The 55,512-nt window shown below is 68.6% G+C and carries 60 protein-coding genes (2 of these 60 cut by a window edge); 38 read left to right on the top strand and 22 right to left on the bottom strand.

Annotation, left to right across the window (positions count from 1 at the left end):
* Together MAA44156_RS20580 and MAA44156_RS20575 are read left to right on the top strand one after the other, a co-directional pair.
* Window positions 1–505 carry the 3' portion of an MmpS family transport accessory protein gene (locus tag MAA44156_RS20580; protein WP_003873763.1) on the top strand. It extends 44 nt beyond the left edge of the window, so 505 of the gene's 549 nt are visible here — the last part of the coding sequence; its start codon lies beyond the left edge, outside the window; the stop codon is at window positions 503–505.
* A complete protein-coding gene (locus MAA44156_RS20575) occupies window positions 502–3,432 on the top strand; it encodes an MMPL/RND family transporter (protein WP_009979342.1) in 2,931 nt (976 codons plus the stop codon). Before MAA44156_RS20580 ends, MAA44156_RS20575 begins: the two co-directional genes overlap by 4 nt.
* A gap of 25 nt (window positions 3,433–3,457) precedes the next feature.
* Here the strand turns inward: MAA44156_RS20575 and MAA44156_RS20570 are convergent, their stop codons facing one another.
* The 4 genes from MAA44156_RS20570 to MAA44156_RS20555 form a co-directional block, all read right to left on the bottom strand.
* Window positions 3,458–3,910: a DUF5078 domain-containing protein gene (locus MAA44156_RS20570; RefSeq protein ID WP_003873761.1), complete on the bottom strand. Its 453-nt coding sequence runs from the start codon at window positions 3,908–3,910 to the stop codon at window positions 3,458–3,460.
* A 77-nt stretch (window positions 3,911–3,987) separates the two neighbouring features.
* Window positions 3,988–4,899: a crotonase/enoyl-CoA hydratase family protein gene (locus MAA44156_RS20565; RefSeq protein WP_003873760.1), complete on the bottom strand. Its 912-nt coding sequence runs from the start codon at window positions 4,897–4,899 to the stop codon at window positions 3,988–3,990.
* 9 nt (window positions 4,900–4,908) lie between these two features.
* Entirely contained in the window at window positions 4,909–5,217 is a 309-nt protein-coding gene (locus MAA44156_RS20560) for a hypothetical protein (RefSeq protein ID WP_003873759.1), read from the bottom strand.
* Window positions 5,218–5,227: 10 nt separating this feature from the next.
* The gene (locus MAA44156_RS20555) at window positions 5,228–7,267 is read right to left on the bottom strand and encodes a prolyl oligopeptidase family serine peptidase (protein WP_009979338.1); all 2,040 of its coding nucleotides are present in this window, start codon (window positions 7,265–7,267) and stop codon (window positions 5,228–5,230) included.
* 66 nt (window positions 7,268–7,333) lie between these two features.
* Here MAA44156_RS20555 and adh point away from each other — a divergent pair, with 66 nt between their 5' ends.
* The 6 genes from adh to MAA44156_RS20525 all read left to right on the top strand — a co-directional run bounded on the left by adh (window position 7,334) and on the right by MAA44156_RS20525 (window position 11,981).
* A complete protein-coding gene (adh, locus tag MAA44156_RS20550; protein WP_009979336.1) occupies window positions 7,334–8,857 on the top strand; it encodes an aldehyde dehydrogenase in 1,524 nt (507 codons plus the stop codon).
* Window positions 8,858–9,340 (top strand): DUF779 domain-containing protein, encoded by a 483-nt coding sequence (locus tag MAA44156_RS20545; protein WP_009979335.1) that lies wholly within the window; start codon window positions 8,858–8,860, stop codon window positions 9,338–9,340. It begins immediately after the preceding gene.
* Window positions 9,341–9,368: 28 nt separating this feature from the next.
* On the top strand, window positions 9,369–9,647 hold the full coding sequence (locus MAA44156_RS20540) for a putative holin (RefSeq protein WP_019731987.1): 279 nt from the start codon (window positions 9,369–9,371) through the stop codon (window positions 9,645–9,647).
* On the top strand, window positions 9,640–10,203 hold the full coding sequence (locus tag MAA44156_RS20535) for a hypothetical protein (protein WP_009979332.1): 564 nt from the start codon (window positions 9,640–9,642) through the stop codon (window positions 10,201–10,203). The genes MAA44156_RS20540 and MAA44156_RS20535 overlap by 8 nt, the downstream gene beginning before the upstream one ends.
* A gap of 88 nt (window positions 10,204–10,291) precedes the next feature.
* Entirely contained in the window at window positions 10,292–11,689 is a 1,398-nt protein-coding gene (gene lpdA, locus MAA44156_RS20530; RefSeq protein ID WP_003873752.1) for a dihydrolipoyl dehydrogenase, read from the top strand.
* A gap of 10 nt (window positions 11,690–11,699) precedes the next feature.
* A complete protein-coding gene (locus MAA44156_RS20525; RefSeq protein ID WP_003873751.1) occupies window positions 11,700–11,981 on the top strand; it encodes a hypothetical protein in 282 nt (93 codons plus the stop codon).
* Window positions 11,982–11,988: 7 nt separating this feature from the next.
* Here MAA44156_RS20525 and MAA44156_RS20520 read toward each other — a convergent pair whose 3' ends face one another.
* Both MAA44156_RS20520 and ramB read right to left on the bottom strand, forming a co-directional pair.
* Entirely contained in the window at window positions 11,989–12,546 is a 558-nt protein-coding gene (locus MAA44156_RS20520) for a carboxymuconolactone decarboxylase family protein (RefSeq protein ID WP_003879295.1), read from the bottom strand.
* Entirely contained in the window at window positions 12,543–13,967 is a 1,425-nt protein-coding gene (gene ramB, locus MAA44156_RS20515) for an acetate metabolism transcriptional regulator RamB (protein WP_009979329.1), read from the bottom strand. Before ramB ends, MAA44156_RS20520 begins: the two co-directional genes overlap by 4 nt.
* 161 nt (window positions 13,968–14,128) lie before the next feature.
* Here ramB and MAA44156_RS20510 point away from each other — a divergent pair, with 161 nt between their 5' ends.
* From MAA44156_RS20510 to MAA44156_RS20495, 4 genes are all read left to right on the top strand, one after another.
* A complete protein-coding gene (locus MAA44156_RS20510; RefSeq protein WP_009979328.1) occupies window positions 14,129–14,923 on the top strand; it encodes an acyl-[acyl-carrier-protein] thioesterase in 795 nt (264 codons plus the stop codon).
* A gap of 268 nt (window positions 14,924–15,191) precedes the next feature.
* Window positions 15,192–16,478 (top strand): isocitrate lyase, encoded by a 1,287-nt coding sequence (aceA, locus tag MAA44156_RS20505; RefSeq protein WP_009979327.1) that lies wholly within the window; start codon window positions 15,192–15,194, stop codon window positions 16,476–16,478.
* A gap of 280 nt (window positions 16,479–16,758) precedes the next feature.
* Window positions 16,759–17,622 carry a 3-hydroxybutyryl-CoA dehydrogenase gene (locus MAA44156_RS20500; RefSeq protein WP_029248622.1) on the top strand — a complete coding sequence of 288 codons (864 nt, stop codon included), beginning with the start codon at window positions 16,759–16,761 and terminating at the stop codon, window positions 17,620–17,622.
* 87 nt (window positions 17,623–17,709) lie between these two features.
* The gene (locus tag MAA44156_RS20495; protein ID WP_003873739.1) at window positions 17,710–18,570 is read left to right on the top strand and encodes a cyclopropane mycolic acid synthase family methyltransferase; all 861 of its coding nucleotides are present in this window, start codon (window positions 17,710–17,712) and stop codon (window positions 18,568–18,570) included.
* An 18-nt stretch (window positions 18,571–18,588) separates the two neighbouring features.
* Here the strand turns inward: MAA44156_RS20495 and pcaA are convergent, their stop codons facing one another.
* Window positions 18,589–19,455, bottom strand: a complete 867-nt coding sequence (pcaA, locus tag MAA44156_RS20490; protein ID WP_009979325.1) for a cyclopropane mycolic acid synthase PcaA — start codon at window positions 19,453–19,455, stop codon at window positions 18,589–18,591.
* 135 nt (window positions 19,456–19,590) lie between these two features.
* The gene (locus MAA44156_RS20485) at window positions 19,591–20,298 is read right to left on the bottom strand and encodes a TetR/AcrR family transcriptional regulator (protein ID WP_010950184.1); all 708 of its coding nucleotides are present in this window, start codon (window positions 20,296–20,298) and stop codon (window positions 19,591–19,593) included.
* A gap of 135 nt (window positions 20,299–20,433) precedes the next feature.
* On the opposite strand from MAA44156_RS20485, the gene MAA44156_RS20480 reads away from it, so the two are divergent.
* The 6 genes from MAA44156_RS20480 to deoC all read left to right on the top strand — a co-directional run bounded on the left by MAA44156_RS20480 (window position 20,434) and on the right by deoC (window position 24,540).
* Window positions 20,434–21,744: a DUF445 domain-containing protein gene (locus MAA44156_RS20480; RefSeq protein WP_009979323.1), complete on the top strand. Its 1,311-nt coding sequence runs from the start codon at window positions 20,434–20,436 to the stop codon at window positions 21,742–21,744.
* An 83-nt stretch (window positions 21,745–21,827) separates the two neighbouring features.
* Window positions 21,828–22,244: a helix-turn-helix domain-containing protein gene (locus MAA44156_RS20475; protein WP_003873735.1), complete on the top strand. Its 417-nt coding sequence runs from the start codon at window positions 21,828–21,830 to the stop codon at window positions 22,242–22,244.
* A gap of 204 nt (window positions 22,245–22,448) precedes the next feature.
* The gene (gene hbhA, locus MAA44156_RS20470; protein WP_009979320.1) at window positions 22,449–23,066 is read left to right on the top strand and encodes a heparin-binding hemagglutinin HbhA; all 618 of its coding nucleotides are present in this window, start codon (window positions 22,449–22,451) and stop codon (window positions 23,064–23,066) included.
* Window positions 23,067–23,154: 88 nt separating this feature from the next.
* On the top strand, window positions 23,155–23,442 hold the full coding sequence (locus MAA44156_RS20465; RefSeq protein WP_003879303.1) for a DUF2516 family protein: 288 nt from the start codon (window positions 23,155–23,157) through the stop codon (window positions 23,440–23,442).
* Between the two features lie 4 nt (window positions 23,443–23,446).
* A complete protein-coding gene (locus MAA44156_RS20460) occupies window positions 23,447–23,872 on the top strand; it encodes a DUF2599 domain-containing protein (protein WP_009979319.1) in 426 nt (141 codons plus the stop codon).
* A complete protein-coding gene (gene deoC, locus MAA44156_RS20455) occupies window positions 23,869–24,540 on the top strand; it encodes a deoxyribose-phosphate aldolase (protein ID WP_009979318.1) in 672 nt (223 codons plus the stop codon). Before MAA44156_RS20460 ends, deoC begins: the two co-directional genes overlap by 4 nt.
* A gap of 12 nt (window positions 24,541–24,552) precedes the next feature.
* Here deoC and MAA44156_RS20450 read toward each other — a convergent pair whose 3' ends face one another.
* The 3 genes from MAA44156_RS20450 to MAA44156_RS20440 form a co-directional block, all read right to left on the bottom strand.
* A complete protein-coding gene (locus tag MAA44156_RS20450; protein WP_029248621.1) occupies window positions 24,553–25,605 on the bottom strand; it encodes an LmeA family phospholipid-binding protein in 1,053 nt (350 codons plus the stop codon).
* On the bottom strand, window positions 25,602–26,426 hold the full coding sequence (locus tag MAA44156_RS20445) for a carbon-nitrogen hydrolase family protein (protein ID WP_003879305.1): 825 nt from the start codon (window positions 26,424–26,426) through the stop codon (window positions 25,602–25,604). Before MAA44156_RS20445 ends, MAA44156_RS20450 begins: the two co-directional genes overlap by 4 nt.
* Before the next feature lie 82 nt (window positions 26,427–26,508).
* On the bottom strand, window positions 26,509–27,033 hold the full coding sequence (locus MAA44156_RS20440; protein ID WP_009979316.1) for a DUF2505 domain-containing protein: 525 nt from the start codon (window positions 27,031–27,033) through the stop codon (window positions 26,509–26,511).
* A gap of 26 nt (window positions 27,034–27,059) precedes the next feature.
* Between MAA44156_RS20440 and MAA44156_RS20435 the strand changes: the two genes are divergently transcribed.
* Both MAA44156_RS20435 and MAA44156_RS20430 read left to right on the top strand, forming a co-directional pair.
* Entirely contained in the window at window positions 27,060–28,178 is a 1,119-nt protein-coding gene (locus MAA44156_RS20435; RefSeq protein ID WP_009979314.1) for a UDP-N-acetylmuramate dehydrogenase, read from the top strand.
* 33 nt (window positions 28,179–28,211) lie between these two features.
* Window positions 28,212–29,591, top strand: a complete 1,380-nt coding sequence (locus tag MAA44156_RS20430) for a L,D-transpeptidase (RefSeq protein ID WP_205590196.1) — start codon at window positions 28,212–28,214, stop codon at window positions 29,589–29,591.
* Here the strand turns inward: MAA44156_RS20430 and MAA44156_RS20425 are convergent.
* Entirely contained in the window at window positions 29,575–30,324 is a 750-nt protein-coding gene (locus MAA44156_RS20425) for an SDR family NAD(P)-dependent oxidoreductase (protein WP_003879306.1), read from the bottom strand. The two genes, MAA44156_RS20430 and MAA44156_RS20425, sit on opposite strands and share 17 nt — an antisense overlap.
* 226 nt (window positions 30,325–30,550) lie before the next feature.
* Between MAA44156_RS20425 and MAA44156_RS20415 the strand changes: the two genes are divergently transcribed.
* The 6 genes from MAA44156_RS20415 (at window position 30,551) to regX (ending at window position 36,716) form a co-directional block, all read left to right on the top strand.
* A complete protein-coding gene (locus MAA44156_RS20415) occupies window positions 30,551–31,837 on the top strand; it encodes an ROK family protein (protein WP_009979312.1) in 1,287 nt (428 codons plus the stop codon).
* Between the two features lie 63 nt (window positions 31,838–31,900).
* Window positions 31,901–33,175, top strand: coding sequence for a D-inositol-3-phosphate glycosyltransferase (gene mshA / locus MAA44156_RS20410; protein WP_009979311.1), 1,275 nt, complete (start codon window positions 31,901–31,903; stop codon window positions 33,173–33,175).
* Window positions 33,172–33,681, top strand: coding sequence for a type III secretion system chaperone family protein (locus MAA44156_RS20405; RefSeq protein WP_003873723.1), 510 nt, complete (start codon window positions 33,172–33,174; stop codon window positions 33,679–33,681). The genes mshA and MAA44156_RS20405 overlap by 4 nt, the downstream gene beginning before the upstream one ends.
* 52 nt (window positions 33,682–33,733) lie before the next feature.
* Entirely contained in the window at window positions 33,734–34,483 is a 750-nt protein-coding gene (locus MAA44156_RS20400) for a phosphoglyceromutase (protein ID WP_003873722.1), read from the top strand.
* A 164-nt stretch (window positions 34,484–34,647) separates the two neighbouring features.
* Window positions 34,648–35,877, top strand: a complete 1,230-nt coding sequence (locus tag MAA44156_RS20395) for a sensor histidine kinase (RefSeq protein WP_085988277.1) — start codon at window positions 34,648–34,650, stop codon at window positions 35,875–35,877.
* A 155-nt stretch (window positions 35,878–36,032) separates the two neighbouring features.
* The gene (regX, locus tag MAA44156_RS20390) at window positions 36,033–36,716 is read left to right on the top strand and encodes a two-component sensory transduction protein RegX (protein ID WP_003873718.1); all 684 of its coding nucleotides are present in this window, start codon (window positions 36,033–36,035) and stop codon (window positions 36,714–36,716) included.
* Here the strand turns inward: regX and MAA44156_RS20385 are convergent, their stop codons facing one another.
* Genes MAA44156_RS20385 through MAA44156_RS20375 form a run of 3 tightly spaced genes read right to left on the bottom strand, consistent with a single transcriptional unit; the run spans window position 36,717 to window position 38,981 of the window.
* Window positions 36,717–37,217 (bottom strand): NUDIX hydrolase, encoded by a 501-nt coding sequence (locus MAA44156_RS20385; protein WP_009979306.1) that lies wholly within the window; start codon window positions 37,215–37,217, stop codon window positions 36,717–36,719.
* The gene (locus tag MAA44156_RS20380; RefSeq protein WP_009979305.1) at window positions 37,214–38,158 is read right to left on the bottom strand and encodes a tocopherol cyclase family protein; all 945 of its coding nucleotides are present in this window, start codon (window positions 38,156–38,158) and stop codon (window positions 37,214–37,216) included. The genes MAA44156_RS20385 and MAA44156_RS20380 overlap by 4 nt, the downstream gene beginning before the upstream one ends.
* A gap of 19 nt (window positions 38,159–38,177) precedes the next feature.
* On the bottom strand, window positions 38,178–38,981 hold the full coding sequence (locus tag MAA44156_RS20375; protein ID WP_003879313.1) for a DUF3109 family protein: 804 nt from the start codon (window positions 38,979–38,981) through the stop codon (window positions 38,178–38,180).
* A gap of 118 nt (window positions 38,982–39,099) precedes the next feature.
* Here MAA44156_RS20375 and MAA44156_RS20370 point away from each other — a divergent pair, with 118 nt between their 5' ends.
* The 9 genes from MAA44156_RS20370 to MAA44156_RS20330 all read left to right on the top strand — a co-directional run bounded on the left by MAA44156_RS20370 (window position 39,100) and on the right by MAA44156_RS20330 (window position 46,590).
* Window positions 39,100–40,116 carry a Ppx/GppA family phosphatase gene (locus MAA44156_RS20370; protein WP_003873714.1) on the top strand — a complete coding sequence of 339 codons (1,017 nt, stop codon included), beginning with the start codon at window positions 39,100–39,102 and terminating at the stop codon, window positions 40,114–40,116.
* On the top strand, window positions 40,113–41,081 hold the full coding sequence (locus MAA44156_RS20365) for an Rv0497 family membrane protein (protein ID WP_009979304.1): 969 nt from the start codon (window positions 40,113–40,115) through the stop codon (window positions 41,079–41,081). Before MAA44156_RS20370 ends, MAA44156_RS20365 begins: the two co-directional genes overlap by 4 nt.
* 15 nt (window positions 41,082–41,096) lie before the next feature.
* On the top strand, window positions 41,097–41,939 hold the full coding sequence (locus tag MAA44156_RS20360) for a sugar phosphate isomerase/epimerase family protein (protein WP_009979303.1): 843 nt from the start codon (window positions 41,097–41,099) through the stop codon (window positions 41,937–41,939).
* Window positions 41,940–41,963: 24 nt separating this feature from the next.
* Entirely contained in the window at window positions 41,964–42,806 is an 843-nt protein-coding gene (locus MAA44156_RS20355; RefSeq protein ID WP_009979301.1) for a thioesterase family protein, read from the top strand.
* Between the two features lie 27 nt (window positions 42,807–42,833).
* Window positions 42,834–43,709 (top strand): pyrroline-5-carboxylate reductase, encoded by an 876-nt coding sequence (gene proC, locus MAA44156_RS20350; protein ID WP_175609960.1) that lies wholly within the window; start codon window positions 42,834–42,836, stop codon window positions 43,707–43,709.
* A 138-nt stretch (window positions 43,710–43,847) separates the two neighbouring features.
* Window positions 43,848–44,105: a cell division/environmental response transcriptional regulator gene (locus MAA44156_RS20345; protein WP_010950195.1), complete on the top strand. Its 258-nt coding sequence runs from the start codon at window positions 43,848–43,850 to the stop codon at window positions 44,103–44,105.
* A gap of 134 nt (window positions 44,106–44,239) precedes the next feature.
* Complete coding sequence (locus MAA44156_RS20340) at window positions 44,240–44,341, top strand: 30S ribosomal protein bS22 (protein ID WP_003402602.1); 102 nt, start codon at window positions 44,240–44,242, stop codon at window positions 44,339–44,341.
* A gap of 51 nt (window positions 44,342–44,392) precedes the next feature.
* Window positions 44,393–45,520 (top strand): SDR family oxidoreductase, encoded by a 1,128-nt coding sequence (locus MAA44156_RS20335; protein WP_003873708.1) that lies wholly within the window; start codon window positions 44,393–44,395, stop codon window positions 45,518–45,520.
* Complete coding sequence (locus tag MAA44156_RS20330; protein ID WP_170924259.1) at window positions 45,502–46,590, top strand: lysophospholipid acyltransferase family protein; 1,089 nt, start codon at window positions 45,502–45,504, stop codon at window positions 46,588–46,590. Before MAA44156_RS20335 ends, MAA44156_RS20330 begins: the two co-directional genes overlap by 19 nt.
* 80 nt (window positions 46,591–46,670) lie before the next feature.
* On the opposite strand, the gene MAA44156_RS20325 is transcribed toward MAA44156_RS20330, so the two are convergent.
* The 7 genes from MAA44156_RS20325 to MAA44156_RS20295 form a co-directional block, all read right to left on the bottom strand.
* Window positions 46,671–47,570 (bottom strand): cyclopropane mycolic acid synthase family methyltransferase, encoded by a 900-nt coding sequence (locus tag MAA44156_RS20325; RefSeq protein ID WP_003873706.1) that lies wholly within the window; start codon window positions 47,568–47,570, stop codon window positions 46,671–46,673.
* Window positions 47,571–48,095, bottom strand: a complete 525-nt coding sequence (locus tag MAA44156_RS20320) for an FAS1-like dehydratase domain-containing protein (protein ID WP_003873705.1) — start codon at window positions 48,093–48,095, stop codon at window positions 47,571–47,573.
* Window positions 48,096–48,139: 44 nt separating this feature from the next.
* On the bottom strand, window positions 48,140–49,051 hold the full coding sequence (locus tag MAA44156_RS20315; protein WP_011726172.1) for an HAD family hydrolase: 912 nt from the start codon (window positions 49,049–49,051) through the stop codon (window positions 48,140–48,142).
* A 264-nt stretch (window positions 49,052–49,315) separates the two neighbouring features.
* On the bottom strand, window positions 49,316–49,945 hold the full coding sequence (locus tag MAA44156_RS20310) for an Imm61 family immunity protein (protein ID WP_128971838.1): 630 nt from the start codon (window positions 49,943–49,945) through the stop codon (window positions 49,316–49,318).
* A 10-nt stretch (window positions 49,946–49,955) separates the two neighbouring features.
* Window positions 49,956–52,472, bottom strand: a complete 2,517-nt coding sequence (locus MAA44156_RS20305; protein ID WP_009979293.1) for a glycohydrolase toxin TNT-related protein — start codon at window positions 52,470–52,472, stop codon at window positions 49,956–49,958.
* Between the two features lie 4 nt (window positions 52,473–52,476).
* Window positions 52,477–52,767 carry a WXG100 family type VII secretion target gene (locus tag MAA44156_RS20300; RefSeq protein WP_003873698.1) on the bottom strand — a complete coding sequence of 97 codons (291 nt, stop codon included), beginning with the start codon at window positions 52,765–52,767 and terminating at the stop codon, window positions 52,477–52,479.
* On the bottom strand, window positions 52,760–53,068 hold the full coding sequence (locus MAA44156_RS20295) for a WXG100 family type VII secretion target (RefSeq protein WP_003873697.1): 309 nt from the start codon (window positions 53,066–53,068) through the stop codon (window positions 52,760–52,762). Before MAA44156_RS20295 ends, MAA44156_RS20300 begins: the two co-directional genes overlap by 8 nt.
* 59 nt (window positions 53,069–53,127) lie before the next feature.
* Here MAA44156_RS20295 and MAA44156_RS20290 point away from each other — a divergent pair, with 59 nt between their 5' ends.
* The 3 genes from MAA44156_RS20290 to hemC all read left to right on the top strand — a co-directional run.
* The gene (locus MAA44156_RS20290) at window positions 53,128–53,397 is read left to right on the top strand and encodes a glutaredoxin family protein (protein ID WP_009979292.1); all 270 of its coding nucleotides are present in this window, start codon (window positions 53,128–53,130) and stop codon (window positions 53,395–53,397) included.
* Between the two features lie 110 nt (window positions 53,398–53,507).
* The gene (locus MAA44156_RS20285; RefSeq protein ID WP_003879324.1) at window positions 53,508–54,887 is read left to right on the top strand and encodes a glutamyl-tRNA reductase; all 1,380 of its coding nucleotides are present in this window, start codon (window positions 53,508–53,510) and stop codon (window positions 54,885–54,887) included.
* A 13-nt stretch (window positions 54,888–54,900) separates the two neighbouring features.
* Window positions 54,901–55,512 carry the 5' portion of a hydroxymethylbilane synthase gene (hemC, locus tag MAA44156_RS20280; RefSeq protein WP_003873693.1) on the top strand. It continues 336 nt past the right edge of the window, so only the first 612 of its 948 coding nucleotides appear in the window; the start codon lies at window positions 54,901–54,903; the stop codon falls past the right edge of the window.

The following is a 55,512-nucleotide window of genomic DNA, read 5'->3' as shown; positions in this document are numbered from 1 at the left end:
CTCCGCGGGCCGCGAGGGCGGCGAGACCGCCCGGCAGCGCGCCAGGAAGAAGGGGTTTCTGGGCCGTTTCTGGCTGGTGCTGACGATCGCGGCCGTCGTCGCGCTGTCGGGGTTCGTCGTCTACCGGTTGCACGGCATCTTCGGTGTGCACCCCGGGTCGTTCGGCGGCGGCACCTCGGGGGAGGTGCTCGACGAGTTCAACGCCAAGACCATCACGCTTCAGGTCTGGGGCCCGCCGGGCAGCACGGCAACCATCAACTATCTCGACGAAAACTCCCATCCGCAGCAGGCACTCAACGTGCCCTTGCCCTGGAGCAAAGTATTGAGTTCAACGAAACCCGGCATCCCGGCAAACCTGGTGGCGCAAGGAGACGGCAGCTGGATCGCCTGCCAGTTCGTGGTGAACAAGCACGACGGCAGCGGTGACGTCATCAAGACCCCGAATCGCTCGGATCCCAACCAGACCGTGAACGCGTTCGTCTACTGCCTGGACAAGTCCGCATGAGCGAGCCGGTCGAGGCTGCGCCGCGCGTCGATCAGCCGCTGATCCCGCCGTTCCTGCCGCGGATGATCCATCGGCTGGCCCTGCCGATCGTCCTGGTGTGGTTGGGCATCGTGTTCATCACCAACACGGTGGCCCCGCAGCTGGAGGTGGTCGCCAAAACCCACTCGGTGTCGATGAGCCCGACCGACGCGGCCTCCTTCCAGTCGATGATGAAGGTCGGAGCGACGTTCAAGGAGTTCAACTCCGACAACTCGGCCATGATCCTGCTGGAGGGCGACAAGCCCCTCGGGGCCGAGGCGCACCGCTATTACGACGAGATCGTCAGGCGCGTCGAGCAGGACAAGAAACACGTGCAGCACGTCCAGGATTTCTGGAGCGATCCGCTGACGGCGGCGGGTTCCCAGAGCCACGACCAGAAGGCCGCCTACGTCCAGGTGTACCTCGCCGGCAACATGGGCGGCGGCCTGGCGAACGAGTCTGCCCTGGCGGTGCGCAAGATCGTGGACTCGGTGCCCGCGCCGCCGGGAATCAAGGCGTATGTCACCGGCGCGGGTCCGCTGTTCGCCGACCAGTCCCACGCGGGTGAGAAGGGCGTCGCGGTCGTCACCCTCATCACCTTCGTGGTGATCATCGTGATGCTGCTAGTCGTCTACCGGTCGATCATCACCGTCGCGGTCATGCTGGGCATGGTGTTCATCGAGCTGGCGGCGGCCCGCGGTGTCGTCGCGACGCTCGGCAACTACGGCGTGATGGGGCTGTCGACCTTCGCCAACAACATGCTGGTGCTGATGGCGATCGCCGCCGGGACGGACTACGCGATCTTCGTGGTCGGGCGCTATCACGAGGCGCGTGGGCTGGGCGAGACCCGCGAGCAGGCGTTCTACACCATGTTCCACAGCACCGCGCATGTGGTGCTCGGATCCGGCCTGACCATCGCCGGCGCGATGTACTGCCTGAGCTTCTGCCGACTGCCGTACTTCCAGTCGCTGGGGGTGCCGTGTGCGGTCGGCATGCTGGTCGCGGTGCTGGCGGCGTTGACGCTGGCTCCGGCGATGCTGACGGTCACCTCGTTCTTCAAGCTGATGGATCCGAAGCGCACGCTGCAGACCCGGGGCTGGCGCCGGATGGGCACCGCGGTCGTCCGCTGGCCCGCGCCGGTGCTCGCGGTGACGATCGCGGTCGCACTGGTCGGTCTGCTCGCCCTGCCCGGTTACAAGACGGACTACGACAACCGCCACTTCCTGCCGGCGGACACCCCGGCCAATGTCGGTTATGCCGCCGCGGACCGGCATTTCGACCAGGCTCGGCTCAATCCCGAGCTGTTGATGATCGAGACCGATCACGACCTGCGCAACCCGGCCGACTTCATCGTCCTGGACAAGGTCGCCAAGGCGGTCTTCCACATCCCCGGGATCGGCCGGGTGCAGACCATCACCCGGCCGTTGGGCACGCCGCTCGACCACAGCACGCTGGGTTTTCAGATGGGCGCGCAGGCCGCGGGCCGGCTGCAGACCCAGCACTACCAGGAGGAGCAGGCGAACAATCTGCTCAAGCAGGCAGACGAGCTGCGCAAGACGATGGCGACGCTGCATGAGCAGATGCAGGTCACCCAGGACCTGAGCAACACCACCCATGAAACCACCAGGCTCACCAAGGAAACCGTGCAGATCACCGAGAGGTTGCGCGACGACATCGCCAACTTCGACGACTTCCTCCGGCCGATCCGCAGCTACTTCTATTGGGAGAAGCACTGTTACGACATCCCGGTCTGCTGGGCGCTGCGGTCGGTCTTCAACGCGCTCGACGGCATCGACCAGGTGGCCGAGAACATCGTGAACCTCAGCGCGAACCTGGACAAGCTGGACAGGATTCAGCCGAAGCTGGTGGCGCTGATCCCGCCGCAGATCGAGAGTCAGCAGCGCAACCTCGACACCATCATGTCGAACTACGCGATCACCCAGGGCCTCAACGACCAGGCCAAAGCGCAGGCCGACAACGCCACCGCCCAGGGCGATGCCTTCGACAAGGCGAAGAACGACGACACGTTCTACCTTCCGCCGGAGGCGTTCAAGAGCCCGGACTTCGCGCGGGGCCTGAAGAATTTCATCTCGCCCGACGGACGCGCGGTCCGGCTGATCATCTCCCACGAAGGCGACCCGGCCAGTCCCGAGGGCATCAGGCACATCGAACCGATCAAGCAGGCCGTGCACGAGGCGATCAAGGGCACCCCCTGGGAGGGTGCCAAGGTCTACCTCGGCGGCACCGCCGCGACGTACAAGGACATGCACGACGGCTCCAACATCGACCTGTTGATCGCCGGAATCGCCGCGGCCACACTGATTTTCATCATCATGCTGGTGATCACCCGCAGCGTCGTGGCGGCTTTCGTGATCGTCGGGACGGTGTTGCTGTCGCTGGGCGCCTCGTTCGGCCTCTCGGTGCTGCTGTGGCAGTACATCCTGGGCCTGAAGTTGCACTGGATGGTGCTGGCGATGGCGGTCATCCTGCTGCTGGCGGTCGGCTCGGACTACAACCTGCTGTTGATCTCGCGGTTCAAGGAGGAGATCCACGCCGGGCTCAAGACCGGGACGATCCGTGCGATGGCCGGTTCGGGCTCGGTGGTGACCTCCGCCGGTCTGGTGTTCGCCGCCACCATGGCCACGTTCATGTTCAGCCCGCTGCTGGTGATGGCCCAGGTGGGTACGACGATCGCGCTGGGCCTGCTGTTTGACACCCTGATCGTGCGGTCGTTCATGACGCCGTCACTGGCCACCCTGCTCGGGCGCTGGTTCTGGTGGCCGCAGCACGTGCGTCCACGCCCGGCCAGCACCATGCTGCGGCCCTACGGACCGCGTCGGGCCGTGCGCGAGCTGATCCTCGCCGACGTCGACGAGCACCCGCCGGGCGGCGTGGTCCAGCCCCGCTGAGGGGCTAAGGAATCGGGCTAAGCGATTACGACCAGTTCCACACCGACATGTCGCCGGGCGGGTACTGGTTGCAGATGTCGGTGGCCTTGGCCACCACGCCCTTGTTGTTCCAGAAGATCTTCATGTGGTTGGGCCAGGCCTCCCACAGCGGATCGGCCTGGGGCGCATAGAAGTTCTCGGAGTAGTTCCGGCGGTCCTGCGGCGACAACGCGTAGAACCAGTGCGCCTTGTCGATGGTCGCCTGCTGGACGTTGGGGTGGTTGTTGAAGTCGATCATGTAGCGCTGGTAGTACACCGGGCTGGTGTCCCGCGTGGCCGCCAGGATCTGCTCGGCGTCGCACGTGGTGTTGATCATCCGGCGGGGGATCGGGAAGTCCTCCGTCGAGTCGGCCACCGCGGTCGACGGGAAGATCGCAGCGGTGACACCCAGGGCAACGAACGCGGCGCCTGCACGCAGGCCTCTACTCAGCCGAGACATAGACGTTACGGTAGCACTTTTCGGCCCGGCGCGAACAGTTCCCAGGTCACCGCCAGGGTGATCGCTAGTGCATCTCACTATCCATCGCGATCAGGGACGATGACGTGGCTCGGATCGGGCCGCAGCTCCGGCGGGGCCTGGCTGTAGTCGCCGAACGGGCCGTCGCGGCGCTCGACGGCGGCCCGCACCCCCCGCGTCTCGGCGATCTTGATGAACTCCAGCGCGTCGGGGGTGTTGCGCATCAGCCCGTCGAGGATGCCGCCCAGCGTCTGGGTGGACGCCAGCCCCATGTTCTCGTAGGCCTGGTTGACGATCAGCTTCTGCGCCTGCAGCTGCGACAGCGGGATGCGCGCCAGCTCGGCGGCGACCTCGGCGACCCGCGCCTCCAGCCGCTCGAACGGCACCGCCTCGTTGATCAGCTCGATCTCGGCGGCCTGCACGCCGGTCAGCGGCCGTCCCGTCAGCGCATGCCACTTCGCCTTGGCCAGGCTCAGCCGGTAGAGCCACATCCCGGTCAGATACGCCCCCCACATCCTGCTGTAGGGCGTGCCGATCACAGCGTCCTCGCTGGCGATGACCAGGTCCGCGCACAGCGCGTAGTCGCTGGCCCCGCCCACACACCAGCCGTGCACCTGCGCGATCACCGGTTTGGAGGCTCGCCAGATGGCCATGAATTTCTGGGTCGGGCCGGTCTCGCGGGCGCTGACCATCGCGAAATCCTTGCCCGGGTCCCAGCGGCCGTCGGTCATCATGGCCTCGCCCCAGTGCTGAAAACCGCCGCCGAAGTCGTAGCCGCCGGAGAAGGCCCGGCCCGCTCCGCGTAGCACGATGACCTTGATGGCCGGGTCGCGCTCGGCCCGCCCAACGGCGGCCTCGATCTCGTCGGGCATCGGCGGCACGATGGTGTTGAGCTGCTCCGGGCGGTTCAGCGTGATCGTGGCGACCGGACCGGCCGTGGTGTACAGCAGCGTTTCGAAGTCGGAGGGCATGGCCCCAACTTAGGGATCGGGCTCGCGGTTTTCCGGCGAAGACGCATAGATGCGGCCGTTGATCTTCAGGTACGGGGTGGTGAGGTAGGCCGAGAAGGCCACCACGGCCGCGAAGATCGCCGCCGCCAGGACGCCGTTGGGCCACAGCCGGCCGGTCCCGAACGCGAAGCAGACGATGCCGATCACCGATGTCGCCCAGTAGAAGCGCCGGCCGGCCCGCCGGTCGTTGATGAACCGGTAGCGCGCCTGCGCCGCCGAAACCAGGATGAAGATCAGTCCGGTCGCCAGCAGGGTGAGTTCGATCCGTTGCGCCGACACGTCGACGATCTTAGGGCCGGGCGAGCGTCTGCCACAGGAACGAATAGGTCAGCGCCGACTTGAACGCCACCTGCTCGTTGTCCGCCGCCCCGGCATGACCGCCCTCGATGTTCTCGTAGTAGTACACCCGGTGGCCGGCGGCCTCCAGCGCGGCCGCCATCTTGCGGGCATGCCCCGGGTGCACCCGGTCGTCGCGGGTGGAGGTGGTGATCAGCACCGGCGGGTACCGGCGCGTCGCCGAAATATTCTGGTACGGCGAGTATTCGGAGATGAACGCCCAGTCGTCCGGGTTGTCCGGGTCGCCGTGTTCGGCCACCCAGGAGGCGCCGGCCAGCAGCAGGTGGTAGCGCTTCATGTCCAGCAGCGGCACGCTGCACACCAGCGCGCCGAACTTCTCCGGATACTTGGTCAACATGATGCCCATCAGCAGTCCGCCGTTGCTGCCGCCCTGGGCCCCGAGTTGGGCGACCGTCGTGATGCCGCGGTCCACCAAATCGGTTGCCACAGCGGCGAAGTCCTCGTGCACCTTGTGCCGGCCCTCGCGGATCGCCTGGGTGTGCCAGCCGGGGCCGTACTCGCCGCCGCCGCGGATGTTGGCCAGCACGTAGGTGCCGCCGCGGGCCAGCCACAGCCGGCCCAGCACCCCGCTGTAGCCGGGGGTGTTCGAGGACTCGAAGCCGCCGTAGCCGTAGAGCAGGGTGGGCCCGGGCCGGTCGGCCGCCGGGCCGGTCGGCCGCACCACGAAGTAGGGGATCGGTGTGCCGTCGGTGGAGTCGACGAAATACTGTGCCACGCTGATGTTTTCGGCATCGAAGAAGGCCGGGGCAGTCTTGAGCTGCTCGAGTCGCCCGTCGTCGGTGCCCCGCATCAGCCGCGACGGTGAGTCGAATCCGCTGGAGTCCAGGAAGAATTCGTCGCCGGTGTCGTCCGCGGAGACGACGACGGTGTTGGTCGCGGCCGGGATCCCGGCCAGCTGCTCGCGCCGCCAGTCACCGGGCCTGACGATCTCGACGCGGCTGGCCACGTCGACCAGGGTCACCATCAGCAGCCGGTCTTCGGTCCACGCGTAGTGGTTGAGCGCGGTGTGCTCGTCGGGTTCGAAGACGACGCGGAAATCCCGTGCGCCGGAAAGGAATTCCTCGTAGTCGGCGGCCAGCAGCGAGCCCGCGGCGTAGGTGCGGGTGCCCAGCGTCCAGTCGCTGCGCAACTCGACCAGCAGCCACTGGCGGTGCAGGCTCACACTGGCGTCGGTCGGGGTGTCGATGCGGACGAGCTGGCCGCCCCGCAGCTCGTAGACCTCTTCGTTCCAGAAGTCCAGCGCCCGGCCGATCAGGGTGCGCTCGAAGCCGGGGATGCGGCTGACGCTGGCCACCACGTTCACGTCGGAGCGGGCGCCCTCGAACACCGTCTGCGCCTCGTCCAGCGGCGTGCCCCGGCGCCACCGCTTGACCACCCGCGGATAGCCGGACTTGGTGAGGGTGCCGGGGCCGAAGTCCGTGCCGACCAGCACGGTGTCGGGGTCCTCCCAGCTGAGCTGCGACTTGGCCTCGGCGAGCGCGAACCCGTCATCGACGAATTGCTTTGTCTGCATGTCGAATTCACGCACGATGCAGGCGTCCGAGCCGCCGCGGGACAAGCTGATCAGCGCGCGGGTGTATTCGGGGTGGATGACGGCGGCGCCGGCCCACACCCATTTCTCGCCGTCGGCGCGGCCCAGCTCGTCGACGTCGATCAGCACCTCCCACTCGGGCGCGTCGGTGCGGTAACTGTCCAGCGTGGTGCGCCGCCACAGCCCGCGCGGGTTGTCAGCGTCGCGCCAGAAGTTGTAGAGGTGCTCGCCGCGGCGGACCACGTACGGGATGCGGGCGTCGGTGTCGAGCACCTCGAGCGCCTCGACGCGCATCCGCTCGAACTCGGCGTCGCGGAAGCGGGCCAGCGTCGGCTCGTTGCGGGCGCGCACCCAATCCAGCGCCTGCTCGCCGGTGATGTCCTCGAGCCACAGGTAGGGGTCGTGCTCGGCGGCGGCATCGGTGCGGGCGTGCGACGTCATGCCAGCCATTGTGGTCGCGGCGGTAGTGTGAGGTGTATTACACAGGTGAACGAGGAGTGAGAGCAGATGACTGTCTTCGCACGTCCGGGTTCGGCCGGGGCGTTGATGTCGTACGAATCCCGCTACGACAACTTCATCGGGGGGCAGTGGGTTGCACCGGCGCGCGGGCGCTACTTCGAGAACCCGACACCGGTCACCGGCCAGACGTTCTGCGAGGTGGCCCGCTCGGATGAGGCCGACGTCGACAAGGCGCTCGACGCCGCCCACGCCGCGGCGCCGGCGTGGGGCAAGACCGCGCCGCCGGAGCGGGCCGCGATCCTGAACAAGATCGCCGACCGCATCGAGGAGAACCTGGAATCCCTCGCGGTGGCCGAGGTGTGGGACAACGGCAAGCCGATCCGCGAGGCGCTGGCCGCCGACATCCCGTTGGCGGCCGACCATTTCCGGTACTTCGCCGGGGCGCTGCGCGCGCAGGAGGGCTCGCTGAGCCAGATCGACGACGACACCGTGGCCTACCACTTCCACGAGCCGCTCGGCGTGGTCGGGCAGATCATCCCGTGGAACTTCCCGATCCTGATGGGTGCCTGGAAATTGGCGCCCGCGCTGGCGGCCGGCAACGCCGTCGTGCTCAAACCCGCGGAGCAGACCCCGGTTTCGGTGCTCTACCTGATGTCGCTGATCGGCGACCTGCTGCCGCCCGGAGTCGTCAACGTGGTCAACGGATTCGGCGCCGAGGCCGGCAAGCCGCTGGCGTCGAGCAACCGAATCGCCAAGATCGCCTTCACCGGCGAGACCACCACCGGGCGGCTGATCATGCAGTACGCCAGCCAGAACCTGATCCCGGTCACCCTGGAGCTCGGCGGCAAGAGCCCCAACATCTTCTTCTCCGACGTGATGGCCAAGGCCGACGACTACCAGGACAAGGCGCTCGAGGGCTTCACCATGTTCGCCCTCAACCAGGGCGAGGTGTGCACCTGCCCGTCGCGCAGCCTGATCCAGGCCGACATCTACGACGAGTTCCTGGAGCTGGCCGCGATCCGCACCAAGGCGGTCCGCCAGGGCGACCCGCTGGATTCCGAGACCATGCTGGGCTCGCAGGCGTCCAACGATCAGCTGGAAAAGGTGTTGTCCTACATCGCAATCGGCAAGGACGAAGGCGCCACGATCATCACCGGCGGGGAACGCGCCGAACTGGGCGGCGACCTGTCCGGCGGCTTCTACATGCAGCCCACCATCTTCGCCGGCAACAACAAGATGCGCATCTTCCAGGAGGAGATCTTCGGGCCGGTGGTGGCGGTGACGTCGTTCACCGATTACGACGACGCCATCTCCATCGCCAACGACACCCTGTACGGGCTGGGCGCGGGCGTGTGGTCCCGAGACGGCAACACCGCCTATCGCGCCGGCCGCGACATCCAGGCCGGCCGGGTGTGGGTGAACTGCTATCACGCCTATCCGGCGCACGCGGCGTTCGGCGGCTACAAGCAGTCCGGCATCGGCCGGGAGAACCACAAGATGATGCTCGACCACTACCAGCAGACCAAGAACATGCTGGTGTCCTACAGCAACAAGGCGCAGGGCTTCTTTTAGATGGAGCCGCGGCCCCCGTCCGGAGTCGTCATCACCGCCGCGGCCGCCGAGGTGCTGGCCCGGCTGCAGCGGCAGCACGGCCCGGTGATGTTCCACCAGTCCGGCGGCTGCTGCGACGGGTCGTCGCCGATGTGCTATCCGGTGGGCGACTTCCTGGTCGGCGATCGCGACGTGCTGCTCGGTGTGCTCGACGTCGGCGCTGATGGGGTGCCGGTATGGATCTCGGGCCCGCAGTACGCGGCGCACTACCGCGACAAGCACACCCAGCTGGTCATCGACGTGGTGCCGGGCCGCGGCGGCGGGTTCAGCCTGGAGGCCCCCGACGGCGTCCGGTTCCTGTCCCGCGGCAGGGTTTTCAGCGCGGCCGAACAGGCGGCCGTGGCCGCCGCGCCGATCATCACCGGCGCGGACTACCAGCACGGTGAACGGCCCGCGGCGCGCGGCGCGGTGGTGGCCGACGCGGCCTGCAGGACCTGCCCTTGACGCCGGTCACCGCAGTACAGTCGAGACGGTGATTCCTCTTCCGCGTCCCTGGGTGCTGGCCGGCGCCATGCTGATCGGAAGCGCGGTCGGGCTGTTGGCCGGCGTGGCGTTCACCGTCGCCGTGCACGCCCGCGTTCGCCCGGACCTGGCGGTCGCGGCGGTGGTCGGCATCCCCAGCGTGATCGGCCTGGCCCTGATCCTGTTCTCCGGGCGGCGCTGGGTCACCACCCTGGGTGCGTTCGTGCTGGCGGTGGCGCCCGGCTGGTTCGGGGTGCTCGTCGCATTGCGGGTGACCGCCGGTGGCTGACGACAAGGACGCCTCGAGCCCGGGCACGGAGGCGTTCGTGCCCGACTTCTCCGATGACGACGACGCCGCCGACACCGGCACCCAGTCGTGGGCGCCGGACTTCGACGATGACGCCGAGGACGACGACACCGAGGCGGCCGAGCCCGCGGCCGAGCGGGGGCCGGAGCCGGAGCCCGAACCGGAGCCGGCCGGGTTCGCCGGCCCGGTGCCGCCGGTCGCCGTGCCCGGCCGCTACTTCTACGTCAAGTGGTGGAAGTTGGTCCTGGTGCTGCTCGCGGTGTGGGCCGCGTCGGCGGTGGTCGGGCTGGGCCTGTTCTCCTGGTGGTACCACTCGATCGACAAAACCCCGGCGCTGTTCGCGGTGCTGGTGTTCGTGGTGGTGTGCGTCGTCGGCGGCGTCATGCTGGCGATGGTCGAGGCCAGGCCGCTGATTTCGGCGCTTGCGGTGGCAGTGCTGTCCGGGCCGTTCGCCGCGCTGGCGGCCGCGGCGCCGCTGTACGGCTATTACTACTGCGCGCGGGTGGGGCACTGTCTGGTGGGCGTCGTTCCGTACTGACGTGATTCGAGGCCACCGCTCGGCGCGTTGGGAGCGGCGCGACTCACGGCGTTGTCCGCTGCCAGCCGGCGCCCACTAGGGTGGGCACGTGACTTCTCACTATGACGTCGTCGTCCTCGGGGCCGGTCCCGGCGGATATGTGGCAGCCATCCGCGCCGCGCAGCTGGGGCTGAGCACCGCCATCGTCGAACCGAAATACTGGGGCGGCGTCTGCCTCAACGTCGGCTGCATTCCGTCCAAGGCGCTGCTGCGCAACGCCGAACTCGCCCACATCTTCACCAAAGAGGCCAAGACGTTCGGCATCAACGGCGAGGCGACCTTCGACTACGGCGCCGCCTTCGACCGCAGCCGCAAGGTGGCCGAGGGCCGCGTCGCCGGCGTGCACTTCCTGATGAAGAAGAACAAGATCACCGAGATCCACGGCTACGGCCGGTTCACCGACCCGCACACGCTGGCGGTCGAGCTCAACGACGGCGGGACCGAGACGGTCACGTTCGACAACGCGATCATCGCCACCGGCAGCAGCACCCGGCTGGTTCCGGGCACGTCGCTGTCGGCCAACGTGGTCACCTACGAGGAACAGATTCTGTCCCGGGAGTTGCCCGAGTCGATCATCATCGCCGGCGCCGGCGCCATCGGCATGGAGTTCGGCTACGTGCTGCACAACTACGGCGTCGAGGTGACCATCGTCGAGTTCCTGCCGCGCGCGCTGCCCAACGAGGACGCCGACGTGTCCAAGGAGATCGAGAAGCAGTTCAAGAAGCTGGGCGTCAAGATCCTCACCGGCACCAAGGTCGAATCCATCTCCGATGACGGCTCGCAAGTGACGGTGGTGGTCAGCAAGGACGGCAACAGCCAGGAACTCAAGGCCGCAAAGGTGTTGCAGGCCATCGGTTTTGCGCCCAACGTCGAGGGCTACGGCCTGGAGGCGGCCGGGGTCGCGCTGACCGACCGCAAGGCCATCGGCATCACCGACTACATGCGCACCAACATCGAGCACATCTACGCCATCGGCGACGTCACCGGCAAGCTGCAGCTGGCCCACGTCGCAGAGGCCCAAGGCGTGGTGGCCGCCGAAACCATCGCCGGCGCAGAGACTTTGGCGCTCGGCGACTACCGGATGATGCCGCGCGCCACCTTCTGCCAGCCCAACGTCGCCAGCTTCGGGCTCACCGAACAGCAGGCCCGCGACGAGGGGCACGACGTGGTGGTGGCCAAGTTCCCGTTCACCGCGAACGGCAAGGCGCACGGCGTGGGCGACCCCAGCGGGTTCGTCAAGCTGATCGCCGACGCGAAATACGGTGAGCTGCTGGGCGGGCACCTGGTCGGCCACGACGTCTCCGAGCTGCTGCCGGAGCTCACCCTGGCGCAGAAGTGGGACCTGACGGCCACCGAGCTGGCCCGCAACGTGCACACCCACCCGACCATGTCCGAGGCGCTGCAGGAATGCTTCCACGGCCTGACCGGGCACATGATCAACTTCTGAGCCCTCGACGATGCTGCGCACCCTGACGCCCCAGACCATCGCGGCCGCCCTCGGTGGCCTGGCGACCGGTTATGTCCTTTGGCTGCTTGCCATTTCGAACGGGGACAACGCCACGGTGGGCCAGTGGGGGCCGCTCGTGTTGGTGGCGTCGGTGGTGCTGGGCGGCGCCGCGGCGGTGTGGGGCGCCTGGCAGCGCCGGCGCGGCAGCCGGCCGCGGGCCGCCTTCGCCTTCGCGCTGCCGGTGCTTCCCGTGCTGCTGACGCTGGCCATCCTGGCCGACGTCTACCTATGACACCTGCTCATGACCCCTCGGGGTGGTCCAGCGGAATCGCCAGTGCCGACATGGTGGCCGCCAGCCCGTCGTATTGGCTTGCCAGCAGGCAGAATTCGATCAGCTGCCGGCGGTCCAGGTGCTCCGCCAGCTGCCGCCAGGTGGCCTCGCTGACGGTCCGGTCGTTGACGAACTCGTCGGTCGCCGCCAGCAGCGCCTGCTGACGCACGGTCAGGCGGGCCTGCACCGGTTCGAGTCGCTGCGGCCAGGCGAAGATCGCGGCCTGCAGATCCGGGTCCAGCCCGGCCGTCCGCGCCATCCGGCGATGGTGCTGCAGCTCGTATTCGCAGCCGCGCAGGTGCGCGACCCGCAGGATCACCAGCTCGGTGTCGGCGGTGGGCAGTTTGCCGCGCAGCAGCCGGCCCCCGTAGGCCAGCCAGGTCCAAAACAGCAGCCGGCGTTGACCCAGCGTGGTGAACAGGTGCATCTCCGGCGCGCCGACGGTGCGCGCGCCCAACTTCGCGATCACCCAATTGATCGGTCCCAGTTGGCGAAACCGCCCGGCCGGGATGCGGGGCGCGGTCACGGCTGCTTCACCAGGTAGGGAGACACCGTGCTGCGGTGCTCGTCGAGGTCGAGGGCGCGGCCGAGCGCGGGGAAGGCGCGCTGCGGGCAGTTGTCGCGTTCGCAGACCCGGCAGCCCGCGCCGATCGGTGTCGCCACTGTTCCTGGGCCCCCCGAGACGTCGAGTCCCTCCGAATAGACCAGCCGGTGCGCATGGCGCAGCTCGCAGCCCAGGCCGATCGCGAAGGTCTTACCGGGCTGACCATACCGGGCCGCGCGCCGCTCCACGGTGCGGGCCACCCACATGTAGTTGCGGCCGTCGGGCATCTGGGCGATCTGCACCAGGATCTTGCCCGGGTTGGCGAACGTCTCGTAGACGTTCCACAGCGGGCAGGTACCGCCGCTGGAGGAGAAGTGAAAACCCGTGGCGGACTGGCGTTTTGACATGTTGCCGGCCCGGTCCACCCGGATGAAGGAGAACGGCACCCCGCGCATCGACGGCCGCTGCAGCGTCGACAGGCGGTGCGCGATGGTCTCGTAGCTGACCGAGTAGAACGACGACAGCCGCTCGACGTCGTAGCGGAAATTCTCGGCGACGTCGTGGAATTGGCGATACGGCAGCACCGCCGCGGCGGCGAAGTAGTTGGCCAGCCCGAGCCGGGCCAGTTTGTGCGACTCCTCGCTGGTGAACTTGCCCTGCGCCACCAGGCTGTCGATCAGGTCGCCGAACTCCAGGTAGGCCAGTTCGGCGGCCATCTTGAACACCTGCTGCCCCCACGACAGGTGATTGCTGATCTCCAGCGTCTTGGTCTCGGGGTCGTAGCGGTGCAGCACGGTGTCGCCCAGATCGATGCGGCGGTTGATGTGCACGCCGTGCACCTCGGTGAGCCGGCGGGTCAGCTCCCGGGCCAGATCCCCGTGGTGCAGCCGCATCTTGATGGTGAGGTCCTCGGCGGCGGTGTCCAGCTCGTGTAGATAGTTCTGCCGCTGGTAGAAGTAGTCGCGGACCTCCTCGTGCGGCATGGTGATCGACCCGGTGCCGCTGCCGTCGAAGAACCGCTCCTCGGTGGCGGCCGCCAGCTGCGCGGTGGTGATCCGGTACCGCCGGTGCAGGTTGACCACCGCGCGGGCCAGACCGGGATGGGCGCTGACCATCTCGGCGACCTCGGTGGGGTCGACGTCGATGTCCAGGTCCCGGTCCATGGTGACCTCGCGCAGCTCGGCCACCAGCCGGGTGTCGTCCTGCGAGGAGAAGAAGGTGGCGTCCACCCCGAACACCTCGGTGATGCGCAGCAGCACCGCCACCGTCAGCGGGCGGACGTCATGCTCGATCTGGTTGAGGTAGCTCGGCGAGATCTCCAGCATCTGGGCCAGCGCGGCCTGAGAAAACCCGCGTTCGTGACGCAGCTGGCGAACGCGTGAGCCGACGAACGTCTTGGACACTCCACCCAGGTTACCGGGCCTGTGAAGCCCTGGTTCGCAGAGTTGGCAGCCGCGATGGCCGCGTCGCGATTGGTGTTCGGCGCACGTCGTTGGCATGATTCGAGCGGGGCCGCAGGCCTTAGCCTGGGGGCACCGACGAGGAGGAAACGGGGAGCGACACCGTGAGCCTGGACAAACAAATGATGCCGGTGCCCGACGGTCACCCCGACGTTTTCGATCGCGAATGGCCGCTGCGGGTCGGCGACATCGACCGCACCGGGCGGCTGCGGCTGGACGCCGCGGCCCGCCACATTCAGGACATCGGCCAGGACCAGCTGCGGGAGATGGGTTTCGAGGAGACCCACCCGCTGTGGATCGTCCGGCGCACCATGCTCGACCTGATCCGGCCGATCGAGTTCAACGACATGCTGCGGCTGCGCCGGTGGTGCTCGGGGACCTCGAACCGGTGGTGCGAGATGCGGGTCCGCATCGACGGCCGCAAGGGCGGCCTCATCGAGTCCGAGGCGTTCTGGATCAACATCAACCGGGAAACCCAGATGCCGTCGCGGATCGCCGACGACTTCCTGGCCGGCCTGCACAAGACGACCTCGGTGGACCGGCTGCGCTGGAAGCCCTACCTCAAACCGGCCAGCCGCGACGACGCGGTCGAGATCCACGAGTTCCCGGTCCGGGTCACCGACATCGACCTGTTCGACCACATGAACAACTCCGTGTACTGGAGCGTCATCGAGGACTACCTGGCGTCGCACACCGAGCTGATGCGGACGCCGTTGCGCGTCACCATCGAACACGAGGCGCCGGTGGCCCTGGGCGACAAACTGGAGATCATCTCCCATGTCCACTCCGCCGGATCCACCGATCAATTCGGTCCCGAGCTGGCCGATCGCACTGTTACAACGCTCACATACGCCGTCGGCGACGAGGCCAAAGCCGTCGCCGCGATCTTTGCTCGCTAACAGTACAAGCGTCCGGGTTAATTTGCGGCGTGACCTGCGACTTTGGGGTTACTGACGGGTAGCTTCTGAAACGGTTAAGTTCGTTACCGGCTTAGCAAACTTCGCAAAATCACCCGGTCCCGTTGCTGAAATTGGCAACTGAAACGGCTGGACCGGGCGTTATCGGCTGTGCCATCTTCGAGTTAGCACACCAGTGAAGTTGAGCCGCTAGCTACCGCCGGTGAGGCATCCAGCAATTCCGTAGTGAAGATCGTGAAGGAGCATGCCCATGTCTGTCGTTGGCACCCCCAAGAGCGCCGAGGAGATCCAGAAGGACTGGGACACCAACCCGCGCTGGAAGGATGTCACCCGCACCTACACCGCCGAGGACGTCGTCGCCCTGCAGGGCACCGTCGTCGAGGAGAACACCCTGGCCCGCCGCGGCGCCGAGGTGCTGTGGGAGCAGCTGCACGACCTGGAGTACATCAACGCGCTGGGCGCCCTGACCGGCAACATGGCCGTGCAGCAGGTGCGCGCCGGCCTGAAGGCCATCTACCTGTCGGGCTGGCAGGTCGCCGGTGACGCCAACCTGTCCGGTCACACCTACCCCGACCAGAGCCTGTACCCCGCCAACTCGGTGCCGACCGTGGTGCGCCGGATCAACAACGCGCTGCTGCGCGCCGACCAGATCGCCAAGGTCGAGGGCGACACCTCGGTGAAGAACTGGCTGGCGCCGATCGTCGCCGACGGCGAGGCCGGCTTCGGTGGTGCGCTCAACGTCTTCGAGCTGCAGAAGGCGATGACCGCCGCCGGTGTGGCGGGCTCGCACTGGGAGGACCAGCTGGCCTCGGAGAAGAAGTGCGGCCACCTGGGCGGCAAGGTGCTGATCCCGACCCAGCAGCACATCCGCACGCTGACCTCGGCCCGGCTGGCCGCCGACGTGTGCGACGTGCCGACCGTCGTCATCGCCCGCACCGACGCCGAGGCGGCCACGCTGATCACCTCCGACGTCGACGAGCGCGACCAGCCGTTCATCACCGGCGAGCGCACCAAGGAGGGCTTCTACCGGGTCCGTAACGGCCTCGAGCCCTGCATCGCCCGGGCCAAGGCCTACGCGCCGTACTCCGACCTGATCTGGATGGAGACCGGCACGCCCGACCTGGAGCTGGCCGCCAAGTTCGCCGAGGGCGTCAAGGCCGAGTTCCCCGACCAGATGCTGGCCTACAACTGCTCGCCGTCGTTCAACTGGAAGAAGCATCTCGACGACGCCACCATCGCGAAGTTCCAAAAGGAGCTCGCCGCAATGGGATTCAAGTTCCAGTTCATCACGCTGGCCGGCTTCCACGCGCTGAACTACTCGATGTTCGATCTGGCCTACGGTTACGCCCGCAACCAGATGACCGCCTACGTCGAGCTACAGGAGCGCGAGTTCGCCGCCGAGGAGCGCGGTTACACCGCCACCAAGCACCAGCGCGAGGTGGGCGCCGGTTACTTCGACCGGATCGCCACCACGGTCGACCCCACGTCGTCGACCACCGCGCTGACCGGCTCCACCGAAGAGGGCCAGTTCCACTGAGGCTGAGCGGGCTTGCCCGCGAAGACGAGGTGGAACCGAGGGCTTGAGCCACTGAGGCTGAGCGGGCTTGCCCGCGAAGACGAGGTGGAACCGACGGCTTGAGCCACTGACGACGAGCGGCGTCAGCCGCGAGGAGGAAGTGGAACCGACGGCTTGAGCCACTGAGTTAGTGCTGCCGAGCAGACGCAAAGGCACCCTTTTGCACAGCAAAAGCGGTGCCTTTGCGTCTGCTCGCGGCGTGTAAGGTGCGGTGCACGACAAGACGATTGGCGGAGAAACAGTGAGTGACGCAGCGATTCAGCGAGTAGGAGTGGTCGGGGCCGGCCAGATGGGATCCGGCATCGCCGAGGTCTCGGTCCGCGCCGACGTCGACGTGACGGTGTTCGAGACCACCGAGGCCCTCATCACGGCGGGACGCAACCGCATCGTGAAGTCGCTGGAGCGGGGCGTGAGCGCCGGCAAGGTCACCGAGCGGGAGCGTGACCGCGCGCTGAGCAAGCTCACCTTCACCACCGACCTGAAAGACCTCGCCGACCGCCAACTGGTCATCGAGGCCATCATCGAGGACGATGCCGTCAAGGCCCAGGTCTTCGCCGAACTCGACCGGGTGGTCACCGACCCCGATGCGGTGCTGGCCTCCAACACCTCCAGCATCCCGATCATGAAGCTCGCCGCGGCGACCAAGAACCCGCAACGGGTGCTGGGGCTGCACTTCTTCAATCCCGTGCCGGTGCTGCCGCTGGTCGAGCTGGTCAGCACGCTGGTCACCGACGAGGCCGCCGCCGCGCGCACCGAGGAGTTCGCCAGCGCGGTGCTGGGCAAGCAGGTGGTGCGCTGCAGCGACCGGTCCGGCTTCGTGGTCAACGCGCTGCTGGTGCCCTACCTGCTGTCGGCGATCCGGATGGTGGAGGCCGGCTTCGCCACCGTCGAGGACGTGGACAAAGCCGTGGTGGCCGGGCTGTCGCATCCGATGGGCCCGCTGCGGCTTTCCGACCTGGTGGGCCTGGACACCCTGAAGCTGATCGCGGACAAGATGTTCGAGGAGTTCAAGGAGCCGCAGTACGGCGCCCCGCCGCTGTTGCTGCGCATGGTGGAGGCCGGCCGGATCGGCAAGAAGACGGGCCAGGGTTTCTACACGTATTGACATGTATTGACCGGCGCCCGCGCGGCCGCGCGTGATCAGGTCGGTTACTATGCTCGCGTTCAATAAGACGAAAGGTTTGTGCCGCGCATGACGGGCTTGGAACCGTATTACGAGGAATCGCAGTCCATCTACGACGTCTCCGACGAATTCTTTGCGTTATTTCTCGATCCGACCATGGCCTACACGTGCGCCTTCTTCGAACGCGACGACATGACGCTCGAAGAAGCGCAAACCGCGAAGTTCGACCTGGCGCTGGGCAAGCTGAACCTCGAGCCCGGGATGACGCTGCTGGACATCGGGTGTGGCTGGGGCGGCGCACTGAAGCGGGCCCTGGAGAAGTATGACGTCAACGTCATCGGAATCACGTTGAGCCGCAACCAATTCGAATACAGCAAGAAGCTGCTGGCCGGATTTCCGACGGACCGCAACATCGAGGTGCGGCTGCAGGGCTGGGAAGAGTTCGACGACAAGGTCGACCGGATCGTCACCATCGGCGCCTTCGAGGCGTTCAAAATGGAGCGCTATTCCGCATTTTTCGACCGCGCCTACGACATCCTGCCCGACGACGGCCGGATGCTTTTGCACACCATCTTGACCTACACCCAGAAACAGCAGCACGAGCGCGGCGTTTCGATCACGATGAGCGATTTACGGTTCATGCGGTTCATCGGCCAGGAAATTTTCCCGGGCGGCCAGTTGCCGGCGCAGGAGGACATTTTCAAATTCGGTGAGGCGGCGGGCTTTTCGGTGGAGCGGGTGCAGCTGCTGCGCGAGCACTACGCGCGGACCCTCAACATCTGGGCGGCGAACCTGGAGGCCAACAAGGACAAGGCCATCGCCATCCAGTCGCAAGCGGTCTACGACCGCTACATGCACTACCTGACCGGGTGCGAGAACTTCTTCCGCAAGGGCATCAGCAACGTGGGGCAATTCACGCTGGTCAAGTAGGCGGGTCGGGCAGGACGGCTACTTCTTCTCCATGGTGAACTGGTTGACGTCGGTGTAGCCCTCCCGGAACAGCTTGGCGCAGCCGGTCAAATACTTCATGTACCGGTCGTAGACCTCTTGGGACTGGATGGCGATGGCCTGCTCGCGATTGGCCTCGAGCGCCTGCGCCCACAGGTCCAGCGTCCGGGCGTAGTGCAGCTGCAGCGACTGCACCCGGGTCAGGTCGAAGCCCGCCGTCACGCCGTATTCGCCGACGGTCTGCGGTGTGGGCAGCCAGCCGCCGGGGAAGATCTCGGCCAGGATGAACCGGGAGAACTCGACGATCTCGTGGGTCAGCTTCATGCCCTTGGCCCGGGCGTCTTTGAAGGAGGGCCGAACGATGGTGTGCAGCAACATGATTCCGCCGGGCGGCAGCACGTCGTAGGCCATCCTGAAGAAGCGGCCGTAGCGTTGCCGGCCGAAGTGCTCGAACGCGCCGATCGAGACGATGCGGTCCACGGGCTCGTGGAACTTCTCCCAGCCCTCCAGCAGCACCCGCCGGGTGCGCGGGGTGTCCATCGCGTCGAAGGTCTTCTGCACGTGCTCGGCCTGGTTCTCCGACAGTGTCAGGCCCACCACGTTGACGTCATACTTCTCGATGGCCCGCCGCATGGTGGCGCCCCAGCCACACCCGATGTCCAGCAACGTCATTCCCGGCTCGAGCTTCAACTTGCCCAGCGCCAGGTCGATCTTGGCGATCTGGGCCTCTTCCAGGGTCATGTCGTCGCGCTCGAAGTACGCGCAGCTGTAGGTCTGAGTGGGGTCCAGGAACAGGCGGAAGAAGTCGTCGGACAAGTCGTAGTGGGCCTGCACGTTTCCAAAATGCGGCGTGAGCTGCACGGACATGTCGACACGAGCCTTTCTATATGAGATGGCGGGGGTGGGCAGCCACGCAACCACCCCGCTTCGTCCCCCAACGCTGTCCTGCATGGTAGTCGCTGGGGCGGGTGAAGTCGCCCTGCCCGGGCCGGTGCCGGGGCGTCAGAGCGCCGCTTCCCGCGGCGGCACGATGGGCGACGGGTGCGGCTCTTCGCGGAACTTCTCCAGCGACCCGCCGACTTCCACGATCCCCTTGAGCGCGTTCCAGCTCAGCATCGTCAGGTAGTCGATCAGCTCGTCGCGGCTCATCCGCGGGTACGACATCCAGGAGTGGGTGGCCAGTTGCACACCGCCGACGATCAGGTACGCCCACGGTTCCACGCCGCCGGTGTCCATTCCGGCGTGCTGCATGCGCCGGCGCATCAGCACCGCGAGCATGCGCGCGATGATGCGCTCGGAGTCGGCGATGACCTTGCTCTTGCTGGCCGAGCTGTTGGACATCACGAACCGGTACGGCTCGGGTTCGTTGGCCACGGTCTCTACGTAGACCCGGATGACCTCGCGGGTCAGGTCGAAGCCGTCCAGGCCGGAGGTGAGCGCGGCGGCCATGTTGGGAATCAGCGTGGTCTGGGTGAACCGCATCATCACGGCGGTCGTGAGGTCGTTCTTGTCCACGAAGTAGCGGTAGAGCACCGTCTTGGAGACCCCGATCTCGGCGGCGATCTCGTCCATGCTCAGCGCGCCGCCGAGCCGGCGAATCGCGTCGATCGTGCCGTCGACCAGTTCGTTGCGACGGTCCACTTTGTGCTGATGCCAGCGCCGCTTGCGCCCGTCCATTTTGACGCTCGCAGCCGTGATTTGCTCTGCCACTATCGCCGAAATCCCATTCCCTAGACGCCCTCGATACTACGGCGTGGACCGGCTGGTTCGCGGTCTTGGCCCGGGCGTGGACGACCGTCGCGCGCGGTGTCGTCACACCAATCGGCGGGAAAGATAGATGATGGAGTGGTGGCACACAGAGCCTCGGGCCGCACCTCGTTCGCCGAATCCTTCGCCGGCGCCGATCCGCAGGCCGACGCGCAGCGGCGGGTGGCGCTGCGCCGGATGAAGGCGGTGGCGCTGAGTTTCCTGATCGGTGCCACCGGCCTGTTTTTGGCCTGCCGATGGGCGCAGGCGCAGCCCGGCGTGGGCGCCTGGGTCGGTTATGTCGGCGCGGCCGCGGAGGCCGGGATGGTGGGCGCGCTGGCGGACTGGTTCGCGGTGACGGCGCTGTTCCGCCATCCGCTGGGCATCCCGATCCCGCACACCGCCATCATCAAGCGCAAGAAGGACCAGCTGGGGGAGGGCCTGGGCACCTTCGTGCGGGAGAACTTCCTATCGCCGGAGGTGGTGGAGACCAAGCTGCGCGACGCGCAGGTGTCCGGCCGGCTGGGTAAGTGGCTGTCGGAAGCCGCGCACGCCGAACGGGTGGCCGGCGAGACGGCCACGGTGCTGCGGGTGCTGGTGGAGCTGCTCCGCGACGAAGACGTCCAGCAGGTGATCGACCGGATGATCGTGCGCCGCATCGCCGAACCGCAGTGGGGTCCGCCGGTGGGCCGGGTGCTGGCGACGCTGCTGGCCGAGAATCGGCAGGAGGCGCTGATCCAGCTGCTGGCCGACCGCGCCTTCCAGTGGTCGCTGAACGCCGGCGAGGTCATCCAGCGGGTGGTCGAGCGCGACTCGCCGACCTGGTCGCCGCGCTTCATCGACCACCTGGTGGGCGATCGCATCCACCGCGAGCTGATGGACTTCACCGACAAGGTGCGCCGCAACCCCGACCACGAACTGCGCCGGTCGGCGACCCGGTTCCTGTTCGAATTCGCCGACGACCTGCAGCACGACCCGGACACCATCGCCCGCGCCGACGCCATCAAGGAGCAGCTGATGGCGCGCGACGAGATCGCCAATGCCGCCGCGACGGCCTGGAAGACGCTGAAACGGCTGGTGCTCGAGGGCGTGGACGACCCGTCCAGCGCGCTGCGCAGCCGCATCGCCGACACCGTGGTGCGCATCGGGGAGTCGTTGCGCGACGACGCCGACCTGCGCGACAAGGTCGACAACTGGCTGGTTCGGGCCGCCCAGCACCTGGTCTCGCAGTATGGGGTGGAAATCACAGCGATCATCACCGACACCATCGAGCGCTGGGACGCCGAAGAGGCCAGCCGGCGCATCGAGCTGCACGTCGGCCGTGACCTGCAGTTCATCCGGATCAACGGAACGGTGGTCGGCTCGCTGGCCGGTCTGGTCATCTACGCCGTCGCGCAGCTGCTTTTCTAGCAGTGCTAACAAATGCTTGCAATAGCAAGCACTTGTAGTAGTCTGAGGGCCGTCCAGACCGACCGTCCGACCAGGAGCACGCCGTGGCACCCGAGGAGAAGCTCTCCGCCAAGGTGTCCAACGCTGCCTCCGACATGGCCTCCGACATCGGCAGCTTCATCCGCAGCCAGCGTGAACTCGCGCAGGTGTCGGTGCGGCAACTCGCCGAGAAGTCCGGGGTCAGCAATCCCTATCTCAGCCAGGTGGAGCGTGGACTGCGCAAGCCATCGGCCGACGTCCTGAACCAGATCGCGAAGGCCCTCCGGGTTTCCGCCGAGGTTCTCTATGTGCGCGCCGGGATCCTCGAGCCCAGCGACAAAAGTCAGGTGCGGGACGCGATCGTCACCGACACCGCGATCACCGAGCGCCAAAAGCAGATCCTGCTCGACATCTACGCATCGTTCACCCAGCAAAACGAAGCCACCCATGAGGAGTGTCCGACCCAGCCCGACAGCGAGTGATCAGTCCGTCGCCGGCGGGTCAGTGATGTATAGACGACCGGCCGCGGGGGTTACCCCACAGTAGGGATCTGGCGGTTCCAGCCCAACTGCATGACGAACGACCGACGCTCCGCGCGGCCCCAGTTGCGAAGGAGACGTTTGCACCTAATTTCCCGACCAGACACCTGACAAACACACAGAGCAGAAACCATGAAAGGAACAACCATGGCGGAAAACCCGAACATCGACGACTTGCGAGCCCCGCTGCTCGCGGCCCTGGGCGCGGCCGACCTGGCCCTGGCCACGGTCAACGACCTGATCGCCAACCTGCGCGAGCGGGCCGAGGAGACCCGCGCCGAGACCCGCACCCGGGTCGAGGAGCGCCGCGCCCGGCTGACCAAGTTCCAGGAGGACCTGCCCGAGCAGTTCACCGAGCTGCGCGACAAGTTCACCACCGAGGAGCTGCGCAAGGCGGCCGAGGGCTACCTGGAGGCGGCGACCAACCGGTACAACGAGCTGGTCGAGCGCGGCGAGGCGGCCCTGCAGCGGCTGCGCAGCCAGACCGCCTTCGAGGACGCCTCCGCGCGCGCCGAGGGCTACGTGGACCAGGCCGTCGAGCTGACCCAGGAGGCGCTGGGCACCGTCGCGTCGCAGACCCGCGCGGTCGGTGAGCGCGCCGCCAAGCTGGTGGGCATCGAGCTGCCGGGCAAGGCCGAGGCCGCCGGCAAGAAGACCCAGAAGGCCATCGCCAAGGCCCCCGCCAAGAAGGCGCCGGCCAAGAAGGCCCCCGCCAAGAAGGCGCCGGCCAAGAAGGCCGCGGCCAAGAAGGTCACCCAGAAGTAGCACCGCAGTTCCCACGACGCTCGACTCCGAGTTGCCTTCGGGTGACTCGGAGTCGACGTTTTGGACGCCGCCCGCCTACGCTTGAGGCGTGAACCACCTCGTGGGTACCGTCATGCTGGTCTTGCAGATCGCCGTCCTGGTCACGGCGATCTACGCCTTCGTGCATGCCGCGCTGCAGCGCCCCGACGCCTATACCGCCGCCGACAAGCTGACCAAGCCGGTGTGGTTGCTGATCCTGGGCGGGGCGGTGGCTTTGACGTCGGTGCTGGGCTACGTGTTCGGCGTGCTGGGCATGGCGATCGCCGCCTGTGCGGCCGGGGTGTATCTGGTCGATGTGCGGCCCAAACTCCTGGAAATACAGGGCAAGTCGCGCTAGCGGCATGCGGGTCCCGCTGGCCGCGCCGGCCGCGCTGCTGCTGGCGCTGTGCTGGCCGATAGCGCCCGCCGCCGCGCCGGACCCCGCCGCCGGGACGGCCGACCCGCCGTTCATCGACCACACCGACTGGGCGCAATGGCAGGGCCGAAGCAGCCTGCGGGTCTTCCCGACGCCCGCCGGGCGCACCGCCGCCAAGACGCCCGGGTCGATGGCGATGGCCGACGAGGCCTGGGCCGAGGTGCTCGCCCTGGCCCCGGACGCCGACACCGCCGGGATGCGCGCGCAGTTCCTGTGCCACTGGCAGTTCGCCGAGCTGGGCCGGCCCGGCAAGGTCAGCTGGAACCTGGAGCCGTGGCGCCCCGTCGTCGACGACGCGGAGATGGTCGCCTCCGGCTGCAATCCCGGCGGTCCGGAAGAATCCTTCGGATGACCCCCACCCGCGCCCAGCTGGCGGCATTCGTCGACCACACCCTGCTCAAGCCCGAAGCCACCGCCGCCGACGTCGCCGCCCTGGTCACCGAGGCGGCCGAGCTGGGCGTCTACGCGGTGTGCGTCTCGCCGCCGATGGTTCCCGTCGCCGTGCAGGCCGGTGCCGGCGTGCGGGTGGCCAGCGTGGCGGGATTCCCGTCGGGCAAGCATGTGCCGGCCGTCAAGGCCCACGAGGCCGCGCTGGCGGTGGCCTCCGGTGCCGCCGAGATCGACATGGTCATCGACGTCGGCGCGGCGCTGGCCGGTGACCTCGACGGGGTGCGCGCCGACATCGCGGCGGTGCGCGGCGCCGTCGGCGGCGCCGTGCTCAAGGTGATCGTGGAGTCGTCAGCGCTGCTGGCGCTGGCCGACGAGCACACCCTGGTCCGGGTGTGCCGCGCCGCCGAGGACGCCGGCGCCGACTTCGTCAAGACGTCGACCGGATTCCACCCGACCGGCGGCGCATCCGTGCGGGCGGTCGCCCTGATGGCCGAGGCCGTCGGGGGCCGGCTGGGGGTGAAGGCCAGCGGCGGCATCCGCACCGCCGCCGACGCGCTGGCGATGCTGGATGCCGGCGCCACCCGGCTGGGATTGTCGGGCACCCGGGCCGTGCTCGACGGGCTGGGCTGAGGACCGACGGCGTCAGAGGTTGGCGAAGCAGGGGTCGTTGTTGTTGCCGGTCGGGATGGCGGCGTTGCGGGTGGAGAAGTGGCTGGTCACACCCTTGTCGGTGACCTGCACGCTGTCCGCGTGAATGCCCAGCGGGTAGTTCTTCGTCAGGTTCGAGGTGAAGTCGTCCAGCGTCGACTGCACCGACTCCTTGGGCATGGTGAAGCCCAGCGCGTTGAAGCTGACGATCTGCAGTTGCAACCCGGTGCCCGAGATCACCGGCTTGGCGGTGATGTTGTCCAACATGCCCTTCAGCTCGATGGTGCCGTCGGCGGGATGGGTGGTCACCGTGTTGGTGACGAACGGGCCCAGCACCGGGATGGCGTTCTGCACCGACTGCTTGATGCCGTCGGTGGTCCAGTCGATAGTGGCGTCCAATGCGCCGATGGTGCCCTTCGAGTTGCCGTTGTCCTTGAGCCGGACGTCATTGATATTGATCGAGAGCTTCATGCCCTTGGCGTCGCGGATGTTGTTGCCGGCGGTCTGCACCGAGATGTTGGTGTAGTGCTTGGTCGCCTGCTGCCACAGCATCAGCGGTGTCACGCCGAAGGACGCGGTGGCCTGGTCCTTGACCTCGCAGGCCACCGCCTGGGCGACCTTGGTGTCGGCGACGTGCCGCACGTACAGCTCCGCCCCGATGAACCCGGCGATGATCAGGGCGAACACGATGATGAAGATCAACAGCACCGAGACCGGGTCACGCAGGAACCGGCGCTTCTTTTTCGCCGGCCCGTTGTCGGGGTTCGGCGCGGTGGCCAGCCGCTCGGTGGGCCCGGCGGGCGGGGTGGGCGGCGGCGGGTAGCCGGGCTGCTGCATCTGGGGCCGCGGCGTGCCGAATCGCTCGGTCTGGCCGGGGGGCGGGGGCGCCGGCGGCGGTGGCGGCACCTGACCGGGCGCCTGACCTGGGCCGCCGGTGTTGATCCGCTCGGTCGGCCGTTCCGTCGGAGGCTGGCCGTAGGGTCCCTGGTTGGCGGGACGGCCCCACGTCGACGGGTCCTGGTTCGGGGGTCCTTGTGGGTTCGTCACCCGACCGATTCTGCCCTACCAACCTGAGCAAAGTCCGAGCGGTTGCTGAGCGCCGCGATAGTCTTGCGGGCCTGCGCGACCCGGTCGACGTCGATGTCGGCCAGCACCAGCTGCGGCTGCGCGCCGGCCGACGCGACCACCTCACCCAGCGGTGAGGCGACCAGACTGCCGCCCACCCCGGTCGGCGCCCCCGACGCGGACAGGATCTCGCCGGGGTCGGCCTGACCGGCCGCGGCGATGTAGCTCATCGAGTCCAGCGCGCGGGCGCGGGCCAGCAGGGTCCACTGGTCGAGTTTGCCGGGCCCCGCGCCCCAGGACGCGCAGACCGCGATCAGCTGGGCGCCGCGGCGGGCCAGCTCGGTGTAGAGCTCGGGGAACCGGATGTCGTAGCAGACGCTCAACCCGACCCGCACCCCGTCGACGCCGACCACTACCGGCTCGCGGCCCGGCGCGACGGTGCGCGATTCGGTGAAGCCGAATGCGTCGTAGAGGTGGATCTTGTCGTAATGGGTGACCGCCTGGTCGTCCGAATTGGCCACGAGCAGTGTGTTTTTCACCCGGCCGTCGCCGGACGGGGTGAACATGCCGGCGATGACGGTGACGTTCGCCTCGGTCGCGATGCGGCGCACCCCGTCGGCCCAGGGGCCGTCGACCGGCTCGGCGATCGGCGCCAGCGGCACACCGAACCGGCACATGGTGGCCTCGGGGAACACCACCAGCCGCGCGCCCGCCCCGGCGGCCCGGCGGGTGTATTCGCCGACCAGCGCCAGGTTCGCCGCGGGGTCGGTGCCGCTGAGGATCTGCGCCAGCGCGATTCGCATGAGCGCCAGCTTAGGCCCGGCGACGATGCGCGCCGCCGCGGCGGCGCGAGGAGGAGTCGGGCGATCCCGCTTAGGCGCGAGCTCAGGCGGTTTGGGCGATCCACTCGGTGGTGAAGCGCTGCTCGGCGGCGATCAGCTCGGCCAGGCGCGCGCCGATGAAGTTCTCCAGCTTGCCGCCGATGATCGGCACCCGCACCTGGACCGTGGCCCGGAAGGTCAACCGGGCGCCGCCGGTGTCCTCGGCGGGCTCCAGCACGGCGTCGCCGGCCAGATTCACCGGGGCGTCCACGATCGAGCCGACGACCGAGCCGGTGGCGGTGCCGCCCGTCACCGGCCCCCACGTCTCCTCGCGGCGGATACACAGATCGCCGCTGTGCAACTGCGTGACCATGCCCGGCAACTTGTCGCTGCGGATCACCTGCAGCGTGACGACCTCCACGACGTCCTCGTCACCGGACGCCCCGCCGACGCGCATCGACTCCAGCGTCGCCACGTCGACGCCGGAGCTGGCCAGCCTGGCCCGCCAGTAATCGGCATCGGTGAAGGCCCGGTGCACCTCGTCAACGCTGCCGTCGTAGTGGGCCGACAAGTCGAATGAGCGCGGCATAGCAGGTCAGGCTACCGTTACGGGCCATGAAATCCAGCGGTGCCGGTGCGGCGTTCGCCGGCGCGTCAGTGGCCGACGCGGTGCCGCTGGCGCCGCTGACCACGCTGCGGGTCGGACCCACCGCGCGCCGGCTGATCACCTGTGCCAGCAGCGAACAGGTGATCGCCACGCTGCGCCGGCTGGACACCGAAAGGCTTGCCGGACAACGTGATCCGGTGCTGGTGTTCGCCGGCGGCTCGAACCTGGTGATCTCCGACGCGCTGAGTGACCTGACCGCGGTGCGGCTGGCCAACGACGGAATCACCGTCGAGGGCAACCTGGTGCGCGCCCAGGCGGGGGCGGTGTGGGACGACGTCGTGCTCACCGCCATCGAGCACGGCCTGGGCGGCCTGGAATGCCTTTCCGGCATCCCGGGCTCGGCCGGGGCCACCCCGATCCAAAACGTCGGGGCCTACGGCGCCGAGGTCTCCGACACCCTCACCCGGGTCAGGGTGCTGGACCGCGGCAGCGGGCAGGTGCGCTGGGTGCCCGGCACCGAGCTGGAATTCGGTTACCGCACCAGCGTGTTCAAACGCCGCGCCGACGACGGGCTCGAAATCCCTTCCGTTGTACTGGAAGTCGAGTTCGCGCTCGATGCGTCGGGGCGCAGCGCGCCGGTGCGCTACGGCGAGCTGGCCGCCGAGTTGGAGGTGCCCGTCGGCGAGCGCGCCGACCCGCGCGCGGTCCGCGAGGCGGTGCTGGCGCTGCGGGCGCGCAAGGGCATGGTGCTCGACGCCGCCGACCACGACACCTGGAGCGTGGGGTCGTTCTTCACCAACCCGGTGGTGGCCCCCGACGTCTACGAGCGGCTGGCCGGGTCCGTCGACGGGCCGGTGCCGCACTATCCGGCCCCGGGCGGGGTCAAGCTGGCCGCCGGCTGGCTGGTGGAGCGGGCGGGTTTCGGCAAGGGCTATCCGGTCCCGGACCCGGGCGGCCCGGAAGCGCCCTGCCGGCTGTCCACCAAGCACGCGTTGGCGCTGACCAACCGCGGAACGGCCCGCAGCGACGACGTGATCGCCCTGGCCCGCACCATCCGGGACGGGGTGCGGTCTGTGTTTGGCATCACACTGGTGCCCGAGCCCGTCCTGCTCGGTTGCAGGCTGTAGCGGCAAAATTTGCCGACGCGCGCCCGGCGCCCGATTTGTCGCGGCAGGGTTGCCCGATTTTCCCCGGTATCTTTGATTTTCGTGACCCCGTCCAGCGCCCCGCGGCCGTTCAACCGGCGCGTGGCTTTGGCGACCTTCGGGATCGGTGCGCTGGCCCCCGGCGTGCTGGCCGCCTGCGGTGGTGGCACCGCCAAGGAGGCCGAGAAGAAGGAGCAGCCGGCGCTGCGGCTGAAGTACCAGCCCGCCGACGCGGCCCAGAACGTGGTGCCCACCGCGCCGGTCAGCGTCGAGGTGAGCGACGGGTGGTTCCAGCACGTCACGCTGTCGAACTCGTCCGGCAAGGCCGTCGCGGGCACCTTCAACTCCGACCGCACCGTCTACACCACCACGGAGCCGCTCGGCTACGACCAGACCTACACGTGGAGCGGCTCGGCCGTCGGGCACGACGGCAAGACCGTCGCCGTGGCGGGCAAGTTCAGCACCGTGTCGCCCAGCAAGAAGATCAGCGGGGCGTTCCAGCTGGCCGACGGCCAGACCGTCGGGATCGCGGCGCCGATCATCCTGCAGTTCGACGCGCCGATCAGCGACAAGGCCGCGGTCGAGAAGGCGCTCACCGTCACCACCAACCCGCCCGTGGAGGGCAGCTGGGCCTGGCTGCCGGACGAGGCGCAGGGCGCCCGGGCGCACTGGCGCACCCGCGAGTACTACCCCGCTGGCACCACCGTCAACGTGCAGGCCAAGCTGTACGGCCTGCCGTTCGGCGACGGCGCCTACGGCGCCGAGGACATCTCGCTGAACATCAACATCGGCCGGCGCCAGATCGTCAAGGCCGAGGTGTCCTCGCACCGCATCCAGGTGATCCGCGACGAGGGCGTCATCATGGACTTCCCGTGCAGCTACGGCGAGGCCGACAAGGCCCGCAACGTCACCCGCAACGGCATCCACGTGGTCAGCGAGAAGTACGCCGACTTCTACATGTCCAACCCGGCGGCTGGCTACAGCCACGTGCACGAACGCTGGGCGGTGCGGATCTCCAACAACGGCGAGTTCATCCACGCCAACCCGGCCAGCGCCGGCGCGCAGGGCAACACCAACGTCACCAACGGCTGCATCAACCTGTCCACCAGCGACGCCGAGCAGTACTACCAGTCGGCGATCTACGGCGACCCGGTGGAGGTGACCGGCAGCTCCATCCAGCTGTCCTACGCCGACGGCGACATCTGGGACTGGGCGGTGGACTGGGACACCTGGGTGGCCATGTCGGCGTTGCCGCCGCCCACCGCGCACCCGCCGTCGACCCAGATCCCGGTGACCGCGCCGGTCACGCCGTCCAACGCGCCCACCCTGTCGGGCACGCCGACCACGTCGACGACCACGCCGGCCAGCACCGGCCCGGCTACCCCCGGCGGTTGAACCGGCTGGCCGACGCCTGATCGCGCGGCTTCATCACGATCAGATCCAGGTTGACGTGCGCCGGTCGTGACGCGACGAACCCGATCACCTCGGCCACGTCGGCCGCCACCAGCGGGGTGATGCCGGTGTAGACGGCGTCGGCGCGTTGTTGGTCGCCGTCGAAGCGCACCAGCGAGAACTCGGTTTCCACTGCGCCCGGGGCGATCTCGGTCAGCCGCACCGGCTTGCCCAGCAGCTCGCCGCGCAGCGTGCGGTGCAACGCCCCCTGCCCGTGCTTGGCAGCCGTGTAGCCGGCGCCGCCGTCGTAAACCTCAAGTGCCGCAACGGAAGTCACGGTGACGATCAGTCCGTCGCCGGAATCGACCAGCTTGGGCAGCAGCGCGCGGGTGACCCGCAGCGTGCCGATCACGTTGGTCTCCCACATCCACCGCCAGTGCTCGAGGTCGGCTTCGGCGACCGGTTCCAGGCCGCGGGCCCCGCCGGCGTTGTTGACCAGCACGTCGACCCGGCTCAATTTGCTCGCCAGCGCCGCCACCGCGGCGTCGTCTGTGACATCGGCCACAATGGCGGTACCGCCGATCTCGTTGGCCAGGGCGTGGATCCGCTCGGCCCGCCGCGCCACCGCGACGACGTGAAAGCCCTGTGCAGCCAGGGTTCGGGCGGTTGCCTCGCCGATTCCCGAGCTGGCCCCGGTGACCACCGCGACGCGTTCATTCCTGCCAGTTCCAACCATCGAAACAACCTTAGTGAACGTGCTAAATTTTGCGTGTGCACCTCAGCGCTCTGTCCAACATCACCACCGCCGCGTGTCTGTGCGCGGCGGGTGCGTGTTGTTGCTGCGCACTTTGCCGCTCCTGACCCCATGCCAGGTGTGGCCAAGACGGCCAGCAAAATTCGGACAAAGGACGCTCGTGCGCACGAATACCCTCACCCATCCCCATCATTCGCCCGGTCGCGCCGTGGGCCACGCGCCCGGCCCCAAGCCCCACCGCGCGGTGCGCCGGCAGATCGTGCCGCCGGCACTGCACATCCCCGAATCCGCGGCGGCCTCCGTCTTCCGGGCCGTCCGGCTGCGCGGGCCGGTCGGCCGTGACGTCATCGCCAACGTCACCTCGCTGAGCATCGCCACGGTCAACCGTCAGGTCATCGCGCTGCTGGAGGCCGGCCTGCTGCGCGAGCGCGCCGACCTGGCGGTCTCCGGCGCCATCGGGCGCCCGCGGGTGCCGGTGGAGGTCAACCACGAGCCGTTCGTGACGCTGGGCATCCACATCGGCGCGCGGACCACCAGCATCGTGGCCACCGACCTGTTCGGCCGCACCCTGGACACGGTCGAGACGCCCACGCCGCGCAACCCGGCCGGGCCCGCGCTGGCGTCCCTGGCCGACAGCGCCCGCTGCTACCTGCGACGCTGGCACCGCCGGCGGCCGCTGTGGATCGGCGTCGCGATCGGCGGCACCGTCGACAGCGCCACCGGCCAGGTGGACCACCCGCGGCTGGGCTGGCGGCAGGCGCCGGTCGGCCAGGTGCTGGCCGACGCGCTGGGCCTGCCCGTGTCGGTGGCCTCCCACGTGGACGCCATGGCCGGGGCCGAGCTGCTGCTGGGCATGCGCCGGTTCCTGCCCAGCTCGCCGACCAGCCTGTACGTGTACGCCCGCGAGACCGTCGGCTATGCGCTGGTGATCGGCGGGCGGGTGCACGTGCCGACCAGCGGCCCGGGCACCATCGCGACCCTGCCGGCGCACTCCGAGCTGCTCGGCGGCACCGGGCAGCTGGAATCGACCGTCAGCGACGAGGCGGTGGTGGCCGTCGCCCGCCAGCTGCGCATCCTGCCGTTCGCCCCGGCGAACCGGGCTAGCGGATCCGCCGCCGGGATCGCCGACCTGCTGCGGGTGGCCCGCGCCGGCAACGAGCAGGCCAGGGAGCTGCTCGCGGAGCGGGGCCGCGTGCTGGGCGAGGCGGTGGCGCTGCTGCGCGACATGCTCAACCCCGACGAGCTGGTGGTCGGCGGGCAGGCCTTCACCGAGTACCCCGAGGCGATGGAGCAGGTGGAGGCGGCGTTCGCGGCGCGCTCGGTGCTGGGGCCGCGTGACATCCGGCTCACCGCCTTCGGCAACCGGGTGCAGGAGGCCGGCGCCGGAACGGTGTCGCTGAGCGGGCTGTACGCCGACCCGCTGAGCGCGATGCGGCGGGCCGGGGCGCTGGACGCCCGGCTGCGCGAGGTCGCGCGGGACGAGTCGTCGGCCTGACCCGACGCCGCCGTGTGCTGCGCACTTGGGCCCGGCGGCGAACCATCCTGTAAAGATGACAGAGTGCGGCACGATGACGTCTTCCGGCTGAATGAGCCGCGCCGGGTGGCCGTGCTGGCGGTCCACACCTCGCCACTGGCCCAGCCCGGCACCGGCGACGCGGGCGGCATGAATGTCTACGTGCTGCAGACCGCCCTGCACCTGGCACGCCGCGGCATCGAGGTGGAGATCTTCACCCGGGCGACCGCCTCGGCCGACCCGCCGGTGCAGCGGGTGGCGCCCGGCGTGCTGGTGCGCAACGTGGTGGCCGGGCCGTTCGAGGGCCTGGACAAATACGATCTGCCCACCCAGCTGTGCGCGTTCGCGGCCGGAGTGCTGCGCGCCGAAGCGTCGCACGAGCCGGGTTACTACGACATCGTGCACTCGCACTACTGGCTGTCCGGGCAGGTCGGCTGGCTGGCGCGCGACCGCTGGGCGGTGCCGCTGGTGCACACCGCGCACACCCTGGCCGCGGTGAAGAATGCCGCGCTGGCGCAAGGGGATTCGCCAGAGCCGCCGCTGCGCACGGTGGGCGAGCAGCAGGTGGTCGACGAGGCCGACCGGCTGATCGTCAACACCGACGACGAAGCGCGGCAACTGATTTCGATCCACCACGCCGACCCGGCCAGGATTGACGTCGTGCATCCCGGGGTGGACCTCGACGTGTTCCGGCCCGGCGACCGCCGCGCCGCCCGGGCCGCGCTGGGGCTGCCGCTCGACGAGGACATCGTGGCGTTCGTCGGCCGCATCCAGCCGCTGAAGGCCCCCGACATCGTGTTGCGTGCCGCCGCGAAACTGCCCGGGGTGCGCATCGTGGTGGCCGGCGGGCCGTCGGGCACCGGCCTGGCCTCGCCGGACGGATTGGCCCGGCTGGCCGACGAACTCGGCATCTCCGCGCGGGTCACGTTCCTGCCCCCGCAGTCCCGCCCGAACCTGGCCACTCTGTTCCAGGCGGCCAATCTTGTTGCGGTGCCGAGCTATTCGGAGTCCTTCGGTCTGGTGGCGCTGGAGGCGCAGGCGTGCGGCACCCCGGTGGCCGCGGCCGCGGTCGGCGGGCTGCCGGTGGCCGTGCGCGACGGCGTCACCGGCACCCTGGTGGCCGGGCACGACGTCGACCACTGGGCCGACGCGCTGGCCGGGCTGCTGCGCGCGCCCGCCCCGGCGGCCGCGGCGATGAGCCGCGCGGCGGCCGCGCACGCCGCCACCTTCTCCTGGGACCACACCACGGACGCGCTGCTGGCCAGCTACCGGCGCGCGATCCGCGAGTACACGACCGAGCGCCGGGGGGTGGGCGCATGAGCGCCACCGTCGAGCGGGTGATCGAGGACACGCTGCAGGCCAGCGGCCTGACCTACTCGAAACACGCTGGGGCGCATGGCGGTCCGTCGGGCCTGGTGGTGGAACTGCCCGGCGAGCGCAAGCTCAAGACCAACACCATCCTGAGCGTCGGCGAGCACTCGGTGCGGGTCGAGGCGTTCGTGTGCCGCAAACCGGACGAGAACCACGAGGGCGTGTACCGGTTCCTGCTCAAACGCAACCGCCGCCTCTACGGCGTGGCCTACACGCTGGACAACGTCGGCGACATCTACCTGGTGGGCCGCATGTCGCTGGCGTCGGTCAGCGGCGACGAGATCGACCGGGTGCTCGGGCAGGTGCTCGAAGCGGTGGACTCGGACTTCAACACGTTGCTGGAGTTGGGTTTTCGCTCGTCGATCCAGAAAGAGTGGGAGTGGCGGGTGTCGCGCGGCGAGTCGCTGAAGAACCTGCAGGCCTTTGCTCATCTGATCGACGACGACGAGGGTTAGCCCGGGGGCCACGCCCGGCAGCGCTTTTCGGGTGCGTGAGAGACTAACCGGCATGGGTGAGACTGCCACGCTGGTACTGCTGCGCCACGGCGAAAGCGAATGGAACTCGCTGAACCTGTTCACCGGTTGGGTGGATGTCGGGCTGACCGACAAGGGCCGCGCCGAAGCGGTGCGCAGCGGCGAGCTGCTGGCCGAGCAGGGCCTGCTGCCCGACGTGCTCTACACGTCGCTGCTGCGCCGCGCGATCACCACCGCGCATCTGGCCCTGGACGCCGCGGACCGGCTGTGGATCCCGGTGCGGCGCAGCTGGCGGCTCAACGAACGCCACTACGGGGCGCTGCAGGGCCTGGACAAGGCCGAGACGAAGGCGCGCTACGGCGAGGAGCAGTTCATGGCCTGGCGACGCAGCTATGACACGCCGCCGCCGCCGATCGAGCGGGGCAGCACCTACAGCCAGGACGCCGATCCGCGCTACGCCGACATCGGCGGCGGGCCGCTGACCGAGTGCCTGGCCGACGTGGTCGTCCGGTTCCTGCCGTACTTCACCGATGTCATCGTCCCGGACCTGCGCAGCGGCAAGACGGTGCTGATCGTCGCGCACGGCAACTCGCTGCGCGCCCTGGTCAAGCACCTCGATCAGATGTCCGACGACGACGTCGTGGGGCTGAACATCCCGACCGGCATCCCGCTGCGCTACGACTTGGACGCCCGGCTGCGGCCGCTGGTTCCCGGCGGCACCTACCTCGACCCCGAGGCGGCCGCCGCCGGCGCCGCCGCGGTTGCCAGCCAGGGGCGCGGCTGAGGCGTCGAACCCCGCCGGGAGGCTGCCCAGGGGTGCGCCGAAAGCCCCATTTGCCAAACAGCACGTGAACGGAAGCAGAACACCTGTTACGCAAGGTGTGACTTGTCCGATTTTGGCCTCGTTCCGCTAGGGCAGCGTTCAGGAAGATTTGTAGGATTTGCTATGTGACTGTGTTCTCGGCACTGTTGCTGGCCGGGGTCTTGTCCGTGCTGGCACTGGCCGCAGGTGTGGCGGTCGGGACCCGGTTGTCCCCGCGGGCGGCGCAGCGCCGCCAGCGGATCAGCACCGAATGGACCGGGATCACCGTCGCGCAAATGCTGGAACGCATCGTGGCGCTGATGCCGCTGGGCGCGGCGGTGGTGGACGCCCACCGCGGCGTCGTCTACCTCAACGACCGGGCCAAGGAGCTGGGCCTGGTGCGCGACCGCCAGCTCGATGACCAGGCCTGGGAGGCCGCGCAGCAGGCGCTGACCGGTGTCGACGTGGAATTCGACCTGCGGCCGGCGAAACGGTCCGGGGGCCGGTCCGGCCTGTCGGTGCACGGGCAGGCGCGGTTGCTCAGCGAGGAAGACCGCCGGTTCGCCGTGGTGTTCGCCCACGACCAGTCCGACTATGCCCGGATGGAGGCGACCCGGCGCGACTTCGTGGCCAACGTCAGCCACGAGCTCAAGACTCCGGTGGGGGCCATGGCGCTGCTCGCCGAGGCGCTGCTGGCGTCGGCCGACGACTCCGAGACCGTGCGCCGGTTCGCCGAGAAGGTGCTGGTCGAGGCCAACCGGCTGGGCGACATGGTTGCCGAGCTGATCGAGCTGTCCCGGCTGCAGGGCGCCGAGCGGTTGACCAACGTCACTGAGGTCGACGTGGATAGTGTTGTGAACGAAGCGATTTCGCGCCACAAGGTGGCGGCCGACAACGCCAACATCGAGGTTCGGACCGACGCCCCCAGCGGTTTGCGGGTGCTGGGCGACGAGACGCTGTTGGTCACCGCGTTGGCGAACCTGGTGTCCAATGCCATCGCCTATTCGCCGCCGGGCTCGCCGGTGTCGATCAGCCGTCGCCGCCGCGGCGACAACATCGAGATCGCCGTCACCGACCGCGGCATCGGCATCGCGCTGGAGGATCAGGAGCGGGTTTTCGAGCGGTTCTTCCGGGGGGACAAGGCGCGCTCACGCGCCACCGGCGGCAGCGGCCTGGGCCTGGCCATCGTCAAGCACGTCGCGGCCAATCACAACGGCACCATCGGGGTGTGGAGCAAGCCGGGCACCGGATCGACATTCACCCTGTCCATTCCGGCGGCCGTGGCGCCGGATCGGGGCGACGGCGAATCCGAGCAGCCGCAGGGTCGTGAGGTGCGGCCCAACCGTTCCCAACGAGAGGAAGAACTAAGCCGATGACTCGCGCGTATGACGATGCAGAGCGTAGCGATGAGGAGGAATCGCGCCGATGACTCGCGCGTATGACGATGCAGAGCGTAGCGATGAGGAGGAATCGCGCCGATGACTCGCGCGTATGACGATGCAGAGCGTAGCGATGAGGAGGAATCGCGCCGATGACCAGTGTGCTGATTGTCGAGGACGAGGAGTCGCTGGCCGACCCGCTGGCCTTCCTGCTCCGCAAGGAGGGCTTCGAGGCCACCGTGGTGACCGACGGGTCCGCCGCGCTCGCCGAGTTCGATCGGGCCGGCGCCGACATCGTGCTGCTCGACCTGATGCTCCCCGGGATGTCGGGCACCGACGTCTGCAAGCAGCTGCGCGCGCGTTCCAGCGTGCCGGTGATCATGGTGACCGCCCGGGACAGCGAGATCGACAAGGTCGTCGGCCTCGAGCTCGGCGCCGATGACTATGTGACCAAGCCGTATTCGGCGCGGGAGCTGATCGCGCGGATCCGGGCGGTGCTGCGCCGCGGCGGTGACGACGACTCCGAGATCAGCGACGGCGTGCTCGAATCCGGCCCGGTGCGGATGGACGTCGAACGCCACGTCGTCTCGGTCAACGGTGACACGATCACGTTGCCGCTCAAGGAATTCGACCTGCTCGAGTACCTGATGCGCAACAGCGGCCGGGTGCTGACCCGCGGCCAGCTGATCGACCGGGTGTGGGGCGCCGACTACGTCGGCGACACCAAGACGCTCGACGTGCACGTCAAGCGGCTGCGCTCCAAGATCGAAGCCGACCCGGCCAACCCGGTGCACCTGGTGACGGTGCGCGGGCTGGGCTACAAGCTGGAAGGCTAACTAGCCCGACGGGCGTGCCGGGGGCGGACCGTCGGTGTCGAAGACGGTCCGCTCATCGTCGTTGGCGCTCAACGTGATACGCCGACGCATGTCCGCCGTCATCGGCGGAAGCTCGTCGAGGTCGAACCACGCGGCGGCGGTGCTCTCGTCGTCGGCGGGGAAGGGCTCCCCGGACAGCCACTCCATCCGGAACACGTGATCCAGGTACTGGGCGTGGTCGCCGTTGGCGTGGATGGCCGGCCGGGTCACGTGCACCCACGCCAGCCGGGTGGCCCGCGCGCTGACCCCCGCTTCCTCGCGCACTTCGCGGGCGGCGCAGTCGGCCGGATTCTCGCCCGGCTCCACGATGCCCGTCACGGCCGTCCAGGCGCCATTGTCGGATCGCTTGACCAGCAACACCTTTCGGCCGCGGATGGTGACGGCCGTGATGCCGGGCAACCACAGCGGCGCATGACCGATCCGCCGGCGAAGCTCGACGATGAAATCCGGGACCGGCGTCACGCCGGGATCCGCTCGTTGACGGCGGGTGCCTCGGCGCCGCGCAGCCCCACTTCGGCGTGCCCGAGCACCGACCACCGCCGGTCGTCGATCTCGACGCGGATGTCGGCCCGTTCGGTGTTGGTGCACACCGCGGTGCCGCCGTCGGGATCGGTGTAGCCCAGGCTCACGCAGCGCTCCGGCGGCAGGTCGGCCCGGATGCACACCCGGCGCCCGCCGATCCGGCCCGCCAGCTGCCAGTGCGGCAGCTGCAATCGCGTCCGCATCCGCAGCGACGGCAAAACGCTTGCGGGCCAATCATGTCCGTCGAGCCGGAAGCGCACGAAAGCCAACGGCGCGAGGCGGCGCAGCCCGGGCCTGTGCGACACCGCGGAAACCACCTCGAGAACGTCGCCGCCGCCGAGGTCGGCATGCATCCACCCCCAGCGACGGGCGTTGCCGTGCCCGTAGATGTGGGCGACACCGCCACGCCACCCCTCGACGCGCGCGGGGGCACCGTCGAGGTGCAACCGGCCGGTGAACTCGGCGGTGGGGGCGAGCACCACCTGCGCGCCGGGCAGCAGCTCACGCTCCCACGCGAGTCGCGGGAACGTCCACAGCGGGCGCGTGGGGTCCGTCCAGGACAGCTCCCAGGCCAGCGCTCCGGCCCGCCCGCGCAGCTGCTCGTCGGCCACCCGAACGCCCGCGCAGGCGAACCAGTCCGGGCCGGTGGCGGGGTGCGCGGGCACCGGCCCGAACCGGCCGGTGCGCGGCGGCCCGTCGGGCGGAAACCAGGTGGCCCAGCCGTGCCCGTAGGCGGCGCCGCGCAGCGGGGCCACGGTCTCGCAATGGACCCACAATCCCGCGCCGGTGCGCGGATCGGACAGGGTGGCGTACCAGACCTCGAGGCGCCCCGGCCGGCCGCGCCAGCGCGGGGCGGCGGCCGATCGCTTCTCGTCGTCCACCACAGGCCCGACGTCGTGGCTACTCGGCGATCCGGGTCGCCGGATGCACCGCGATGAGCCCTAACTTGCTGCGGCGCTTGCACATTGCGGCCAGCTCCGCGTACGCCTTGGCGCCCAGCAGCTCGGTGAGCTCGTCGGCCAGGCTTTCCCACACCTGGGTGGCGCCGACGTGAGCGGCCGGGTCGCCGGTGCAGTACCAATGCAGGTCCGCGCCGCCGGAACCCCAACCGCGGCGGTCGTATTCGGTGACCCAGGTCTTGAGGATCTCGGTGCCGTCGGGCCGGGTCACCCACTCCTGGCTGCGCCGGATCGGCAACTGCCAGCAGACGTCGGGCTTCATGGTCAGCGGCGGCACGCCGAGCTTGAGCGCCTTGCTGTGCAGCGCGCACCCGACACCTCCGGCGAAACCCGGCCGGTTCAGGAAGATGCAGGCGTCCTTGTGCTTGCGGGTGCGGTACTGCGGCTGGCCGTCGTGCTCGTCGAGCTCCAGATAACCCTTGCGGCCCAAGCCTTTTTCCCGGAATTGCCAGTCGTCATCGGTCAGCTGTTTGACCGCGTCGTCCAGTCGGGCGCGGTCGTCGTCGTCGGACAGGAACGCCCCGTGCGAGCAGCACCCGTCGTCGGGGCGGCCCGCCACGGTGCCCTGGCAGGCCGGCGTGCCGAACACGCACGTCCACCGCGACAGCAACCAGGTCAGGTCGGCGGCGATCAGGTGCTCGGGGTTGTCGGGGTCGTAGAACTCCACCCATTCGCGGGCGAAATCCAGCTCGACCTCTTGTCCGGGTTGTCCCGGTTGCGGGTGCGAATTCGCCACGTCGTCCACGTTAGACGAAGATGCGGTCTCGCCGAGCCGCTGACACTCGGGCCCGGTATGGCTCTGATCACGGCGATTGACCGGGTCGCGCGACGCGGGGCGATCGGGGCACCGTTAGGTTGTTGGCGTGCGATTGGGCGTGCTCGACGTGGGTAGCAACACGGTGCATCTGCTGGTGGTCGATGCCCACCGGGGTGGCCATCCGACCCCGATGAGTTCGACGAAAGCCACCCTGCGGCTGGCCGAGGCCACCGACAGCGCCGGCAAGATCACCAAGCGCGGCGCCGAGAAGCTGATCTCCACCATCGACGAATTCGCCAAGATCGCCGACAGTTCGGGCTGCGAGGAGCTGATGGCGTTCGCCACCTCGGCGGTGCGGGAGGCGGGCAACTCCGAGGAAGTGTTGAATCGGGTCCGCAAGGAGACCGGCGTCGAGCTGCGGGTGCTGACCGGGGTCGACGAGTCCCGGCTGACGTTCCTGGCGGTGCGCCGCTGGTACGGGTGGAGCGCGGGCCGGATCATCAACCTCGACATCGGCGGCGGCTCGCTGGAGATGTCCAGCGGCCTGGACGAGGAGCCCGAGGTGGCGTTGTCGCTGCCGCTGGGCGCGGGCCGGCTGACCCGCGAATGGCTGCCCGACGATCCGCCCGGCCGGCGCCGGGTGGCGATGCTGCGGGACTGGCTGGACGCCGAGCTCGCCGAGGCCAGCGAAAACATCCTGGAGGCCGGAACCCCGGACCTCACGGTGGCGACGTCGAAGACGTTTCGCTCGCTGGCGCGGCTCACCGGGGCGGCGCCCTCGGGCGCCGGACCGCGGGTCAAAAGGACGCTGACAGCAAACGGCCTCAGGCAACTCATATCTTTCATCTCTAGGATGACGACCGCTGACCGGGCCGAACTGGAAGGAGTGAGCGCCGAGCGGGCGCCGCAGATCGTGGCGGGCGCTTTGGTGGCGGAGGCGAGCATGCGAGCGCTGTCGATCGAATCGGTGGATATCTGCCCGTGGGCGTTACGGGAAGGTCTCATCTTGCGCAAACTCGACAGCGAAGCCGACGGAACGGCCCTCATGGAGCCGTCCGTGCGTAATGCTGGAGGTCAGGTAGTTGATCGGAATCAGAACCGATCGAGAGGCGACAAACCATGACCGGACCGCATTCCGAGACCGAGAGCCCGGGCACTCGGCCGATCTCGGTTGCCGAATTGCTGGCCAGAAACGGAACCATCGGCGCCCCGGCGGTCACCCGGCGGCGTCGCCGGCGGCGCGGCGACAGCGACGCGGTGACCGTGGCCGAGCTCACCGGCGAGATCCCGGTCATCCGTGACGACGAGCCCGACGACCAACCCGGCGCCACCGACACCGTCGACACGGCCGCACCCGCCCAACCCGTGGCCGAACCCGCCGAACCGGTAGCCGAAGACGAGCCCAAGACCCCCTACTGGTCCGAGCCCGAGCCGCGCTGGCCCAAGTCGCCGCCGCAGCCCAAGCGCGCCCCCGGGCCCGAGCGCAGCGCCTACCCGCGGCCGCTGCCCGAGCCGGGCCCGTCCGCCAACGGCACCGGCCGGCGATCCTCGGGCGCCGAGGACATGAGCCCCGACCCGATGGACCACTACGCCGACATTCCGGTGGACGTGATGGACTCCGAGGTGCGCGAGGCCGAACCGGCGTTGGAGGACTCCGCGTACGTGCGCTCGTATCTGCAATCGGATTCGGCGCTCGACGACGACCTCGGCGAGGATCTCGACGACGACCACGCGGATGCCGCGACGCTGACCGACGAGGACCTCGACGCGGCGCACCTCGAGGACGAGGACGCCGAGGCGGCACACCCGGCGCCCGGCAGGCTCGAGGCGATCTGGCGCGGCAGTGTGGTTGTGCTGCAATCGATTCTGGCCGTCGCGTTCGGCGCCGGGCTGTTCGTGGCCTTCGACCAGCTGTGGCGCTGGAACAGCATCGTGGCCCTGGTGCTCTCGGTGCTGGTCATCCTCGGCCTGGTGGTCGGGGTGCGGGTGGTGCGCAAGACCGAGGACATCGCCAGCACGTTGATCGCGGTCGCGGTGGGTGCGTTGATCACCCTGGGGCCCTTGGCGCTGTCGTTGCAGTCGGGCTAGCGGCACCGACAGACAGTGCGCCCTGCCATCAAAGTCGGCCTGTCCACGGCTTCGGTGTATCCGTTGCGGGCCGAGGCCGCGTTCGAATACGCGGCCCGGCTCGGCTACGACGGGGTGGAGCTGATGGTGTGGGCCGAGTCGGCCAGCCAGGACATCGCCGCCGTCAAGAAGCTGTCCCGGCGCTATCGGGTGCCGGTGCTGTCCGTGCACGCGCCGTGCCTGCTGATCTCGCAGCGGGTGTGGGGCGCCAACCCGATCCCCAAGCTGGACCGCAGCGTGCGCGCCGCCGAGCAACTGGGCGCGCAGACCGTCGTCGTGCATCCGCCGTTCCGCTGGCAGCGGCGGTACGCCGAGGGGTTCACCGAGCAGGTCGCGACGCTGGAGGCGGCCAGCGACGTGATGATCGCGGTGGAGAACATGTTCCCGTTCCGGGCGGACCGGTTTTTCGGGGCCGGCCAGTCGCTGGAACGCATGCGCCGCCGCGGCGGCGGCCCCGGCCCGGCGATCTCGGCGTTCGCGCCGTCCTACGACCCGCTGGACGGCCACCACGCCCACTACACGCTGGACCTGTCCCACACCGCGACGGCCGGCACCGATTCGCTGGACATGGCGCGGCGGATGGGCAACGGGCTGGTGCACCTGCACCTGTGCGACGGCAACGGGCTGCCCGCCGACGAACATCTGGTGCCCGGCCGCGGCACCCAGCCCACCGCCGAGGTGTGCCAGATGCTGGCCGCCGGCCATTTCGCCGGCCACGTCATCCTCGAGGTGTCGACGTCCAGCGCGCGCAGCGCCACCGAGCGGGAGGCCATGCTCGCCGAATCGCTACAGTTCGCCCGCACCCATCTGCTGCGCTGACCACCCAGGAGACCCCCCGAGTTCATGAACGCGTTATTCACCACCGCAATGACGTTGCGGGAGGCCGGATCCGGCGTCTACGACGGCGAGCTCGACAAGCGCTGGACCATCGGTCCCAAGGTGCACGGCGGCGCGATGCTGGCGCTGTGCGCCAACGCCGCCCGCACCGCCTGCGCCGGCGGGCCGGAATCGGCGCAGCAGCCCGTGGCGGTGTCGGCCAGCTTCCTGTGGGCGCCCGATCCGGGGCCGATGCGATTGGTGACGTCGATCCGCAAGCGCGGCCGGCGGATCAGCGTGGTCGACGTCGAGCTCACCCAGGGTGAGCGGACCGCCGTGCACGCCGTCGTCAATCTCGGTGAGCCGGAGCACTTTCCGGCCGACGGGTCGGCGGCAAGCGCCAAGCCGCTGCTGTCGGCCAACCCGGTGCCGGCTCTGATGCCGCCCGAACCGCCCGACGACATCGAACCGATCGGGCCCGGGCATCCGCTGGCCGGCCTGGTGCACCTGGGCGAGGGGTGCGACGTGCGGCCGGTGTTGTCGACGATGCAGCCCTCCGCCGACGGGCGACCGCCGGTGATCCAGATGTGGGCACGCCCCCGCGGGGTGGCGCCGGATGCGCTGTTCGCGCTGATGTGCGGCGACCTGTCGGCGCCGGTCACCTTCGCCGTGGACCGCACTGGCTGGGCGCCGACGATCCAGCTCACCGCGTTTCTGCGGGGCCTGCCGGCCGACGGCTGGCTGCGCATCATCGCGACCTGCACCGAGATCGGGCACGACTGGTTCGACGAGGACCACACCGTCGTCGACAGCTTGGGCCGCCTGGTGGTGCAGGCCCGCCAGCTGGCCCTGGTCCCTGCCGCTCCTTAGCCGGCGGTGTCTGCGATGCTGTCCGGCATGGCAAGAATCGCGATCATCGGTGGCGGCAGCATCGGGGAGGCCCTGCTGTCGGGTCTGCTGCGGGCGGGCCGGCAGGTCAAGGACCTGGTGGTGGTCGAGCGGGTTCCCGAGCGCGCCAAATATCTGGCCGACACCTACTCGGTGCTGATGACCTCGGTGGCCGATGCGGTGGAAAACGCGTCGTTCGTCGTGGTCGCGGTGAAACCGGCCGACGTCGAGTCGGTGATGTCCGAGATCGCCCGCGCCGCCGGCCAGGCCGAGAGCGACACCGCCGAGCAGGTGTTCGTCACGGTCGCCGCCGGGGTCACCATCGGCTACTTCGAATCCCGGCTGCCGGCCGGGACACCGGTGGTGCGGGCCATGCCGAACGCGGCCGCGCTGGTCGGCGCCGGGGTCACCGCACTGGCCAAGGGCCGCTTCGTCACCGCCCCGCAGCTCGAGGGCGTCTCGGCGCTGTTCGACTCGGTCGGGGGCGTGCTGAGCGTGCCGGAGAGCCAGATGGACGCCGTCACCGCCCTGTCCGGCTCCGGGCCGGCGTATTTCTTCCTGCTGGTGGAGGCCCTGGTGGACGCCGGGGTGGCCGCGGGCCTGAGCCGCGAGGTGGCGGCCGACCTGACCGCCCAGACCATGGCCGGCTCGGCGGCGATGCTGCTGGAGCGGATGGACGCCGATCGGCGACTGGGCGAGGCGGAGACGCCCGGGATGCGGGTGGACGCCACCGCCACCCAGCTGCGGGCCACGGTGACCTCCCCGGGCGGCACCACCGCGGCCGGCCTGCGCGAGCTGGAGCGGGGGGGCCTGCGGGCGGCCGTCGACGCCGCCGTCCAGGCCGCCAAAATACGCTCTGAGCAGCTAAGAATTACATCGGAGTAATCCAAGAATTTTGAACTGATTGTCCCCCACCAGTACCAGTAACCCCATTAGTCCCGCTATTCTCCTTGTGTAAGCGCGTGTCGGTGCCAGCGGAGGGGAAGCCGCTGGCATGCGCGTGCCTGACACGATTGGGTTGCGATGACGTCTACGAACGGGCCATCAGCGCGAGATTCTGCAGGTAAGGCACGGGACGCCGGTTCCGGCGACGGCCAGCAGGGCAGGACGCAATTTCTCACCGTCGCCGAGGTGGCCGCGTTGATGCGGGTCTCCAAGATGACGGTCTACCGGTTGGTGCACAACGGCGAACTGCCCGCGGTGCGGGTGGGGCGGTCGTTCCGGGTGCACGCCAAGGCCGTCCACGACATGCTGGAGACGTCCTACTTCGACGCCGGCTGAGCCCGACGACGGCGCGGCGGCACCGGTCCTGCGCGGGCGCGGTCACCCGACTCCGGTTTGGTGTTCGATGCATCCGGCCGGGTAAAGTGTCCGGGTCCAATCTTTGAAGCAGGCCACGGTCAGATAGCGGAGTTATGGGTTCAGTAATCAAGAAGCGGCGCAAGCGTATGTCGAAGAAGAAGCACCGCAAGCTGCTGCGTCGCACCCGGGTGCAGCGCAGAAAACTCGGCAAGTAACTCCGTCGGCGGCCCGGTGCCGCCGCCCCGCCCGGCCGTTAGGCTGTTCGGGTGGATCCGTCGAATGGGCACAATTCCGGACCGGACGACACCGCCGGCAACACGGTGCATTACCCCAAGATCGTGTTGGTCACCGGCGCCTGCCGGTTTCTCGGCGGCTACCTGACCGCTCGCCTGGCGCAGAACCCGATGATCAAAGGGGTCATCGCGGTGGACGCGATCGCCCCGAGCAAGGACATGCTGCGCCGGATGGGTCGCGCCGAATTCGTCCGCGCCGACATCCGTAATCCCTTCATAGCCAAGGTGATTCGCAACGGCGACGTCGACACCGTGGTGCACGCGGCGGCCGCGTCGTACGCGCCCCGGTCCGGCGGCACCGCGGCGCTCAAAGAGATCAACGTGATGGGCGCGATGCAGCTGTTCGCCGCCTGCCAGAAGGCGCCGTCGGTGCGCCGGGTGGTGCTCAAGTCGACGTCGGAGGTGTACGGCTCCAGTGCGCACGACCCGGTGATGTTCACCGAGGACAGCACCAGCCGCCGGCCGTTCCGGGCCGGCTTCGCCAAGGACAGCCTCGACATCGAAGCCTATGCGCGCGGTCTGGGGCGGCGCCGGCCCGACATCGCGGTCACGATCCTGCGGCTGGCCAACATGATCGGCCCGGCGATGGACACCACCCTGTCGCGCTATCTGGCCGGCCCGTTGGTGCCGACCATTCTCGGCCGGGACGCGCGGTTGCAGCTGCTGCATGAGCAGGACGCGCTGGGCGCGCTGGAGCGCGCGGCGATGGCCGGCAAGGCCGGCACCTTCAACATCGGCGCCGACGGCATCATCATGCTCTCGCAGGCGATCCGGCGGGCCGGCCGGATTCCTTTGCCGGTACCGGGTTTCGGCGTCTGGGCGCTGGACTCGTTGCGGCGCGCCAACCGCTACAACGAGATCAGTCGCGATCAGTTCGATTATTTGAGCTACGGCCGCGTGATGGACACCAGCCGGATGCGTTCAGAGCTTGGCTACCAGCCGAAATGGACGACCGCGGAGGCCTTCGACGACTACGTTCGCGGCCGCGGCCTGACTCCCATAATCGATCCAGATCGGGTACGCTCCCTGGAGAGTCGCGCCATAGCCCTGGCCCAGCGCTGGGGTAGCCGAAATCCAATTCCGTGGGGTGGGGTCAGGTAGGTATCGTGGCGGGTGAAACCAGAGCGAATGTCATTCCACTGCACACGAATCGGGGTCGGGTAGCGGCGCGTCGGAGAGCCGATCAACGGGCCGAGTCAGCTCGCCAGCATCCTTCGCTGCTGTCCGATCCCAGCGGCCGCGCATCCGCCGAGCAGATCGCCGCGGTGGTCCGCGAGATCGATGATCACCGCCGCGCGGCCGGCGCGTCGTCGCCGGAGGCGCCGCTCAACGAGCTGGCGCAGCGGGTCGCCGCGGTCGCCGGGTTCCTGCGTCAGCGCCTCACCGGTGACTACAGCGTCGACGAGTTCGGCTTTGACCCGCATTTCAACAGCGCGATCGTGCGGCCCCTGCTGCGGGTCTTCTTCCGGTCCTGGTTCCGGGTCGAGGTGAGCGGCATCGAGAACCTGCCCGCCGAGGGCGCCGCGCTGGTGGTGGCCAATCACGCCGGGGTGTTGCCGTTCGACGGGCTGATGCTGTCGGTGGCCGTGCACGACGAGCACCCCGCGCACCGGGACCTGCGGCTGCTGGCCGCCGACATGGTGTTCGACCTGCCGGTGGTGGGCGAGGCGGCCCGTAAGGCCGGGCACACCATGGCCTGCACCACCGACGCGCACCGGCTGCTGGCCGCCGGCGAGCTGACCGCCGTGTTCCCGGAGGGCTACAAGGGGCTGGGCAAGCGGTTCGAGGACCGCTACCGGCTGCAGCGGTTCGGCCGCGGCGGGTTCGTCACCGCCGCGTTGCGGACCAAGGCGCCGATCATCCCGTGCTCGATCATCGGGTCCGAGGAGATCTACCCGATGCTGACCGACGTCAAGCTGCTGGCCCGGCTGTTCGGGCTGCCCTACTTCCCGGTCACGCCGCTCTTCCCGTTGGCCGGGCCGATGGGGTTGGTGCCGCTGCCGTCGAAGTGGCACATCGCGTTCGGTGAGCCGATCTACACCGGCGACTACGCGGCCTCCGACGCCGACGACCCGATGGTCACCTTCGAGCTGACCGACCAGGTGCGCGAGACCATCCAGCAGACGCTGTACCGGCTGCTGGCCGGCCGCCGCAACATCTTCTTCGGCTGAGTTCTTCGGCTTGCCCGCCGAACGTCGAGTTGTTGGGCGATTAAGCCGTTTTTCGGCCCAACAACTCGACGCTGGCCGGCCTACTTGACCATGGTGAACTGGCAGACGTTGGTGTAGCCGTCGCGGAACAGCTCGGCGCAGCCCCGCAAGTACTTGAGGTAGATGTCGTAGGTCTCCTGACCCTTGAGGGCGATCGCCTCTTCCTTGTGCGCCTCGAGCGCGTCGCCCCAGGCGGTCAGCGTCGGGACATAGTTCTTTCCGATGAAGTGGTGCCGCTCGATCTTGAAACCCGCGTCGGTCGCGTACTTGTCCACCAGGTTGACCTGCGGCAGCTTCCCGCCCGGGTAGATCTCCTTGAGGATGAAGCTGATGAACCGCAGCAGGGTCATGTTCACCTTCAAGCCCATCGCGTTGCCCTCTTCGCGGGTCGGCACCACGATCGAGTGCAGCAGCATGCGGCCGTCGTCGGGCAGCAGGTCGTAGTACTTCTTGAAGAAGGTGGCGTAGCGCTCGTACCCGGCGTCACCGGCGCCGTCGGCGAAGTGCTCGAACGCGCCCAGCGACACGATGCGGTCGATCGGCTCGTCGGGGAATTCCTCCCACCCCTGGATCCGCACCTCTTTGCGGCGGGGGCTGTCCATCTTGTCGAATTCGGCCACGCAATGGGCGTACTGGTTCTCGCTGAGCGTCAGGCCGATGACGTCGACGTCGTACTCTTCCACGGCGTGGCGCATGGTGGAACCCCAGCCGCAGCCGATGTCGAGCAGCGTCATTCCCGGCTCGAGGTTCAGCTTGTCCAGCGCGAGCTTGCGCTTGGCGTACTGGGCCTCTTCCAGCGTCTTGGCGCCCTCTTCCCAGTAGCCGCAGCTGTAGGTCATCGACGGGTCAAGCCAGAGCTTGAAGAACTCGTTCGACTTGTCGTAGTGGGATCGGACCGCCTCGACGGGCGGTTTGAGCTGTGTTTCCCCCTGTGACGTCATCTATATCGCCCCTAACTTTCCTGCTGATATGGATGCAACTGCCGCGGCGGTCGCTGCCGCGTCGGCCTCTTGGTGTGCGGCCTCCCCCAGCATCGTGACGACGCTGGTGACAATCGGCTTTCCATCGGCATCGGTCACTTCGCTGCGGATCTCCGCGAGCACGGTGCCGTGGGACTCGATCACCGAGTCTAGATAGGTGTCGAAATACAGCCTGTCGTGGGCCAGGATCGGGCGATGGAACTTGAACTTCTGGTCGCGGTGGATGACCCTGGCGATGTTGATGGGGATGCTGAACTTGGTGAAGATCTCCAGCTGCACGCGGCGACCTGCGATCGCGAGGAACGTGAGGGGCGCCACCATGTCGGGGTACCCAGCTGCGGCGGATTCACTCTCGTCGAAGTGCGCGGGGTGGTCGTCTTTGACCGCGAGCGCGAACTCGCGGATCTTCTCGCGACCGACCTCGAAGTAGTCGGGTGCCCGGTAATGGCTGCCGATAAGTCCTTCGGCTTCTTTGGGGACTGTCATGCCGCTGTGCTCTCCGCTCAAAAATGTCTGCGCGGCGCAGCTTATCAGCGCGATTGCCGTCTGGAGGCCAGAGCGGCCAGCGCACCACCGGCGGCGCCCAGCGCCAGCGCCGACGGCACCCCGATCCGGGCCGCCTTGCGAGCGGTGCGGAAATCGCGAATCTCCCATCCGCGTTCGCGGGCCAGGGCGCGCAGCCGGGCGTCGGGGTTGATGGCCACCGCGGTGCCCACCAGCGACAGCATCGGCACATCGTTGTAGCTGTCGGAGTAGGCGGTGCAGCGTTTCAGGTTGAGCCCCTCGCGAATCGCCAGCGAGCGCACCGCGTGTGCCTTGCCGGTGCCGTGCAGGATGTCGCCGACCAGCCGCCCCGTGAACACGCCGTCGACCGATTCGGCCACCGTGCCCAGCGCGCCGGTCAGGCCGAGCCGTCGCGCGATGGTGGCCGCGAGTTCGTAGGGCGTGGCGGTGATCAGCCACACCTGCTGTCCGGCGTCGAGGTGCATCTGGGTGAGCTCGCGGGTGCCCGGCCAGATCTTGTCGGCGATGATCTCGTCGTAGATCTCCTCGCCGAGGGCCACCAGCTGCTCGACCGACCGGCCCTCGATGAAGGCGAGCGCCTTGCGCCGGCCGGCGGCGACGTCGTTGCTGTTCTCCTTGCCGAGCACCTGGAATTTGGCTTGCGCGTAGATGAATCCGAGGACGTCGCGATAGGTGAAGTAGTTGCGGGTGGCCAGCCCGCGGCCGAAGTGCACCGCCGAGGAGCCCTGCACCAGCGTGTTGTCGACGTCGAAGAAGGCGGCGGCGGTCAGGTCGATCGGGGGTTGCGGGCGGTCCTCCTGGGTGGCAGCGGCTTCCTGCATGCCCTCGATCGCGCGGGCGGCGCTGGCGTCAGCGGCCAGCGACTCCAAGTCAACGTGACCGGTGGGGTCTGCGTTGACCGGGTCAGAGGAAGTCATCGCCGAACCTCCTAGATCGCTGTGCTGCCTGGCGACCCAGCGGGTGCCCGATATCCAACCCTATCGGGCAGACGGCGTGGGGGCGTTGACGGTTCGGCGGCCGGCCGGGCTCCCCGTTCTCCCCGTCGCCCGTCGCCTGTCGCCCGTCGCCCCCGCGAGCGTGAAGTTAGTTTCACGCTCGGCGCCGAGCGTGAAACTAACTTCACGCTCGGCGCTTGGCTCACACCGCGATAGGCCCTCGGCTTCTGAGGAGGGTCGGCGCCTTCAGGTAGCGGTGATGATGTTGAAGCTAAACCAATCGGGCGGAATTCCCTGGCGCAGCGCACCGTCGAGCTCTTCGAAACTGAGCCGCATCAGATGTGATGCTGCGACGGCGTCGTGCTCGGGCATCCAACCTCTGTCAATTGGTTCACCGTCGACGGTAATGCTGACCCGCCCGGGATAATTCACCGGATCAGGCTTCGTAAGAGTTATTCCCGGATGTAGGCCCTCTTGATACCAGCGATAGCTTGGCGAATCGCTATATCTCCCCGGCCGCGCTTCTTGGCTGATTAGAAATAGCATGTACTTCTCGGCATCGTCGAATCGCCTGAACATCCATAAGTTCTTTCGCGAACTGCGAGATTTCTTGTCGATGTAGTATCCGTCCTTGCCAAGAACCAGAAAGTAGGCAAGTTCGTAATCGTCAAGGAAGCGAAGGGTTTCATTGTCGGTCATCGTCGGTGGCCGCGACGCCCAGTCTGGAGTCTGACTCGAGTTGTCTACCTTGGCCCCGCTTTGCGGCAAAGGCTTGCGCATTTTGCGCAGGGAAAGTGCTTGCCAAGAGTACCACGACTTCACGATCCGATGTAATTCTGGAGGAAACTCGCTCAGGTTTATATACAGATCGATCATGCTGTACTCCCTAATGATAGTATTCATTCAAGAATCTCCTGTCGACAAGTTCTTGGACGCTAGCCTCCTCGCCTTCCGGTGCCAAGAGCAGGAGTTGGGGCTCACCGCCTGGGTGGCCGAACCATGGCGCAGCGATGGAGAATTCGATGTTCCAGCCTGGCGGGAGGCCAACCGATGCGTCCACTTTGTAAGAGTGCAACGGCTTATCGAGGCTGGTGTGGGGCAGCGAACGCCCCTCATATGGGGTGCCTTCGAAGGCTAGCCAGTCCCCCGATGGATGTCCGATACGGTCCAGCCACTTACCATCTAAGGCTGCGATCTCGGAAGGCGTAAGGTTTCGAGCCGTGCCTGGAATAGCATAGGGCTTCGCAGGATCATTAACATCCGGATATATCAGTTCGCCGTTTTCGTCTTCAAATAGTTCGCGGTATTCGGTTTCGGAAAGTTCACCAAATTCCTTCGCGTCAGGGAAAACATCCCTCGCTCTAGGCGGGCCATTGTCGCTGCCGTCCACAGGATGATGATCGCCAGGCATATCGCTGTCATCGCCGGGATGGGAGTCATGCGGCCCGTTGCCGTCTCCTGGGGAATGTGGACCGCCATCGCCCGGATGGGAGTCGTGCGGCCCATTGCCGTCTCCCGGCGGATGTGGACCACCGTCGCCGGGCGAGTGGGGCGGCCCGGTGCCGTCTCCCGGCGGGTGTGCGCCACCGCCGTGGGGCTCGGTTGGAGGAGCACTCGGTTCCCCGGCGTGGGGTACCTCTCCCAGGCCGGAGGGTGCTTCGGGTGGCGCACCGCCACCCATCGGGAGCGACGGCGGAGTGGGAAGGTGAGTCGCAGCGGCGGCTGTCGATTCAACGGGCAGGCCAGCAGCGGCGGCAGGGACTGCCGGAGGTTCGCCGTCTCCGGCCGGCGGGGGCGTCACTGGCTTGCCGACCGATTCCGGTGGCGTCGCAATGGGTTTCGGTTCGCCGCTGTGCGGTGCGGCGGTCGGCTTGGGCGGCTCAGCGGCCGGAGGTGTCCCGCCAGCCGGCGGCTTGGACTCGGTCGGGCTGTGCGGCAGCGGACCGTCGGCCGGCCCGGGCGCCGGCTTCCCCGAGGGCGCGACCGGCCCCGGCTTCCCCGAAGGCGCCGGCTGGCCCGAGTCCGGCGCTTTGGGCGCGGCCGGGGGCTTGACCTCCGGAGGCTTGGGAACCCCGGGCGGTTTCTTCAGCCCTTTCAGCGCATCGGCGGCGCTGTGCCCGAATTTGCCCAGCTTGGACAGCGGCCCGCCGGGCAAGGCCAACGTCGCCACGTCGAAAGTGGACTTCCCGAGGGCCTCGGCCGGATTCGAGCCCCACTCGTCCCAGTGCGTGACGTCCTTGCCCAGCGCCTTCCACGCGTCGAACGCTCCCGGCACGCCGTCGGGCCCCAGGCCGACGAGCGTCCCGGCCCCTTCAACCATGCCGGCCATGGTTTTGCCGTAACCCACGGGATCCAGCAGCATCCGGTTGGGACTGACCTCGTACAGCCCTTTGAGAAATCCCCAGCCTTCCTCACCGACGCCTTTGAAGGCCTGGCCCACCTGGTTGAGCGCCCTGCCGACCGGCGTCCCGTGCAAGAAGTGGTCCCACTCCTTACCGGCCCAATGGCTCATGTTCTCTGTGGCCGCGGCAACCGCGGACACCGTGGCCTCGATCTGGCCGCCCAGCGTGTCGGCCTCCCGGCCGAAGTTGTCGACCACCGTGCGAATGTCGTCGGCGATCTTCTTGATCTCGTCTTCGTCTTCGTCGGTCAGCAGATCCCAGACCTCTTTGATCCCGGTCAGCGGATCGCAGATGCGCGACAACAGATCCAGGATCGCCGCGTGCACCTGGTCGACCTTGGCCGCATAGCTGTTGAGCTGCGCGGCGATCGTCTGGCATTGCCGCGCCACGTCGGCCGTGGCGCTGGAGGCGTCGGCCAGCGCCTTGTTGATCGCGGCGCCCTCCGGAATCTGTTGTGCGCCAATGGCTGCCATCGTTCCGCCGCCGGCCGCGGTCTCGGCGGCCATGAAGTTGGCACCGGCGGTGGCCCAGGCCGCCGCGGCGGCCCGCAATTTCGCCGAATCGCCGGTGGGCCAGATCATCCCGATAGACGGGGCCACCCAGCCCCAGCCGGCCGGGGCGCCGCTGCCGTGACCCACCGCCGACGGCGGCGCCCCGACCGTCAACGGCCCGGTCACCTGGGGTGCCGGCAGGGCGGAGGCCCGGCCCGCCAGGTCCGACATCGCCTCGGCCACCGCGTAGTTGTGCGCCGACATCCGCACCCCATCGCCGATGCTGCACAACCCATTCCGCGTGTCGGCCATCGCCTGGATCAACTTGGCCGCCGCGCCGTCGTAGCGGCGGCCCAGCGCGGCGCCCACCGGATCGTCACCGGCCATCCCGGAGGTGCCGGCCAGCGCCGCCGTCAAGGTCGAGATCACCGAACCCAACGACTCACCGGCGGCCACCACGGTGGCGCCGGCGTGGTCTAGGGCGGTGGGATCACACGCCAGCGGCGCCATCGGGTCACGACCACATGCCGAGATTCTTCGACATCGCCCCGGTGTAGTTGCCGTGCGCGGTCGAGGCCGCCTTGCCGAGCTGCGCCAGCGCCTCGCGCATCATCGCCTCGCCGCGCACCCAATGCTGATGCGCCTCGGCATGCGCCGCGGCGCCCTCACCGGTCCACGTCTGGTGCAAACGCGTTACGCGAGAATCGATTTCGGCGATCATGTCCTCGGCGTAGCGCTGGAATTCGGCCATCCGTTGCACCGCGTCGGCCAGCGCCGCCGGGTCCACCCGGAACGCCTCAGCCACCGCGCACCGCCCGTTCGGCCTGGGCGGCGCCGGCCTCGTTGCTCGCATAGGCCTCGCCGGCCTGGCCGACCAGGCGGGCCAGCATCGCCAACCCGAGCTGCACTTCGCGAGCGCCGCGATGCCACAGCTCCCACGCCGCGGCGTACGCGCTGCCCGACGCGCCCTGCCACCCGCCCAGCATCTGACCGACCTGGTCGTCGAGCTGGCCCAGCTGTGCCGAAAGATGCTCGGCCGCACCGCTGAGCGACGCGGCGGCGCCCTGCATCACCACAGGGTCGACCCGCACCGTGTTGTCGCTCATAGCCGGAACATAATCCCTGGTAACCCGCCCCACAAGTCACCGATGCGACACTGGTCGCCATGACGTCAGCCACCCCGCGGCCGCAGGTGGAGCTGCTCACCCGGGACGGGTGCACCATCTGCGAGCGCATCCACGCCCGGCTGGTCGAACTCGCCGCGGAATTGGGCTTCGAGCTGTCGACGACCGACGTCGACGCCGCCGCGGCGGCGGGCAATCCGGGGCTGCGCGCCGAATTCGGCGACCGGTTGCCGGTGATCCTGCTCGACGGTCGCGAACACAGCTACTGGGACATCGACGAGCCGCGGCTGCGCGCCGATCTCGCCCGCTGAGCTCGGGCCGGCTGCCAAACGATTATTTGGTAGCCCAGCTGATAAACGTTTACCGTGGACAGCAGTTCAGTTACTGGAGGAAGCAAGGGAGCTGGCCAGGTGATGCTGCCGTGAGCGTCTTGCTCTTCGGGGTTTCGCACCGTAGTGCGCCGGTCTCCGTCCTGGAACAACTCAGTATCGACGAATCCGATCACGGCAAGATCGTCGACCGGGTGTTGCAGTCCCCGCTGGTGACCGAGGCGATGGTGCTGTCGACATGCAACCGGGTCGAGGTCTACGCGGTGGTGGACGCGTTCCACGGCGGGTTGGCCGTGATCGGGCAGGTGCTGTCGGACCACTCCGGGATGTCGATGTCCGACCTCACCAAATACGCCTACGTCCGGTACAGCGAGGCCGCCGTCGAGCACCTGTTCGCGGTGGCCAGCGGCCTGGACTCGGCGGTGATCGGCGAGCAGCAGGTGCTCGGCCAGGTCCGCCGCGCGTACGCCACCGCCGAAACCAACCGCACCGTGGGCCGGGTGCTGCACGAACTGGCCCAGCGCGCGCTGTCGGTGGGCAAGCGGGTGCACTCCGAGACCGCCATCGACGCCGCCGGCGCCTCGGTGGTGTCGGTCGCCCTGGACATGGCCGACCGCCGGCTGGGCGGGCTGGCCGGCAAGACCGCCGTCCTGGTAGGCGCCGGAGCGATGGGCGCCCTGGCCGCCGCGCACCTGTCCCGGGCCGGCATCGGGCAGGTCCACGTGCTCAACCGGTCGCTGTCGCGGGCCCAACGGCTGGTCCGCAAGATCCGCGAAACCGGGGTGCGGGCCGACGCGCTGCCGCTGGAGCACCTGGCCGACGCGCTGGCCGGGGCCGACGTCGTGGTCAGCTGCACCGGCGCGGTCAGTCCGGTGGTCTCGCTGGCCGACGTGCACCACGCGCTGGCCGCCGCCGGCCGCTCGGCCGCCGACGAGACCGCCCACCCCCTGGTGATCTGCGATCTGGGCATGCCGCGCGACGTCGACCCGGCGGTGGCCGGGCTGCCCGGCGTCTGGGTGGTCGACGTGGACCGCGTGCAGCACGAGCCCTCGGCGCACGCCGCGGCCGCCGACGTCGACGCCGCCCGCACTATCGTGGCCACCGAAGTCGCCGCCTACTTGGCCGGGCAGCGGATGGCCGAGGTCACGCCGACGGTGACGGCGCTGCGCCAGCGCGCGGCCGACGTCGTCGAGGCCGAGCTGCTGCGGCTGGACAACCGGCTGCCCGGCCTCGACAGCGCCCACCGTGAAGAGGTGGCCCGCACCGTGCGTCGGGTGGTGGACAAGCTGCTGCACGCCCCGACGGTGCGGATCAAACAGCTCGCCAGCGCCCCCGGCGGTGACAGCTACGCCGAGGCGTTGCGTGAGCTCTTCGAACTCGACCAGACCGCCGTCGACGCCGTCGCCGCGGGCGAATTGCCGGTCATAGCAACCGGATTCGACGCGGGCGCGCCGCAACAACCCACCGAGTAGCCGATTGGCGAATGTGATCCGGATAGGAACCCGGGGCAGCCTGCTGGCCACCACCCAGGCCGGGGGCGTCAGGGACGCCCTGATCGCCCGCGGGCACCCGGCGGAATTGGTCACCATCACCACCGCGGGGGACCGGTCGTCGGGGCCCATCGAGTCGCTCGGGGTGGGAGTGTTCACCACCGCCCTGCGCGAGGCCATCGAGGAGGGCCGGGTGGACGCCGCCGTGCACTCCCACAAGGACCTGCCGACCGCCGACGATCCACGGTTTGCTGTGGCCGCCATCCCCGCCCGCAACGACCCGCGGGACGCGGTGGTGGCCCGCGACGGCCTGGTGCTCGCGGAGTTGCCACCCGGTTCGCTGGTGGGCACCTCCTCGCCGCGGCGGGCCGCGCAGCTTAGAGCATTGGGTCTCGGTTTGGAAATCCGCCCCCTACGAGGCAACCTAGATACCAGGTTGAACAGGGTTAGCAGTGGTGATCTGGACGCGATCGTGGTAGCCCGGGCGGGTTTGGCCCGGCTGGGTCGCCTCGGGGATGTCACCGAGACGCTCGAGCCGGTGCAGATGTTGCCGGCACCGGCTCAGGGCGCGCTCGCCGTCGAATGCCGAGCCGGGGACAGCCGGTTG

Origin of the sequence: Mycobacterium avium subsp. avium, from assembly GCF_009741445.1 — a bacterium.
In the GTDB taxonomy this organism is placed as follows: Bacteria; Actinomycetota; Actinomycetes; order Mycobacteriales; family Mycobacteriaceae; genus Mycobacterium; species Mycobacterium avium.
Note: the sequence above shows the minus strand (reverse complement) of the source record. Positions and strands in the feature narration are given on the sequence as shown.

Excerpts from the sequence above, each read along its gene's own strand:
- MAA44156_RS20575 (WP_009979342.1), top strand. The coding sequence starts at position 502 with ATGAGCGAGCCGGTCGAGGCTGCGCCGCGCGTCGATCAGCCGCTGATC.
- MAA44156_RS20570 (WP_003873761.1), bottom strand. The coding sequence starts at position 3,910 with ATGTCTCGGCTGAGTAGAGGCCTGCGTGCAGGCGCCGCGTTCGTTGCC.
- MAA44156_RS20565 (WP_003873760.1), bottom strand. The coding sequence starts at position 4,899 with ATGCCCTCCGACTTCGAAACGCTGCTGTACACCACGGCCGGTCCGGTC.
- MAA44156_RS20555 (WP_009979338.1), bottom strand. The coding sequence starts at position 7,267 with ATGACGTCGCACGCCCGCACCGATGCCGCCGCCGAGCACGACCCCTAC.
- adh (WP_009979336.1), top strand. The coding sequence starts at position 7,334 with ATGACTGTCTTCGCACGTCCGGGTTCGGCCGGGGCGTTGATGTCGTAC.
- MAA44156_RS20545 (WP_009979335.1), top strand. The coding sequence starts at position 8,858 with ATGGAGCCGCGGCCCCCGTCCGGAGTCGTCATCACCGCCGCGGCCGCC.
- MAA44156_RS20525 (WP_003873751.1), top strand. The coding sequence starts at position 11,700 with ATGCTGCGCACCCTGACGCCCCAGACCATCGCGGCCGCCCTCGGTGGC.
- aceA (WP_009979327.1), top strand. The coding sequence starts at position 15,192 with ATGTCTGTCGTTGGCACCCCCAAGAGCGCCGAGGAGATCCAGAAGGAC.
- MAA44156_RS20495 (WP_003873739.1), top strand. The coding sequence starts at position 17,710 with ATGACGGGCTTGGAACCGTATTACGAGGAATCGCAGTCCATCTACGAC.
- pcaA (WP_009979325.1), bottom strand. The coding sequence starts at position 19,455 with ATGTCCGTGCAGCTCACGCCGCATTTTGGAAACGTGCAGGCCCACTAC.
- hbhA (WP_009979320.1), top strand. The coding sequence starts at position 22,449 with ATGGCGGAAAACCCGAACATCGACGACTTGCGAGCCCCGCTGCTCGCG.
- MAA44156_RS20460 (WP_009979319.1), top strand. The coding sequence starts at position 23,447 with ATGCGGGTCCCGCTGGCCGCGCCGGCCGCGCTGCTGCTGGCGCTGTGC.
- deoC (WP_009979318.1), top strand. The coding sequence starts at position 23,869 with ATGACCCCCACCCGCGCCCAGCTGGCGGCATTCGTCGACCACACCCTG.
- MAA44156_RS20445 (WP_003879305.1), bottom strand. The coding sequence starts at position 26,426 with ATGCGAATCGCGCTGGCGCAGATCCTCAGCGGCACCGACCCCGCGGCG.
- MAA44156_RS20440 (WP_009979316.1), bottom strand. The coding sequence starts at position 27,033 with ATGCCGCGCTCATTCGACTTGTCGGCCCACTACGACGGCAGCGTTGAC.
- MAA44156_RS20435 (WP_009979314.1), top strand. The coding sequence starts at position 27,060 with ATGAAATCCAGCGGTGCCGGTGCGGCGTTCGCCGGCGCGTCAGTGGCC.
- MAA44156_RS20425 (WP_003879306.1), bottom strand. The coding sequence starts at position 30,324 with ATGGTTGGAACTGGCAGGAATGAACGCGTCGCGGTGGTCACCGGGGCC.
- MAA44156_RS20405 (WP_003873723.1), top strand. The coding sequence starts at position 33,172 with ATGAGCGCCACCGTCGAGCGGGTGATCGAGGACACGCTGCAGGCCAGC.
- MAA44156_RS20400 (WP_003873722.1), top strand. The coding sequence starts at position 33,734 with ATGGGTGAGACTGCCACGCTGGTACTGCTGCGCCACGGCGAAAGCGAA.
- regX (WP_003873718.1), top strand. The coding sequence starts at position 36,033 with ATGACCAGTGTGCTGATTGTCGAGGACGAGGAGTCGCTGGCCGACCCG.
- MAA44156_RS20365 (WP_009979304.1), top strand. The coding sequence starts at position 40,113 with ATGACCGGACCGCATTCCGAGACCGAGAGCCCGGGCACTCGGCCGATC.
- MAA44156_RS20355 (WP_009979301.1), top strand. The coding sequence starts at position 41,964 with ATGAACGCGTTATTCACCACCGCAATGACGTTGCGGGAGGCCGGATCC.
- proC (WP_175609960.1), top strand. The coding sequence starts at position 42,834 with ATGGCAAGAATCGCGATCATCGGTGGCGGCAGCATCGGGGAGGCCCTG.
- MAA44156_RS20345 (WP_010950195.1), top strand. The coding sequence starts at position 43,848 with ATGACGTCTACGAACGGGCCATCAGCGCGAGATTCTGCAGGTAAGGCA.
- MAA44156_RS20340 (WP_003402602.1), top strand. The coding sequence starts at position 44,240 with ATGGGTTCAGTAATCAAGAAGCGGCGCAAGCGTATGTCGAAGAAGAAG.
- MAA44156_RS20325 (WP_003873706.1), bottom strand. The coding sequence starts at position 47,570 with ATGACGTCACAGGGGGAAACACAGCTCAAACCGCCCGTCGAGGCGGTC.
- MAA44156_RS20320 (WP_003873705.1), bottom strand. The coding sequence starts at position 48,095 with ATGACAGTCCCCAAAGAAGCCGAAGGACTTATCGGCAGCCATTACCGG.
- MAA44156_RS20315 (WP_011726172.1), bottom strand. The coding sequence starts at position 49,051 with ATGACTTCCTCTGACCCGGTCAACGCAGACCCCACCGGTCACGTTGAC.
- MAA44156_RS20310 (WP_128971838.1), bottom strand. The coding sequence starts at position 49,945 with ATGATCGATCTGTATATAAACCTGAGCGAGTTTCCTCCAGAATTACAT.
- MAA44156_RS20305 (WP_009979293.1), bottom strand. The coding sequence starts at position 52,472 with ATGGCGCCGCTGGCGTGTGATCCCACCGCCCTAGACCACGCCGGCGCC.
- MAA44156_RS20295 (WP_003873697.1), bottom strand. The coding sequence starts at position 53,068 with ATGAGCGACAACACGGTGCGGGTCGACCCTGTGGTGATGCAGGGCGCC.
- MAA44156_RS20290 (WP_009979292.1), top strand. The coding sequence starts at position 53,128 with ATGACGTCAGCCACCCCGCGGCCGCAGGTGGAGCTGCTCACCCGGGAC.